The organism is Mangrovicoccus sp. HB161399 (genome assembly GCF_013184745.1).
Taxonomy (GTDB): domain Bacteria; phylum Pseudomonadota; class Alphaproteobacteria; order Rhodobacterales; family Rhodobacteraceae; genus Mangrovicoccus.
The window spans coordinates 1-57,671 of the sequence record NZ_JAATVU010000009.1; the positions used below are offsets into that span (position 1 = coordinate 1).

General features: G+C 69.1%; 43 protein-coding genes and 2 pseudogenes (1 of these 45 running past the window's edge). 25 read left to right on the plus strand and 20 right to left on the minus strand.

Features of this window, described 5'->3' with window-relative positions; translation table 11 throughout:
- Positions 1 to 290 precede the first annotated feature (290 nt).
- From HCC78_RS06805 to HCC78_RS06825, 5 genes and pseudogenes are all read left to right on the plus strand, one after another.
- Entirely contained in the window at positions 291 to 650 is a 360-nt protein-coding gene (locus HCC78_RS06805; protein WP_172328000.1) for a transposase, read from the plus strand.
- Positions 651 to 669: 19 nt separating this feature from the next.
- Positions 670 to 1,018, plus strand: a pseudogene (gene tnpB / locus HCC78_RS06810) (IS66 family insertion sequence element accessory protein TnpB).
- 111 nt (positions 1,019 to 1,129) lie between these two features.
- A pseudogene (locus HCC78_RS06815) lies at positions 1,130 to 2,816 on the plus strand (IS66 family transposase).
- A gap of 333 nt (positions 2,817 to 3,149) precedes the next feature.
- The gene (locus HCC78_RS06820) at positions 3,150 to 3,314 is read left to right on the plus strand and encodes a hypothetical protein (RefSeq protein ID WP_172328001.1); all 165 of its coding nucleotides are present in this window, start codon (positions 3,150 to 3,152) and stop codon (positions 3,312 to 3,314) included.
- An 87-nt stretch (positions 3,315 to 3,401) separates the two neighbouring features.
- Positions 3,402 to 3,668, plus strand: coding sequence for a hypothetical protein (locus HCC78_RS06825; protein WP_172328002.1), 267 nt, complete (start codon positions 3,402 to 3,404; stop codon positions 3,666 to 3,668).
- A gap of 3 nt (positions 3,669 to 3,671) precedes the next feature.
- Here HCC78_RS06825 and mnmA read toward each other — a convergent pair whose 3' ends face one another.
- Entirely contained in the window at positions 3,672 to 4,805 is a 1,134-nt protein-coding gene (gene mnmA / locus HCC78_RS06830) for a tRNA 2-thiouridine(34) synthase MnmA (RefSeq protein ID WP_172328003.1), read from the minus strand.
- A gap of 137 nt (positions 4,806 to 4,942) precedes the next feature.
- Here mnmA and HCC78_RS06835 point away from each other — a divergent pair, with 137 nt between their 5' ends.
- The 5 genes from HCC78_RS06835 (at position 4,943) to HCC78_RS34440 (ending at position 10,881) form a co-directional block, all read left to right on the plus strand.
- Positions 4,943 to 5,221: a DUF1153 domain-containing protein gene (locus HCC78_RS06835; RefSeq protein WP_172328004.1), complete on the plus strand. Its 279-nt coding sequence runs from the start codon at positions 4,943 to 4,945 to the stop codon at positions 5,219 to 5,221.
- A gap of 93 nt (positions 5,222 to 5,314) precedes the next feature.
- A complete protein-coding gene (ctrA, locus tag HCC78_RS06840) occupies positions 5,315 to 6,028 on the plus strand; it encodes a response regulator transcription factor CtrA (RefSeq protein WP_172328005.1) in 714 nt (237 codons plus the stop codon).
- A gap of 97 nt (positions 6,029 to 6,125) precedes the next feature.
- Positions 6,126 to 8,513 (plus strand): NAD-dependent DNA ligase LigA, encoded by a 2,388-nt coding sequence (gene ligA / locus HCC78_RS06845; RefSeq protein ID WP_172328131.1) that lies wholly within the window; start codon positions 6,126 to 6,128, stop codon positions 8,511 to 8,513.
- Entirely contained in the window at positions 8,513 to 10,600 is a 2,088-nt protein-coding gene (recG, locus tag HCC78_RS06850) for an ATP-dependent DNA helicase RecG (protein WP_172328006.1), read from the plus strand. Before ligA ends, recG begins: the two co-directional genes overlap by 1 nt.
- A gap of 158 nt (positions 10,601 to 10,758) precedes the next feature.
- Positions 10,759 to 10,881 (plus strand): hypothetical protein, encoded by a 123-nt coding sequence (locus HCC78_RS34440; RefSeq protein WP_256368217.1) that lies wholly within the window; start codon positions 10,759 to 10,761, stop codon positions 10,879 to 10,881.
- 132 nt (positions 10,882 to 11,013) lie between these two features.
- Here the strand turns inward: HCC78_RS34440 and HCC78_RS06855 are convergent, their stop codons facing one another.
- Positions 11,014 to 12,432 (minus strand): methyl-accepting chemotaxis protein, encoded by a 1,419-nt coding sequence (locus HCC78_RS06855; protein ID WP_253949082.1) that lies wholly within the window; start codon positions 12,430 to 12,432, stop codon positions 11,014 to 11,016.
- A 55-nt stretch (positions 12,433 to 12,487) separates the two neighbouring features.
- Positions 12,488 to 12,940 carry an iron-sulfur cluster assembly scaffold protein gene (locus HCC78_RS06860; RefSeq protein WP_172328007.1) on the minus strand — a complete coding sequence of 151 codons (453 nt, stop codon included), beginning with the start codon at positions 12,938 to 12,940 and terminating at the stop codon, positions 12,488 to 12,490.
- A 64-nt stretch (positions 12,941 to 13,004) separates the two neighbouring features.
- Here HCC78_RS06860 and hisI point away from each other — a divergent pair, with 64 nt between their 5' ends.
- A complete protein-coding gene (hisI, locus tag HCC78_RS06865) occupies positions 13,005 to 13,364 on the plus strand; it encodes a phosphoribosyl-AMP cyclohydrolase (RefSeq protein ID WP_172328008.1) in 360 nt (119 codons plus the stop codon).
- Here hisI and gluQRS read toward each other — a convergent pair.
- From gluQRS to trmFO, 4 genes are all read right to left on the minus strand, one after another.
- Positions 13,345 to 14,220 (minus strand): tRNA glutamyl-Q(34) synthetase GluQRS, encoded by an 876-nt coding sequence (gluQRS, locus tag HCC78_RS06870; protein ID WP_172328009.1) that lies wholly within the window; start codon positions 14,218 to 14,220, stop codon positions 13,345 to 13,347. The genes hisI and gluQRS overlap by 20 nt on opposite strands.
- Positions 14,210 to 14,419, minus strand: coding sequence for a hypothetical protein (locus HCC78_RS06875; RefSeq protein WP_172328010.1), 210 nt, complete (start codon positions 14,417 to 14,419; stop codon positions 14,210 to 14,212). The genes gluQRS and HCC78_RS06875 overlap by 11 nt, the downstream gene beginning before the upstream one ends.
- A gap of 31 nt (positions 14,420 to 14,450) precedes the next feature.
- Entirely contained in the window at positions 14,451 to 14,993 is a 543-nt protein-coding gene (locus HCC78_RS06880; protein WP_172328011.1) for a Crp/Fnr family transcriptional regulator, read from the minus strand.
- A gap of 139 nt (positions 14,994 to 15,132) precedes the next feature.
- Positions 15,133 to 16,470, minus strand: coding sequence for a methylenetetrahydrofolate--tRNA-(uracil(54)-C(5))-methyltransferase (FADH(2)-oxidizing) TrmFO (gene trmFO / locus HCC78_RS06885; protein WP_172328012.1), 1,338 nt, complete (start codon positions 16,468 to 16,470; stop codon positions 15,133 to 15,135).
- A gap of 103 nt (positions 16,471 to 16,573) precedes the next feature.
- Between trmFO and HCC78_RS06890 the strand changes: the two genes are divergently transcribed.
- From HCC78_RS06890 to HCC78_RS06905, 4 genes are read left to right on the plus strand one after another with little or no spacing between them, the layout of a single operon-like run.
- Complete coding sequence (locus HCC78_RS06890; protein WP_172328013.1) at positions 16,574 to 17,665, plus strand: NUDIX domain-containing protein; 1,092 nt, start codon at positions 16,574 to 16,576, stop codon at positions 17,663 to 17,665.
- 52 nt (positions 17,666 to 17,717) lie between these two features.
- A complete protein-coding gene (locus HCC78_RS06895; RefSeq protein ID WP_172328014.1) occupies positions 17,718 to 18,752 on the plus strand; it encodes a cysteine synthase A in 1,035 nt (344 codons plus the stop codon).
- Entirely contained in the window at positions 18,749 to 21,232 is a 2,484-nt protein-coding gene (locus HCC78_RS06900; protein ID WP_172328015.1) for a DUF3772 domain-containing protein, read from the plus strand. Before HCC78_RS06895 ends, HCC78_RS06900 begins: the two co-directional genes overlap by 4 nt.
- Before the next feature lie 37 nt (positions 21,233 to 21,269).
- Positions 21,270 to 22,154 carry a glycosyltransferase family 2 protein gene (locus HCC78_RS06905; RefSeq protein ID WP_172328016.1) on the plus strand — a complete coding sequence of 295 codons (885 nt, stop codon included), beginning with the start codon at positions 21,270 to 21,272 and terminating at the stop codon, positions 22,152 to 22,154.
- Here HCC78_RS06905 and HCC78_RS06910 read toward each other — a convergent pair.
- Together HCC78_RS06910 and HCC78_RS06915 are read right to left on the minus strand one after the other, a co-directional pair.
- Positions 22,149 to 23,522: a M20/M25/M40 family metallo-hydrolase gene (locus HCC78_RS06910; RefSeq protein WP_172328017.1), complete on the minus strand. Its 1,374-nt coding sequence runs from the start codon at positions 23,520 to 23,522 to the stop codon at positions 22,149 to 22,151. The two genes, HCC78_RS06905 and HCC78_RS06910, sit on opposite strands and share 6 nt — an antisense overlap.
- A 77-nt stretch (positions 23,523 to 23,599) precedes the next feature.
- Positions 23,600 to 25,192 carry a glucan biosynthesis protein gene (locus tag HCC78_RS06915; protein ID WP_172328018.1) on the minus strand — a complete coding sequence of 531 codons (1,593 nt, stop codon included), beginning with the start codon at positions 25,190 to 25,192 and terminating at the stop codon, positions 23,600 to 23,602.
- 577 nt (positions 25,193 to 25,769) lie between these two features.
- On the opposite strand from HCC78_RS06915, the gene hemA reads away from it, so the two are divergent.
- The 4 genes from hemA to HCC78_RS06935 all read left to right on the plus strand — a co-directional run bounded on the left by hemA (position 25,770) and on the right by HCC78_RS06935 (position 30,108).
- Positions 25,770 to 26,993 carry a 5-aminolevulinate synthase gene (gene hemA / locus HCC78_RS06920; protein WP_172328019.1) on the plus strand — a complete coding sequence of 408 codons (1,224 nt, stop codon included), beginning with the start codon at positions 25,770 to 25,772 and terminating at the stop codon, positions 26,991 to 26,993.
- 170 nt (positions 26,994 to 27,163) lie between these two features.
- Positions 27,164 to 28,459: a helix-turn-helix domain-containing protein gene (locus HCC78_RS06925; protein ID WP_172328020.1), complete on the plus strand. Its 1,296-nt coding sequence runs from the start codon at positions 27,164 to 27,166 to the stop codon at positions 28,457 to 28,459.
- A 68-nt stretch (positions 28,460 to 28,527) separates the two neighbouring features.
- On the plus strand, positions 28,528 to 29,658 hold the full coding sequence (gene ispG / locus HCC78_RS06930) for a flavodoxin-dependent (E)-4-hydroxy-3-methylbut-2-enyl-diphosphate synthase (RefSeq protein ID WP_172328021.1): 1,131 nt from the start codon (positions 28,528 to 28,530) through the stop codon (positions 29,656 to 29,658).
- Positions 29,659 to 29,712: 54 nt separating this feature from the next.
- Positions 29,713 to 30,108: a hypothetical protein gene (locus tag HCC78_RS06935; RefSeq protein ID WP_172328022.1), complete on the plus strand. Its 396-nt coding sequence runs from the start codon at positions 29,713 to 29,715 to the stop codon at positions 30,106 to 30,108.
- A 6-nt stretch (positions 30,109 to 30,114) separates the two neighbouring features.
- Here HCC78_RS06935 and HCC78_RS06940 read toward each other — a convergent pair whose 3' ends face one another.
- The 3 genes from HCC78_RS06940 to HCC78_RS06950 all read right to left on the minus strand — a co-directional run bounded on the left by HCC78_RS06940 (position 30,115) and on the right by HCC78_RS06950 (position 33,303).
- Complete coding sequence (locus HCC78_RS06940; protein WP_172328023.1) at positions 30,115 to 30,486, minus strand: hypothetical protein; 372 nt, start codon at positions 30,484 to 30,486, stop codon at positions 30,115 to 30,117.
- Positions 30,487 to 31,183: 697 nt separating this feature from the next.
- On the minus strand, positions 31,184 to 31,942 hold the full coding sequence (locus HCC78_RS06945) for a DsbA family protein (RefSeq protein WP_172328024.1): 759 nt from the start codon (positions 31,940 to 31,942) through the stop codon (positions 31,184 to 31,186).
- 8 nt (positions 31,943 to 31,950) lie between these two features.
- Positions 31,951 to 33,303 carry a M48 family metalloprotease gene (locus tag HCC78_RS06950; protein ID WP_172328025.1) on the minus strand — a complete coding sequence of 451 codons (1,353 nt, stop codon included), beginning with the start codon at positions 33,301 to 33,303 and terminating at the stop codon, positions 31,951 to 31,953.
- 51 nt (positions 33,304 to 33,354) lie between these two features.
- On the opposite strand from HCC78_RS06950, the gene HCC78_RS06955 reads away from it, so the two are divergent.
- The 5 genes from HCC78_RS06955 to prfB all read left to right on the plus strand — a co-directional run bounded on the left by HCC78_RS06955 (position 33,355) and on the right by prfB (position 41,807).
- Positions 33,355 to 34,506 carry a pyridoxal phosphate-dependent aminotransferase gene (locus tag HCC78_RS06955; protein WP_172328026.1) on the plus strand — a complete coding sequence of 384 codons (1,152 nt, stop codon included), beginning with the start codon at positions 33,355 to 33,357 and terminating at the stop codon, positions 34,504 to 34,506.
- Complete coding sequence (locus HCC78_RS06960) at positions 34,503 to 35,633, plus strand: N-acetylmuramoyl-L-alanine amidase (protein ID WP_172328027.1); 1,131 nt, start codon at positions 34,503 to 34,505, stop codon at positions 35,631 to 35,633. Before HCC78_RS06955 ends, HCC78_RS06960 begins: the two co-directional genes overlap by 4 nt.
- Positions 35,634 to 35,845: 212 nt before the next feature.
- Positions 35,846 to 38,356, plus strand: a complete 2,511-nt coding sequence (locus HCC78_RS06965; protein ID WP_172328028.1) for a PBP1A family penicillin-binding protein — start codon at positions 35,846 to 35,848, stop codon at positions 38,354 to 38,356.
- 134 nt (positions 38,357 to 38,490) lie between these two features.
- Positions 38,491 to 40,542, plus strand: coding sequence for a calcium-binding protein (locus HCC78_RS06970; RefSeq protein WP_172328029.1), 2,052 nt, complete (start codon positions 38,491 to 38,493; stop codon positions 40,540 to 40,542).
- A 143-nt stretch (positions 40,543 to 40,685) separates the two neighbouring features.
- The gene (gene prfB, locus HCC78_RS06975) at positions 40,686 to 41,807 is read left to right on the plus strand and encodes a peptide chain release factor 2 (protein ID WP_172328030.1); all 1,122 of its coding nucleotides are present in this window, start codon (positions 40,686 to 40,688) and stop codon (positions 41,805 to 41,807) included.
- A gap of 9 nt (positions 41,808 to 41,816) precedes the next feature.
- Here the strand turns inward: prfB and HCC78_RS06980 are convergent, their stop codons facing one another.
- The 7 genes from HCC78_RS06980 to serS all read right to left on the minus strand — a co-directional run bounded on the left by HCC78_RS06980 (position 41,817) and on the right by serS (position 48,465).
- The gene (locus HCC78_RS06980) at positions 41,817 to 42,656 is read right to left on the minus strand and encodes a class I SAM-dependent methyltransferase (protein WP_172328031.1); all 840 of its coding nucleotides are present in this window, start codon (positions 42,654 to 42,656) and stop codon (positions 41,817 to 41,819) included.
- Entirely contained in the window at positions 42,653 to 43,957 is a 1,305-nt protein-coding gene (locus HCC78_RS06985; protein ID WP_172328032.1) for a Rieske 2Fe-2S domain-containing protein, read from the minus strand. Before HCC78_RS06985 ends, HCC78_RS06980 begins: the two co-directional genes overlap by 4 nt.
- On the minus strand, positions 43,954 to 44,898 hold the full coding sequence (locus HCC78_RS06990; protein ID WP_172328033.1) for a hypothetical protein: 945 nt from the start codon (positions 44,896 to 44,898) through the stop codon (positions 43,954 to 43,956). The genes HCC78_RS06985 and HCC78_RS06990 overlap by 4 nt, the downstream gene beginning before the upstream one ends.
- Before the next feature lie 21 nt (positions 44,899 to 44,919).
- Entirely contained in the window at positions 44,920 to 46,746 is a 1,827-nt protein-coding gene (locus tag HCC78_RS06995; RefSeq protein WP_172328034.1) for a carbamoyltransferase, read from the minus strand.
- Positions 46,743 to 46,922 (minus strand): hypothetical protein, encoded by a 180-nt coding sequence (locus HCC78_RS07000; protein WP_172328035.1) that lies wholly within the window; start codon positions 46,920 to 46,922, stop codon positions 46,743 to 46,745. The genes HCC78_RS06995 and HCC78_RS07000 overlap by 4 nt, the downstream gene beginning before the upstream one ends.
- Positions 46,923 to 46,929: 7 nt before the next feature.
- Complete coding sequence (locus HCC78_RS07005; protein ID WP_172328036.1) at positions 46,930 to 47,091, minus strand: hypothetical protein; 162 nt, start codon at positions 47,089 to 47,091, stop codon at positions 46,930 to 46,932.
- A gap of 78 nt (positions 47,092 to 47,169) precedes the next feature.
- Positions 47,170 to 48,465 carry a serine--tRNA ligase gene (gene serS, locus HCC78_RS07010; RefSeq protein WP_172328037.1) on the minus strand — a complete coding sequence of 432 codons (1,296 nt, stop codon included), beginning with the start codon at positions 48,463 to 48,465 and terminating at the stop codon, positions 47,170 to 47,172.
- A gap of 289 nt (positions 48,466 to 48,754) precedes the next feature.
- Here serS and HCC78_RS07015 point away from each other — a divergent pair, with 289 nt between their 5' ends.
- Entirely contained in the window at positions 48,755 to 56,440 is a 7,686-nt protein-coding gene (locus HCC78_RS07015; protein WP_172328038.1) for an autotransporter outer membrane beta-barrel domain-containing protein, read from the plus strand.
- Between the two features lie 153 nt (positions 56,441 to 56,593).
- Here HCC78_RS07015 and HCC78_RS07020 read toward each other — a convergent pair whose 3' ends face one another.
- Positions 56,594 to 57,671: the 3' portion of a pentapeptide repeat-containing protein gene (locus tag HCC78_RS07020; RefSeq protein WP_172328039.1), read on the minus strand. The gene runs 587 nt beyond the window's last position; the window shows 1,078 of its 1,665 coding nt (coding positions 588-1,665); its start codon lies off the right edge, out of view — the gene reads right to left on this strand; its stop codon occupies positions 56,594 to 56,596.

Consider the following 57,671-nt stretch of genomic DNA (forward strand, 5'->3'; position numbering starts at 1 on the left):
GCCGGCGAGGAAGCGGCAGGCACCTCGCGATCCCGGATCCTGCACCGGGTCGGCCGCACGCCCCGGAGGCCATCCCGGCCGCGCGTCCGCCGCACCGCCGGGGACCGCGGTCCCATGGCGGGGCTTCCCCCGCCTCGCAGACCTCGCGGAAGGCGCCCGCCTTGCAACGCCGCAGGCGGGCACTTGTGGGTCGCTTCAAGACGGTTTGTTCCGCCTGCCTGCGTTTCGCGTGACGGCGGGAAAGACGTTCATAGCGACGTCGTTCGCGACGTGTCTTGAGTGGAGGGTGCATGCGGGGCGAGATCCTTGGCGCGGAACGGCGCCGACGTTGGAGCGACGACGAGAAGCTCGCGATCGTGTCGGAGGTGGGCGTGAACGGCGCGACGCTGACGAAGGTTGCGCAGCGGCATGACGTGACGCGATTGCAGATCTATGGCTGGCGGCATGTCCTCAAGAAGAAGAACCTGCGGCGGCGGGATCACGGCACTCTCTTCCTGCCCGTCGATTTTCCCGCGCCTGCGGAGATGCCGCCGGAACCGCCGGCGGCCTGTTCCGTGCCCGTGGAACTCCGGCTGTGGAACTCCGGCTGGCGAACGGACGGTGGCTGCGCTTCGACAGCACGCTCGACCCGGCTGCGCTGTCGCGGCTGATCCGGGCGATCGAGGCGGCATGATCGGGCCCGGCACCGGGGTCCGGGTTTGCCTCGGCTGCGGAACCACCGACATGCGCAAGGGCATCGCCGGGCTTGCCGCGCTGGCGTGTGGCTGTCCTGCGTCAGCAGCCCGCCAGCGGCGCTGTCTTCGCGTTCCCGGGGCGCAAGGGCGACAGGATCAAGCTCCTGTACTGGGACGGCCAGGGGTTCTGCCTCTATTGCAAGGTGCTCGAGCGCGGGAAATTCCCCTGGCCTTCGGCGGGGAGCGGCGCAGCGCGGCTGACCTCCGCGCAACTGGCCATGCTATGGGAAGGCATTGACTGGCGGCGGCCGGACTGGGGTGCGCCGCCCGCCCGGGTCGGGTAAGTTTTCTCCGATTTGGCCTTGTTTTAAAAGGATTACCGGCCGATTCATGGTAGGGCTTGGCATGTCCGCCGGTGCCGAAAACTTCCCGATGACCCTGCCTTTCTGAAGGCGATGATTGCCGCGCTCTCCGCCGGGAACGCCAGGATATCGGCCCCCTTGCACGCCCATGATCTGCTGATCCAGACACTGCGCGTGCGCATCGCCAAGCTCCAGAAGCAGAAGTTAGGCGCGTCCTCGGAAAAGGTCGAGCGGGAGATCGAGCAGCTGGAGCTGGCGCTCGAGGACCTGCAGGCCGCGCTGGTCGAGGCCGGGATTGTTCCGGCTTCCGACGAGGGGGAGGAGCCGGAAGCGGCCGTTGGGACCGCCGCTTCGCCTGAGCGGAAGCCGCGCTGCCGTCCGAAGGTGGCGCAAGGCACGCCGCGCGAGCGCCGCGAGCTCGATCCCGGCGAGCCCTGTCCTGATTGCGGCGGCGCGCTGCGGGTGGTGGGGGAGGATGTCAGCGAGATGCTCGATATGATCGCCGCGCAGCTGAAAGTCATCGAGATCGCCCGGGTGAAGAAATTCTGCTGCTGCTGCGAGCGGATGGTCCAGGTGCCAGCACCCAGCCGTCCGATCCCGCGCGAGCCATGGCGGGCGCGGCGCCGCTGGCCTGCATCCTTGTCTCGAAATTCGACCATCACGTGCCGCTCTATCGCCTGAACGAGATCTTTGCCCGGCTCGGCGCCGAGATCCCGGACACGACCCTGATCGACCGGTGCGGCGGCGCGATGAAGGCGCTGGCGCCGCTGATCGAGCGGATCGGCAGGGATGCTCTGTCGGCCGACCTGCTGCATGCCCCTTCTCGGCGAATGCATGCATTCGCCTGCCAGGCAACGGACGACACGCTCATCCATGTCCTTGACCGATCGCGCAAGACCGCGGGCCTCGGCAAGGGCGTGAAGCAGGGCCGGATCCGGGTCCATGTCCGCGACCAGCGGCCGTTGCACCGAAGGTGCGCCTCCGGCGCAACGGCAGGCACGGCGCCACCCGCCGCAGTCTACCGCTTCTCGGCGGACCGGAAGTCCGAACACCCGCGGGAGCACCTCTCGGAGAGCGGCGGCATTTTGCAGGCCGACGCCTATTCCGGCTTCCGGGAGCTCTACGAGCCGCGGGCCGAGGGCACGGGCAGTTCCGAAAGGCAGCGTGCTGGGCACATTTGCGCCGGGACTTTCATGACGTGTGGACGGCCATGGGATCAGAGATCGCCTGCGAGGCGTTGGACAGCATCGGCCTTCGCCAATGTCTCTCGGACCATTGGCGAGACACTGGCTCAGTCTACGACATCGAGCGGCAGACCTCCCGGCAGCCAGCCGAGCTGAGGCTCGCCGTGCGGCGGGAGCGGAGCGCGCCCAACGTCGAGGCGTTCCGCACCTGCGCGGAGCAGCAGCCAACCCGCATCCCAGGCAAGGGCGATCTGGCGAAGGCCTTCCGCTACGGGCTGAACCGGTGGGACTCGTTTTGCCAGTTTTTGGAGGACGGCCGCGTGGCCCTGGATAGCAACGCGGCCAAACGAGGCATGAGACCGATCGGAGTCGGGAGGCGCAACTGGCTCTTCGCGGGATCGGACACCGGCGGCGAAACGCTGGCGCGGGCGATGACCATCATCGAGACGGCAAGGATGACCGGCCTGGACCCGCAGGCCTATCGCGCCGACGGGCTCGACCGCATCCACGACCACGAGATCAACTGGCTCGACGAGCTTCTCCCGTGGAACTGGAAGCCTCAGGCCGTCGAAACGGCCCAGAGCGACGCTGCCTGAAATTGCAAGGCCGGTCCTAACCGAGCCGCTATGGAACGCATCATAGAGATGCAATGATTTCTTGCGGAGACAGCGTCACCTGACGCAGCGCCGCTGCGGATGCGAGGGAATTCTGAACGTGATGGCATGACCGGGCGGACCGGGATCGGTCAAATCCGTTGGACGCATCGAGCTTCGAGCTCGCGACCAGTGATTGGGAACCGATCTGCGGATTTACCATCAAGGCCGGCGGTGCGGGGCGCATCGCCACGACAGGCCGGATAGATGACTGCAGGCGCGGAAAATGCCGGAGCAGGAAGAAGATCACCTTGCAAGGGCGGGGCATCCATAGATGTGTCCAGCAATCTCGACAATCTCCCGATCCTGATGGCGCTGCTGCCGGGGCTCGGCACGGTGCGCGCGCTGCTGGCCGGGGGCTTGGCCCGATCGGCGGTGCTGCTGGGCGCGATGGACCTGGCACAGGGGGCGGAGCAGGCGGTCGGCGGCGATCTCGGCTGACTCGGCCGGGCGCGGGTGGCGATCGGGCTGCATACGCTGTGGAAGCGGCGCAAAAATGAGGGCGCGCCCCTGCCGCGGCCGCCGTCGATGGCCGCCGCGGTCCTGGCCTTCCTGTCGATGTCCGGCGATACGCTGGCCGTCCTCGTCCCGCTATTCGCTGACACCCGCGAGACGCTCGAGTCCCTGGTGCTTTGCGGTGCCGTCCTGTCGATGGCGGCAATGATGGCGCTCAGCCGCCTCGCGCGCCATGGCGGGGATCGGCTCGCCCCCTGGACCGAGCGGGCCGAGGGGGCGATGCCCTTCGTGATGACCGGCCTGGGCTGCGACGCGCCGTCGGACAGCGTTACCGGCTGAGGCTCAGTGCCCGCGCCAGATCCAGCCGCCGCCCAGCACGCGGCTGCTGTCGGGCTGGTAGAGCACGCAGGCCTGGCCGGGGCTCACGCCCTCCTCGGGCGTCAGCAGCTCGACCTCGGCCTCAGTCTCGGAGATCGGGCGCAGGATCGCCGGGCGCGGCGGACGGGTGGAGCGGACCTTGGCGGCCACTTCCCATTCGGCGCGGTCGGTGACCTTGCCGTCGCCCAGCCAGTTCAGCTCGCGGATCGGCACCCGGCGGGTGGCCAGAGCCTCCTTCGGGCCGACCACGACCTGCCGCTTGTCCGGATCGAGCTTCACCACGTAGAGCGGCGTGTCGAGCCCGCCGATGCCCAGGCCCCGGCGCTGGCCGATCGTGTAGTGGATCACGCCGCGATGGGTGCCCAGCACGTTGCCTTCCGTGTCGACGATGTCGCCCGGATCGGCCGCGTTCGGCCGCAGCTTCTCGATCACGGCGGCATAGTTGCCGTCGGGCACGAAGCAGATGTCCTGGCTGTCGGGCTTGTCGGCCACGCTCAGCCCGTATTTCGTCGCCAGCGCCCGCGTCTCCGCCTTGGAGCTCAGGTGTCCGAGCGGGAAGCGCAGGTAGTCGAGCTGGTCGGGCGTGGTCGAGAACAGGAAATAGCTCTGGTCGCGCTGCGGATCGGCCCCGGCATGCAGCTCGGCGCCGCGATCGCCCATCATCCGCTGGATGTAGTGGCCGGTCGCCATGCAGTCGGCTTCCAGATCCTTCGCGGTCTCCAGCAGGTCGCGGAACTTCACGCGCTCGTTGCAGCGGATGCAGGGAACGGGGGTCGCGCCGGCGAGATAGCTGTCGGCGAATTCGTCGATCACCGCGTCCTTGAAGATGTTCTCGTAGTCGAGGACGTAGTGCGGGAAGCCGAGATCCTCGGCCACGCGGCGCGCGTCGTGGATGTCCCGCCCCGCGCAGCAGGCGCCCTTCTTGGCCAGGGCGGCGCCGTGGTCGTAGAGCTGCAGCGTCACGCCGATGACGTCATAGCCCTGCTCGTGCAGGAGCGCGGCGACGACGGAGCTGTCGACTCCGCCGGACATGGCGACGAGGACTCGCGTGTCTGCGGGAGCTTTCGCGAATCCCAGGGAGTTGAGCGGGTGGGTCATTGGTTCTGCCGTATTTACCATTTAACCGGGAAGCCGGGCATTGTATTTAATTTCCCCGCATTTGCAAGGAGTTGTTTTACACGATCTTAGGTCCCTCCTACCGATATGGGCGGCGGTGAGTAATGAGGGGACGAACCATGTATATACGCAAAGTCGAGGGGCCGCGCATCGTCAATCTGCCGGACGGAGGCACGCTCAGCCGCGCCGACCTTCCATCGAAGGACACGCGGCGATGGGTTGCAAGCCGCAAGGCAATTGTGGTGAAAGCTGTGCAGCACGGGCTTATCGGCAAGGACGAAGCCCTGAAAATGTACGGACTTTCCGAGGAGGAACTTGATTCTTGGCAGAAGGCCGTGAAAGATCATGGGGAAGCCGCTTTGAAGACTACCTCTTTACAAAAGTATCGACAACTTTAAGTTGCTAACGGCGGAAACCTTGCCGTGGTAACGTGCGATTAACCTCTATTGTTCACGTTAACGTCGAGAAACGACTTCCAGCGGAGAGAAACAATGCGCGTTCTGCTCGTCGAGGATGACCCGACAACATCGAAAAGCATCGAACTGATGCTGACCCATGCAAACCTGAACGTGTATTGCACCGATCTCGGCGAGGAAGGCATCGACCTCGCCAAGCTCTACGATTACGACCTCATCCTTCTGGACCTGAACCTGCCGGACATGAACGGGCTGGAAGTGCTGCGCCAGCTGCGCTTGGCCAAGATCGACACGCCGATCCTGATCCTGACCGGTGCCGACGATACCGAAAACAAGATCAAGGGGTTCGGATTCGGCGCCGACGACTACCTGACCAAGCCCTTCCACCGCGAAGAGCTGGTCGCGCGCATCCACGCGATCATCCGCCGCTCGAAGGGCCATTCGCAGTCGGTCATCCGCACCGGCAAGATCTCGGTCAATCTCGATGCGAAGACGGTGGAGGCGGGCGGACAGCCGGTCCATTTGACGGGCAAGGAATACCAGATGCTGGAGCTGCTCTCGCTGCGCAAGGGCACCACGCTGACCAAGGAAATGTTTCTCAACCATCTCTACGGCGGCATGGACGAGCCCGAGCTGAAGATCATCGACGTCTTCATCTGCAAGCTCCGCAAGAAGCTCAGCCAGGCCACCGGCGGCGAGAACTACATCGAAACCGTCTGGGGGCGCGGCTACGTGCTGCGCGATCCAGAACCCAAGCTGGCCGAGCCGCCGATCGCGCTCGGCGCCTGATCGAACTGGACGGCGGCGCCCAAGGCACCTATCACCCCGGAAGTGAGGTGCGCAAAGCGAGGGTGCCGTGTCCGGTTCGAATGCTGATCCCGTCAACCTGCCGGCCGAAGAGGCCGCGGCTGAATACCAGGCGCTTTCGGCGCAGCTTGCCGAGGCGGACCGCGCCTACCACAACCGGGACGCCCCCGTCCTGTCCGACGCCGAATATGACCGGCTGAAGCTCCGCGCCCTCGCGCTCGAAGAAGCCTTCCCAGACCTTGCCGCAGAAGAGTCCGTGTCCGGCCGCGTCGGTGCGCCCGTCGATTCCGGCTTTGCCAAGGTCCGCCACGCGCAGCGCATGATGTCTCTGGCCAATGCCTTCTCCGAAGAAGACGTGGCCGAGTTCGACCAGGGCATCCGCCGCTATCTCGGTCTCGGTGCCGACGACCCGCTGGCCTATACTGCCGAACCCAAGATCGACGGGCTGTCGCTGTCGCTGCGCTACGAGGCAGGCAAGCTGGTGCAGGCTGCGACCCGCGGCGACGGTGCCGAAGGCGAGAACGTCACCGCCAATGCCCGCCAGATCGCCGACATTCCCGAGACGCTGGACGGAGCGCCGGAGGTGCTCGAGGTCCGCGGCGAGGTCTACATGGACAAGGGCGATTTCGCGGCGCTGAACGCGCGCCAGGCGGAGCGGGGCGGCAAGGTCTTCGCCAATCCGCGCAATGCCGCGGCGGGATCGCTGCGCCAGCTCGATCCGGCGATCACCGCCTCCCGTCCGCTGCGCTTCTTCGCCTATGCCTGGGGTGAGCTTTCCGCGCCGCTCGGCGAGACCCAGATGGAGGCGATCGACCGGCTGGCCGCGCTCGGCTTCCAGACCAACCCGCTGACCCGCCGCTGCGCGACGGTCGAGGAGGTCGTCGCCCATTACCGCGGGATCGAGCAGGCCCGCGCGACGCTGGGCTATGACATCGACGGCGTGGTCTACAAGGTCGACGCGCTGGAGCTGCAGCGCCGCCTCGGCCTGCGCTCGACCACGCCCCGCTGGGCCATCGCGCACAAGTTCCCGGCGGAACTGGCCTGGACCCGGCTGGAGGCGATCGACATCCAGGTCGGCCGCACCGGCGCGCTCTCGCCGGTCGCGCGGCTTCAGCCGGTGACGGTCGGTGGCGTCGTCGTCTCGAACGCGACGCTGCACAATGAGGACTACATTGCCGGGCGCGATGCCTCGGGCAACGAGATCCGCGGCGGCAAGGACATCCGGATCGGCGACTGGGTGCAGGTCTACCGCGCTGGCGACGTCATCCCGAAGATCGCCGATCTCGACCTCTCCAAGCGCCCCGAGGGCACCGAACCCTATGCCTTCCCGGAGACCTGCCCGGAATGCGGTTCCGAGGCGATCCGCGAGCCGGGCGACGCGGTGCGCCGCTGCACCGGCGGGCTGATCTGCCCGGCCCAGGCGGTCGAGAAGCTCAAGCATTTCGTCTCGCGCGCGGCCTTCGACATCGAGGGGCTGGGCGCGAAACAGGCCGAATTCCTCCACGCCATGTGCCGGATCGCGGAACCGGCCGACATCTTCACGCTGCGCGCCCGCGATCGGTCAGGCAAGCGGCTGGTCCGCGACCCGGAGGAGTCCATCGCCAGGACCGAGGGCGATCCGGAACGGCGGCGCGAATTGCTGGAGGCGCTGGCCGAAATGCTGCGCGGCGCGGGCGTTCCGGTCGACGACACCGATCCCGGCCATGTCGCCGCGGCGATCCGCTATCTGGGCGACAAGCCGCTGGCGCAGATCAAGGGCTGGGGCGAGAAATCGGCAGGCAACCTGCTGAACGCGATCGACGGGCGGCGGCAGATCGAGCTGAACCGGGTCATCTTCGGGCTCGGCATCCGCCATGTCGGCGAGGTGGCGGCGCGCGACCTTGCCCTGCATTTCGGAAGCTGGGACGCGATGCTGCGCGCCGTCGACCTCGCGCGGCCTGCCGAGCGGCGCCACCAGCTGGCGGAAGAGGCCGTCGAGGCGGAGCGCCGCGATGCCGCCGAGGCCGGACGGCGCGCCGAGATCACCGCGACGCGGACCAAGGTCTGGGACACGGCGCCCGAAATTCCGCCCGAAAGCCGCGCGGCCTGGGACGATCTGGTCGGCATCGACGGGATCGGCGCGACCGTCGCCGTGGCCCTGGTCTCCGCCTTCGCGCAGGAGACCGAGCGCGCCTCGATCGACCGGCTGGCGGCGGAACTGGACATCCAGCGCGTCGAGCGCCCGCAATCCGACGGCAGCCCGATCGCGGGCAAGACCGTGGTCTTCACCGGCTCGCTCGAAAAGATGACCCGTGCCGAGGCCAAGGCGCGGGCCGAGGCCCTGGGTGCCAAGGTTTCGGGCTCGGTCTCGAAGAAGACGGATCTCGTCGTGGCGGGGCCGGGCGCGGGTTCGAAGGGCGCGAAAGCCGCGGAGCTGGGCATCGAGACCATCGACGAAGACGGCTGGATCGCGCTGATTTCCGACTGATGCCGCGCCCCGAGCTCCTCTTCCCGCTCTTTTCCGAGCTGACCAAGCTGCCCGGCATCGGCCCCAAGGGCGCGCAGGCCATGGCGGGGCTCGGGGTGGAGCGGCCGCGCGACCTGCTCTTCACGCTGCCGCACGGGGTGATCGACCGGCGGCTGAAACGCTCGGTCATGGAGGTCCAGGCCCCGGCAGTGGCCACGGTGGAGGTGCGCATCCTCTCGCATGACGCCCCCGCGCGGAAGGGGCGGCCCTACCGCGTGCTGGTCGAAGACGGGTCCACGCGCTTCCCGCTGGTGTTCTTCCATGCCCGCACGCCCTGGCTGGAGCGCCACCTTCCGGTCGGCGAACGGCGCATTGTTTCCGGGCGGGTGGAGCTTTTCGACGGCCATCCGCAGATGGCGCATCCCGACCATATCCTGACCCGCGCCGAGGCCGGGACGCTGCCCGCGCACGAGCCGGTCTATCCTCTTGCGGCGGGGCTCACGGCAAAGGCGATGCGCAAGGCCGCCGAGGCGGCGCTCGATCTGGCGCCCGACCTGGAGGAGTGGATCGATCCGCATCTGCTGGCGTCCAAGGGCTGGCCGTCCTGGCGCGATGCGCTCCTGCTGGCGCACCATCCGGAGGCCGCTGCCGAGCTGGGCCGGGATGCGCCGGCCCGGGCACGGCTGGCCTATGACGAGCTGCTGGCCCACCAGCTGACCCTGGCCATCGCGCGCCAGCGCGAGCGGCGGCGGGGCGGACGGTCTTCCAAGGGCGACGGGCACCTGCGCGGCAAAGTCCTGGCCGCGCTGCCTTTCGCGCCGACCGGGGCGCAGACCCGCGCGGCGGCGGAGATTGCAGCCGACATGGCGGCGGAGACGCGGATGTCGCGGCTGCTGCAGGGCGATGTCGGCGCGGGCAAGACTCTGGTCGCCATGCTGGCGCTGCTGCAGGCGGTGGAGGCCGGCGGGCAGGGCGCGATGATGGCGCCGACCGAAATCCTCGCCCGCCAGCATCTTGCCGGGCTAGCGCCGCTGGCCGAGGCTGCCGGGGTGACCATGGAGCTGCTGACCGGGCGCGACACCGGCCAGGCCCGCGCGGCCAAGCTGGCCCGGATCGCGTCGGGCGAAGCCGGGATCGTCGTCGGCACCCATGCGCTCTTCCAGGCGGATGTCGCGTTCTCCGACCTGCGGCTCGCGGTGATCGACGAACAGCACCGGTTCGGCGTCGCGCAGCGGCAGGAGCTGGCGCAGAAGGGCATGGCGACGGACGTTCTGGTGATGACCGCGACGCCGATCCCGCGCTCGCTTGCCCTCGCGCAATACGGCGATCTCGATGTGTCGGTGCTGGACGAGAAGCCGCCGGGCCGCAAGCCGATCCGCACTGCCGTGATGCCGACCGACCGGCTGGACGAGGTCGTCGCCCATCTGGCGCGTGCCATCGGCGAGGGGCGGCAGGCCTATTGGGTTTGCCCGCTTGTCGAGGAAACGGAAACAATAGATCTGACTGCGGCCGAGGCGCGGGCCCGCCAGCTGCAGGCTGCGCTCGGCGCGGAGAAGGTCGGGCTGGTCCATGGCCAGATGCCCCATGCCGAGAAGGACGCGGTGATGGCGCGCTTCGCCGCCGGGGATCTGCCGGTACTGGTGGCGACCACGGTCATCGAGGTCGGCGTCGACGTGCCGAATGCGTCGATCATGGTGATCGAGCGCGCCGACAGTTTCGGCTTGGCGCAGCTTCACCAGCTGCGCGGGCGGGTCGGGCGCGGTGCGGCAGCCTCGACCTGCCTGCTGCTGTACCAAGCGCCGCTGACGCCCTCGGCGGAACGCCGGCTGACCCTGATGCGCGAGACCGAGGACGGGTTCCGCCTGGCCGAGGAAGACATGGCGATGCGCGGGATCGGCGACGTGATCGGCCGTGCGCAATCCGGGCTGCCGCGGTTCCGCGTGGCGGATCTGGAGCATCAGGCCGGGCTGATGACCCTTGCCCAGCGGGAGGCGCGGGCGGCGCTGGAAACGGAATTTGCGCCGCTCACCGACCGGGGCCGGGCGCTGACCGTGCTTCTCTGGCTGATGCAGCGCGACGAGGCCCTCCGCCTGCTCGATGTCGGCTGACAGAACGGGATTGGTGCCATATTGGCGCCAATGTCGGTCAATTTACCCCATTCCTGCGTGTTCTATCTGCATGTTCCTTAAAGGTTCTTAAAAAGTTCTTTACACGAGGACGGAATCAGAACAAAAGTGAAACACCAGCTCGAATGTGGAGGCCGAGAATGCCGACTGTCCTCGAAACGCTCAAGACCCGCATCACGTCCACCTTCTGCGCGGACCTTGCCGGAATGGCGGCGCTGTCCGTCATCGTTCTCGGCTGTCTGCATCTGCCGACCTTTCTCTGATCTGCCCTGCGAAATTCCCCATCCCGGTTCCTGCCTGTTCCGGTTTTCCGCCTGACCGCCCCCCAACGGTCGGCCGCTTGTGGGTTTCGCCATCCTGCCGCCGCTGCCTCTGCCGGGCGCGGCGGCTTTTTTTCAGAAATTGACGCCCATCCGGAAACCGCCCCAAGGGGTGCCGTCGACCGTGATCGGCGCCGAGATGTCCTTCATCATGCGGAATTCGCCGCCGCCCATGTCGCGCCGGTAGACCTGCAGCAGGAAAGGTTCGCGGTTGCGTCCGGCCTTCAGGCCCACGCGGTCGTCGAAGATCCGCCGGTTCCGGCAATTGGCGGCATTCCAGGCCGGGTCGCCGCGGCGCTGGGGCTGCGAGAATTTCCGGTTGTGCGTCGGCAGGTAGCCGTCCTTGGTGACCGCGGCGCAGAACACGATCTTGGGGTCGAATTTCAGCGCCTCTTCCAGCACCGGCGGCAGCAGGCTGTCGGTCAGCTCCAGGAAGGGCGCGGTGAATTGCGGCGGGTCCGTGCCCTCTATGGGCCGGTAGCTGAAGTCGAAGAGGTCGCGCCGCGGGATCCGCCCCGAGGCCAGCGCGTCCCCGAAGATCTGCGAGATCCGGGCCGCGCGTTCCTTGGCGAAGCCGATCAGGGCCGCGTCGCCCGACCCGCCGCCCATCGCGACGGTCTGCTGGACCATTGCCTCGCTCTTGTCGATCAGGCCGTGCACGCGCTCCCGCGCCTGGCCGATGCCCGCCACTGTTTCCGAAACGGCAGTTTCGATCCGGTGGAAATAGGTGCCGAATTCCTGCCCGGCCCGGGCCACCTCGCGGGACTGCTTTTCCATGCCGCCCGCCTCGTCGCGCGTGGCCCGCACGTTGCCGGCGATTGCGGCCAGCGCCTCGTCGGTCTTCTGCCCGCTGTCCAGCACGCCGCTGGCCTGCTTGGCGACCTCGGCCGCCTCGCTGCGCAGCAGGTCGATCCATTGCGTCAGGCCGGTCAGGCTTTCGAGGATGGCGGCGGCGGCGTCGGAGGTCTTGCGCGACAGTTCATTCACCGCCTCCGCCACCACGGCAAAGCCGCGCCCGGCATCTCCGGCGCGGGCCGCCTCTATCTTGGCGTTGATGGCGAGAATGTTGACCTGGCCCGCGATCGAGGTGATGGCGCCGTTGTTCTTGCGCACTTCCTTCAGCGTCTCGCTGACCTCGGTCATGCGCGCGTCGAGCGCCTGCACCCATGCCGCCACCGACTTCGTGCGGGAGCCCGCGGCCTGGACCACGCCGACCGACGTCTCCACCGCCGCGAGGCTGCGTTCCGCGGAACTGCGGATCGCGGCCAGCGCCTCCGTCACTTCGCGGTTCGCTTCGAGGATGCGCTCGGCGCCGTCGCGCGCCTGCGCGAGGATCGGCGTCTGGCCGCTGGCCTTGGCGTCGATCTGGTCGATGAAGCCCGACACCTCGACGATATCGTAGCCCAGCGAAGTCGCCGACCGTGCCAGCCGGTCCAGCAGATCCTTGCCGGGGCCGGGGCCCTCAGGGATTTCCTCGTCAGACATGTCGCGCATCCGGACCCTCCTGGGGCCTGCGTAGCGCCGACGTGTTGAGGATGGCTTAAGTCAGTCAGCCGGCCGACGTCGCGGCGCGGTCCGACATCGCCGCGAGGATTGCGTCGAGGCAGAGCAGGATGGAGGCGTGGCGGTTGCGGAACTCGGTCGCCGGGCGCAGCACTTCGAGGTCCTCGAACGGCGCCGACGGGGCGGGGCCACCCTCGGTCAGCATTGCCTTCAGCTCGTCGCGGGCGCGGGCGATCTCGGCCTGGCTGCGGCCGACGGCATGGGCGCCGACGACCGAGGCGGCGGCCTGTCCCAAGGCGCAGGCCTTCACGTCCTGGCCGAATTCGGCGATCCGCCCGCCATCGTCCAGCCGCAGGTCCACCGTCACGGTGGAGCCGCAGAGCGGCGCGCGGACGGAAGCGGAGGCAGAGGGATCGGCAAGCCTTCCGGCATGGGGAATGTCCGCTGCCAGCCGCAGGATGCGCTGCGAATAGAGCTTGATCAGATCGGACTCGGACATGGCTTTCCCTTTGCGGTGCTCCCCGTTAGATAGCGGTCCGACCCGGCGATGCAAAGGAAAACTCATGAGTTTCGATCCCGAGAGCCTGACCTATGACGACCGCGGCCTGATCCCGGTGATCGCCCAGCAGGAGGGCACGGGCGAGGTGCTGATGATGGCTTGGATGAACGTCGAAGCGGTGCGGAAGACACTTGAAGATCGTCGCGTAACCTATTGGTCTCGATCGCGTCAGGCCTTCTGGGTCAAGGGCGAAACCTCGGGCCATGTGCAGGAGCTGGTCGATCTGCGGGTCGATTGCGACCGCGACTGCCTGCTTGCCGTCGTGCGCCAGACCGGACCGGCCTGCCACACAAACCGCCGCAGCTGTTTCTATACCTCCGTGGCGGGCGGCGACGAAGTCGAGCTCATGCAGCCGATCGCGTGAGGCCGATCATCGCCAGCACGTCGGCTGGCGTCGCGCCTTCGGCGCGGTAGGCGGCAATGGCCCGGGCGTCGTCACGCTTCGCCAGGCGCTTGCCCGCCTCGTCGCGGATCAGCCGATGATGATGATATCTGGGCGAGGAAAGTCCCATGAGCCTCTGGAGGAGGAGGTGAATGCCTGTTGCTTCCGCCAGATCGGCGCCGCGGGTGACCAGGGAAATGCCCTGCGCATGGTCATCCACCACCACCGAGAGATGGTAGGACGTGCCCATTTCCTTGCGGCTCAGCACGACGTCGCCGACGTTGCTGCGCATCTCTGCGGCGGTCCATGTTGTCTGAATGTCGTCCCGCAAGGGGCCGGTTTCATTGAATTCCAGTGACGCGCCGCCGATCCGCTCCAGCGCCAGCGCCATGTCGAGCCGCAGCGCGACATCCGCCGGCATCGGGCCGGTCCTGTCATGCCGGTGTCGGCAGGTTCCGGGATAGACCAGGCCATCCGGTCCGAGCATCGGCGCGCCTTCCTGCGGGGCGGACAGCGCAGCCTGGATGTCGCGGCGGTTGCAGGTGCAAGGGTAGAGAAGTCCTTTTTGCCAAAGGCTTGCCAGATGATCTTGATACGCGCTCAGCCGTTCGGACTGGCGCATGACCGGCTCGGGCCAGGACAGGCCCAGCCAGTGAAGGTCGTCATGGATCTGCGCTTCCCAATGCCGCCGGGCCCGGCTGCGGTCGATATCCTCGATGCGCAGCAGGAACTCTCCGCCGGCGGCCCGCGCCAGATCGGAGGCGACCAGCGCGGCATAGGCATGGCCGAGATGCAGCGGCCCGGTGGGCGACGGCGCGAAGCGCGTTCTAGTCGTCACGCGTCAGCCGGTCCATGCGCTTCTCGGCGCCGGCCTGGTAGATCAGGATCCAGGCGAGCGCGATGAACATCGGATGGGTGAGGCCGCCCGAGAATATGATCGCCGGGACCCAGATCACGAAGACCAGGATCGAGAGGAAAATCCGGCCGATCAGGAGGATCGAGAGCGGCGGCAGGAAGAGGGCGAGAACGTAATTCATGGCCCATAATTGGGGGCGCCGCGGACGTTTCTCAAGCGGAAACCGCGGCGGCATTGGCGGCGATCCGCCGGGTGACGGTGCGCATCACGGCCAGCCCGAAGCCAGGGTCCTGGAAATAGAGCTTGAGGAAGCCGTCCTCGTTCACGCCGTGCACGATGCAGGGCGTGGCGCAGACCGCGCCGGAAGAGCGCCGAGCCGCCTCGGTGAAGAAGGCCATCTCGCCGACGATGTCGCCCGGACCAAGCCGCAGGCCGAGCTCGGGCAGCGCCACTTCGCCCGAGGCGATCAGGTAGACCTTGTCGGGCGGGTCGCCCTTGGCAAACAGTTCCTGTCCGGGGGCGAGGCGGAGGGCCGGGGCGGTGGATTTCAGTGCCGAGAAATCATCCCGTCCGGTGTCGCGGGCGCGCTGGAGGCGGCGGCGCAGCACCAGGATTTCGGCCAGCCGCCAGATGTTGAAGGGCAGCAGCACCGTTTCCATGAAGACCATCGGCCAGACCTGCTTGGCCAGCCCGTAGGAGAGGAACAGGAGGCTGGAAGAGATCGCCAGGATCCGCAGCGGGATCATCGTCTTCATGCCATAGGAGGCAATCGTTGCCAATGAGGCAGCCCAGCCGACAAACTCTATTGGGTCAATGCCTTGCAGATCGAAATTCATGTTGTCCTCCCGTCTGGCGGTGCCGGGTTTTCCGGCGCCGCCGCATTGCTGCGCGTGGTCAGCCCTGCGCGAGCCAGTCCGTCCAGGCGTCCTTCGCCCGGTCGGTATAGGCCTTGTAGCGGTCCTTGCGCCCGCGCCGTCCGCCCTTGGCGTCGATCGGCGGGAACAGCCCGAAATTGACGTTCATCGGCTGGAAGGTCTTCGCGTCCGCCCCGCCGGTGATATGCGTCACCAGCGCGCCGGTCGCGGTCACGCCGGGCGGCGGGGCGATCGGGCGGCCCAGCATCTCGGAGGCCGCGAGGCGTCCGGCCAGCAGGCCCATGCCCGCGCTTTCGACATAGCCCTCGACCCCGGTGATCTGCCCGGCGAAGCGGATGTTCGGCCGCGACTTCAGCCGCATCTGGTCGTCGAGCAGTGTCGGCGAGTTCAGGAAGGTGTTGCGGTGGATGCCGCCCAGCCGGGCGAAGCGCGCGTTTTCCAGTCCCGGGATCGTCTTGAAGACCTCGGTCTGAGCGCCGTATTTCATCTTGGTCTGGAAGCCGACGATGTTGAACAGCGTGCCCAGCTTGTTGTCCCGGCGCAGCTGCACGATGGCATGGGCCTTGATCTCGGGCTGGTGCGGGTTGGTCAGGCCGACGGGCTTCATCGGGCCGTGGCGCAGGGTTTCCCGGCCGCGTTCCGCCATGACCTCGATCGGCAGGCAGCCGTCGAAGTATTTCGCGGTCTCGCCCTCGTGGAACTCGGTCTTGTCGGCGGCCAGCAGCGCGTCGATGAAGGCGTCGTACTGCGCCTTGTCCATCGGGCAGTTGAGATAGGCGGTGCGCTCTTCCTCGGTCTCGCCCTTGTCGTAGCGGCTCTGGAACCAGGCCTTGGACAGGTCGATCGAGTCGAAATAGACGATCGGCGCGATGGCATCGAAGAAGGCAAGGGCATCGGCGCCGGTCTCGGTGCGGATCGCCTCGGCGAGGCTGCCCGAGGTCAGCGGGCCGGTGGCGATGATCCACTGGCCCCCGGCGGGCAGTTCGGAGATCTCGCCCTCGGCCACCTCGACCAGCGGATGGCTGCGCAGCCGCTCGGTCACGGCGGCGGAAAAGGCGTCGCGGTCGACGGCCAGCGCGCCGCCCGCGGGCAGGCGGTGGCGGTCGGCCATCTCCATGATCAGGCCCTTGGCCGCGCGCATTTCCCAATGCAGGAGGCCGACGGCGTTCTGCTCGCTGTCATCCGAGCGGAAGGAGTTTGAGCAGACCATTTCGGCGAGGTCGCCGGTCTGGTGCGCGAAAGTCCCCACCTGGGGGCGCATTTCATGGATGGTCACCGGCACGCCCATAGAGACCGCCTGCCAGGCCGCCTCGGATCCGGCCATGCCGCCGCCGATGATGTTCAACCGTTCTGTCATGCGCGCTCTCTACGCGCCGGGTCCGAATGCCGCAAGCCGCATGGCTGGACCGCGGCCGGGGCAAGGGCCACAAATCGGGACAGGCGGTGCGGGAAGGTTCGGCATGGTTCAGGTGTGTTTTCAGGGGTCTCTCGCGCAGGACGGCGTGCTGCTTGCGCTGGGGGCCGGGGCGGTGCGCGACGGCGCCATGGCAGGGACGCGTCTCGCGGGGGGCGAGGTGGTCGTGCCGGGCCTTGCGGACGGTCCGGATGCGCTGCCGGTGAAGCTGGCCGACCTCGGGGCTGCAGAGCTCGGGGCGCTGCGCTACGCGGCGGCGGTTCTGGGGCTGGCCGAGACGGAGCGGCAGGTGGAAACCGGGGCAGGACCGGCGGCGGCGGTGGCCTTCCTGCCCGAGGCCTGCAGCGCGGGTCCCTGGCGGGATGCCGAGCATCTGGGCTGGGGCGCGATCCTGAGCTTCGCGGTCCCCGAGATCCTGTCCTACCGCGGCACGCTGCCCGCGCCGGAAGCGGCCGGAAGGCTGCCGATGATCCTGTTCCGGGCGTCGTCGCGCGCGGCGGCTGCCGCGGCCCCGGCGAAGCCGCTGGAATCCGGGCTGGGGCTCGGCAACGTGACGGTGCATGAGCGGCGCAGGCCCTATTCCAACTATTTCGCCGTCGAGGAGCTGGTCTACTCGCATCGCCGCTTCGACGGCGCGGAGAGCCCGGCGGTGGAACGCGCGGTGTTCCTCGCCTCCGATGCGGTCACCGTCCTTCCCTACGATCCGGTGCGCGACCGGGTGCTGCTGGTGGAGCAGGTCCGCGCCGCGCCGATCGCCCGCGGCGATGCCACGGCGTGGATCCTCGAGCCGGTGGCGGGACGCATCGAGCCTGGCGACAGTCCCGAGACCACGGCGCGCAAGGAAGCGGCCGAGGAGGCGGGACTTGAGCTGAAGGCGCTGCACTACGTCAATGACTACTACCCGTCGACGGGATGCTTCTCGGAATACCTCTATTCGTATGTCGGCATCGCCGATCTGCCCGACGAGGCGGCGAAGCTGGGCGGGGTGGCCGCCGAGGGCGAGGACATCCGCGGCCATGTGATGTCCCGCGAGGAACTGATGCGGCGCCTGCGGGACAACGAGATTCCCGATGCGCCGCTGCTGGTCTCGGCCTATTGGCTGGAACTCAATCTGGCACGGCTTCGCGCCTCCGGTTGATCCTCCGCCCGGGCGCGCGTACATAGGCCGGACTTCGACGAAAGGGTGCATCATGGCGATCTACAAGGACCTCGCTTCGGCCATCGGCAACACGCCGCTGATCCGGCTCAACAAGGTGAGCGAAGAGACCGGCTGCGAGATCCTCGGCAAGGCGGAATTCCTGAACCCGGGCCAGTCGGTCAAGGACCGCGCCGCGCTCTGGATCATCCGCGACGCCATCGCGAAGGGCGAGCTGAAGCCCGGCGGCACGATCGTCGAGGGCACGGCCGGGAACACCGGCATCGGCCTGGCCCTGGTCGGCGCCTCGATGGGGTTCAAGACGGTGATCGTGATCCCCGAGACCCAGAGCCAGGAAAAGAAGGACATGATCAAGCTCGCCGGTGCCGAGCTGGTCCAGGTCCCCGCCGCGCCCTACCGCAATCCGAACAACTACGTCCGCTATTCCGAGCGTCTGGCGGCGAAGCTGGCCGAGACCGAGCCGAACGGCGCGATCTGGGCGAACCAGTTCGACAACGTCGCGAACCGCCAGGCGCATGTCGACTCGACCGGCCCCGAGATCTGGGAACAGACCGGCGGCAAGGTTGACGGCTTCATCTGCGCTGTCGGCTCCGGCGGCACGCTGGCGGGCGTCGCCATGGCAATCCAGCCGAAGGGCGTCAAGATCGGGCTTGCCGATCCGGACGGCGCGGCGCTGCATGCGTACTACACCACCGGCGAACTGAAGGCCGAGGGCGGATCGATCACCGAAGGGATCGGCCAGGGCCGGATCACGGCGAATCTCGAGGGATTCACCCCCGATTTCAGCTACAACATCTCCGACGCGGAGGCGCTGCCCTATGTCTTCGACCTCGCCGAGGACGAGGGGCTGGTGATGGGCGGTTCTACCGCGATCAACATCGCGGGCGCGGTGCGCATGGCGAAGGAGATGGGGCCGGGCCACACGATCGTGACCGTGCTCTGCGACTACGGCTCGCGCTACCAGTCGAAGCTGTTCAACCCGGCCTTCCTGAAGGAGAAGGGCCTGCCGGTTCCCGGCTGGCTCGAAGGGCGCGGCCGCATCCTGCCCGAAGTCTTCGAGGACGCATGAGGGCGCAGGGGCGGCACCGGGACGGCGCCGCGCAGGTCCCTGCCGGCCTGCTGCGGGCCGTCCTGCCGCTCCTGCTCGCCACGCTGCTGCTGCTTGCCGCGCCGCTGCGGGCGCAGGACAGCACCGACTACGCCGCCTGGGAACGGCTGGCGTCGCGGGTCGAGCAGACCCTCGCCGTCGATGCCGCCCCCGATGCCGCGCTGCTGGCGCTGCGCGAGCAGGTGGTCACCTGGCGCGACAAGTTCCTGGCCGACAACACTGCCAACAGCGGGCGGCTGGAGACGATCAACCGCCGCCTTTCCATGCTGCCGCCGCCGCCCGAGGATGGCGGCACCGAACCCGAGGCGGTGACTTCCGAGCGCGCCTCGCTGACCGAGCAGCGCCGCGTCCTGGAGGAACCCTCGGTCAAGGCGCAGCTGGCCTTCACCCATGCCGACGGGCTGGTGCGCGAGATCGACGAGATGCTGCGGCTGCGCCAGGCCTCGGCGATGATGCAGCGCAAGCCGACGCCGCTCAATCCGCTGAGCTGGACCGGCACGCTGCGCGAGATGGCGGGCACGGCCGCCGCGGTGCCCAAGGAGATGGCGGAACTCTACAGCTCCGCCGATGCCCGCAAGGAGCGGCTGTCGACGCTGCCTTCGGGGCTGGTGATCATGGCGGCCGGTCTGCTGCTGCTGTGGCGCTCGGGCCGCTGGACCAACGCGCTGCTGGAATTCAGCCAGTTCCTCGGCAACCGCCTGGCCAAGCTGGCGGCCGAGACGGTCGCGGTGGGGCTGCAGCTGGTGCTGCCGGTGCTGGGGCTGGTGCTGGCGCTGACCGGCATCAGCATGTCGGGGCTGCTGGGCACGACCGGCTCGGCGCTGCTCACCGGTGTGTCGCGCTTTGCCATGACGCTGATCCTCGGCACCTGGCTGGTGCTGCGGATCTATCCGCGCACCCGGGCCGAGCTGGCCACGGCGCACGGCATCCTGCCGCCGCGGCTGGCCGGTCCGGCGCGGCGGGTCTCGACCGGGCTGGTGCTGGTCCTGTCGCTCTATGCCGGCATGATGCAGGCGACCGAGGATCTGGGCTATTCCGAAACCTCGCAGGCCTATCTGGGCGCGATCTTCCTGGTGCTGGCCTCGGCCGCGCTGTTCCGGCTCGGGCGGCTCTACCGGGCCAAGAACATCCTGCCCTCGGGCCCGTCCGAAGAGGAGCGGATCGCCGAGGAGAGCTTCTATGTCCGCCGGGTGATCGCGCTGCTGGCGGCCCTGGCGCGGGTGATCGCGGTGGCCGGGCCGGGGCTGGCGGCCTTCGGCTATCTCCGGGCGGCCGACGCGCTGGTCTTCCCGGCCTGCTCGACCTTTTTCGTGCTGGCGGGCCTGACCCGCGCGCAGCGGCTGGTCGCCGAGGTCTTCGTCGTGCTGAACCACGGCGATGTCCGCGCCGCGAACGGGCTGGGCGCGACGCTGGCGGGCGGCTTCCTCTATGTCGCCGCGGTGCCGCTGCTGGCGCTGCTCTGGGGCGCGCGGGTGGCGGATCTGAGCGAGGTCTGGACCTCGCTGCGCACCGGCGTGACCATGGGCGGGGTGCAGGTCTCGCCGAACCTGGTGCTGGTCTTCATCGCGGTCTTCGTCATCGGCTACATGCTGACGCGATTCACCCAGGGGATCCTGTCGCAGACGATCCTGCCGAAGACCCGGCTCGACATCGGCGCGCAGCGGGCGATCACCTCGGGGGCGGGCTATGTCGGCTTCTTCCTCGCGGGGCTGGCCGCCTTCACCTCGACCGGGCTCGACCTGTCCAGCATCGCCATCGTCGCCGGGGCGCTGTCGGTCGGCATCGGCTTCGGCCTGCAGACCATCGTGTCGAATTTCGTCTCCGGCATCATCCTGCTGATCGAGCGGCCGATCTCGGAAGGCGACTGGATCGAGGTCGGCACGCAGATGGGCTACGTGAAGGCGATCTCGGTGCGCGCGACGCGGATCGAGACCTTCGACCGCACCGATGTCATCGTGCCGAATTCCGACCTGGTCTCGGGGGTCGTGACCAACTGGACCCGCGGCAACCTGATCGGCCGCGCCATCGTGCCGGTCGGCGTTGCCTACGGCACCGACACCCGCAAGGTGGAGCGCATCCTGCAGGAAATCGCCGAGGCGCATCCGATGGTGACGATCTCGCCGCCGCCGCAGATCCTGTTCATGGGATTCGGGCCGTCCTCGATGGATTTCGAGGTCCGGGTGATCCTGCGCGACATCAATTTCCTGCTGAACGTCAAATCCGACCTCAACCACGAGATCGCCCGCCGCTTCATCGAGGAAGGCGTCCAGATCCCGTTCCCGCAGCAGGATGTCTGGCTGCACGAGGCGGGCGGGCCGCGCAGCCATCCGATCATGTCGGGCAGGGCCGAGGGCGCTGCCGGCCAGGCGGGTCCGCGGCCGCTGCCGACCGGCGGCCAGGCGGCGCATGCCGATGGCGACGGCGGCGCGGACGGGCGCTGATCACCGTACGTTAACCATGGCCGCCTAGACCGGAGCAATGCAGCCGAGGCCGCCTCCCAAGGTCGCGGTCCTGACCATGGTCCGCGACGACGAAGAATTCCTGAGGATCTGGGCCGGGCATTACGGGCGGCTCTTCGGGATGCGGTCGCTCTATGTCGTGTCGCATGGCGATCCGGACATGGTGCGCGACGTGGCGGCGGGGACGAATGTCCTGCCGGTGCCCTACGAGCCCGATCCGCGCTTCGACGCGCAGCGCTGGCAGCTGCTGAACCACCTGGCGCAGGGGCTGAGGCTGTACCATGACCGGGTGATCGTCGGCGATGTCGACGAGATCGTTCTGGCCGACCCCAAGCACGGCACGCTGCCTGCGGTCCTCGCGCGGCACCGGCGGGCGCGGGCGCTGACGCCATTCGGGCTGGAGCTGGTCCACCGTCCGGCGGAGGAACCCCTGGCCTTCGCGCCGCCCGTCCTGCGCGCCCGCCGCCATGTCCGCATCGCGCCGCTCTATGCGAAGCCCTGCCTGATGCGCGGCGACATCCGGCTGTCGCGCGGCGGCCATTATGCCAGCTCGCCGCGGCTGGTCATGCCCGAGGGGCTCTACCTGCTGCATCTGAAGCATGCCGACCGCGGCCTCTACCGCGCAACGGCCGACCGCCGCAACGCCACGGCAGAGGCGACCGGCGCGGCGCGGCCGCGGGACGCGATGATCGGCAGGCACTGGTTTGCGGAGGCGCGCGACGACCGGGCGGAATTCGCCGCCATCGACGGGGCGGAGGTCCGGGAGGATTTCGGCTTCGCCGCGGAACGGCAGGCCATCGCGGACAGCTGGGCGCCCCGGCCCGGGACGCCCTTCTACGAGTTCAAGCTGGCGGAGAGCCCGCTGCTCTACCGCCTGCCGGAGCGGTTCGCCGGGCTGTTATGAGCCCATCTCGCCGAGGATGCGCGCCCAGCTGCGCGTGCCCTTGTGGAAGCATTCGAGGTCGTATTTCTCGTTCGGCGAATGGATCTGGTCGTCGTCGCGGCCGAAGCCGATCAGCGCGGAATCCATGCCCAGATAGGTCTTGAAATAGCCCGCGATCGGGATCGAGCCGCCGGCGCCCACGAAAGCCGCCTCGGTGCCCCATTCCTCGGTCAGCGCCTGGCGGCCCTTCTCGAAGACGGGATGCGAGATCTCCATCATGCTGGCAGGCGAATTGCCGTGGCCCTTGAACTCGATCTTGCAGTCGGCCGGGACCATTGCGGACACGTAGTCGCGGAAGCTCTCGCGCAGCTTGTGCGGGTCCTGCGTGCCGACCAGGCGGAAGCTGATCTTGGCATGGGCCTTCGACGGCAGCACGGTCTTGAAGCCCGCGCCGGTATAGCCGCCCCAGATGCCGTTCACCTCGCAGGTGGGCTGGCTCCAGAGCATCTCCAGCGGCGTGCGCCCCTTTTCGCCCGCGGGGATCGACAGCCCGACCTCGCCGAGGAACTTGTCGGCGTCGAAGCCCAGCCCGTCCCATTGCGCCTTCAGCTCCGGCGACAGCTCCGGCACCCCGTCATAGAAGCCCGGCACGGTGACGCGGCCGTTTTCGTCGTGCAGCGAGGCGACGATCTTCGCCAGAACCCGCGCGGGGTTCATCGCGAGCCCGCCGAACATGCCCGAATGCAGGTCCTTCGACGGGCCGGTGACGGTGATTTCCTCGCCGAGCAGCCCGCGCAGCTGGGTGGTGATCGCCGGGACCTTGTCGTCGTAGAGCCCGGTATCGCAGATCAGCGCCACGTCGGCGGTCAGCTCCTCGGCGTTCTCCTTCATGTAGGGCACCAGCGAGGGCGATCCGCTCTCTTCCTCGCCTTCGAGGAAGATGGTGACCTTGCAGGGCAGGCTGCCGGTTTCCGCGATCCAGGCGCGGCAGGCCTCGACGAAGGTCATCAGCTGGCCCTTGTCGTCGGCGGTGCCGCGGCCGCGGATCACCTTGCCCTTGGGCGTGTCCTGCAGCTCGGGATCGAACGGGTCGCGGTCCCACAGCTCCAGCGGATCGACCGGCTGCACGTCGTAATGGCCGTAGAACAGCACATGCGGACCCGGGCCTTCGTAATGCGCCACGACCATGGAATGGCCCGGAGTCGGACGCTTGGACGCCTCGAAGCCCATGGAGGCGAGATCCGCCACCAGCCAGTCCGCCGCCTTCGCGCAATCCTCCTTGTAGGCCGGATCGGTCGAGATCGACGGGATCCTCAGAAGGTCGAAGAGCCGGTCGAGGGCGGCGTCGAGATCCTGGTCGATGCGGGCGAGAACGGGGGCAACTGACATTTTCGACTCCTGTCTTGTCGTCGCCCGGAACGTAACGCCCCTGCCGCCGGACGCAAGCCGGGGGCAGGGGCGCGCTGTCACATGCCGTCGAGCTGGTTCCGCATCTGCGACGGGAAGAGCTGCAGCAGCAGCGTCTCGGTCTTGGCGTCGCCCTCATGCGTCACGTAGAGCCGCACATCGACCGGCGTGTCGTCCTCGGCGGGCAGCTGCGAGAAGTCGAGGTCGAACATCGCGCGCCAGTAGTCGGTCGAGACCACCGGGAAGACGTCCATGTTGCCGGTGCTGCCGCGCGAGGCCGAGACCTCCAGGGTGACGCCGTCGCCGCGGCCGAGCCCGTCGAGCCCCATGCCGTCGAAATCGCAGACGACCTTGGCCACGCCTTCGGGCCGCGGCTGGCCGGGGACGCCGCCCTTGCCCATGCGCACGGCGGTGAAACGGCCCGTCGATTGCGGGACGGGGCAGTCCTCCAGCCAGGTGAGCCTGTAGCCGAAATTGTATTCCTTGCCCGCAACCGCGTCGCCGCCCGGGGTCCACATGGCGACGATGTTGTCGTGGATCTCGTCATTGGTGGGGATCTCCACCAGCGTCACCGCGCCATCGCCCCAGTCCCCGGTCGGCGCGACCCAGACCGAGGCGCGCTTGTCGTAGAACACGCCGTCATCCTGGTAGCGCTCGAACTCGCGCTCGCGCTGCATCAGGCCGAAGCCCTGCACCGAGGGCGTCCAGAAGGCGTTGGCCATGGTGCGCGGCGGGTTGTTGAGCGGCCTCCACAGGCGCTCGCCCGAGCCCGCGAGGATTTCCAGCCCGTCGCTGTCATGGATTTCCGGGCGCCAGTCGGTGCCCAGCCGTTCGTTCATCTTGCCGTACCAGAACATCGAGGTCAGCGGCGCCAGCCCCATCCGCTTGACGTCGCCGCGCAGGAAGACCGCGGCCTCGACATCCTGGATGATGCCGTTGTCCTGGCGGCTGGCGATCTTGTAGGCCCCCGTGCTGCGCGGGCTTTCCATCAGTGCGTATGCGGTCAGCGCGCCGCCTTCGCCCGGCTCCAGCCAGAAGCGGGTGAAGCGGGGGAACTCCTCGGGTCCGTCGGGGATGGCGGTGTCCATGGCGAGGCCGCGCACCGACAGGCCGAACTGCCCCGAATAGCCGGAGGTCCGCCAGTAGGCGGCGCCGAGGAAGGCCATCCAGTCGGATTTCATGTCGGGGTTCATGACCCGGAAACCCGCGAACCCCTCGGTCTGCGTCAGCTCGCGTGCCGGGTTGCCCTCGGGGATGTCGAAGAGATCGAGAGAGAACGGCACCTCGCGCGCCATCCCGGCCTCGACGGCGTAGACATGCACCGGCAGCGGGAAATAGCGGCCGGGGAAGAAGAACTGCACCGGCGAGCGGTCCTGCAGCCCGGCCCAGAGCGTGTCCTCCTTGCGGTAGGAGATCTGGTTGTGGGCGTCGTAGTCGATCAGGTCGATGATCCCGGCATCGGCGACATTCATCGGCACGAAGGGATGCTGCGCGAGGCCGCGCGCCATGTCCCTGAGGATGTCGAAGGAGAAGGGCGTTGCCTCGCCGGTGGCCTGGGCGGGCGATTGCGCGGCGGCAAGGCGCGGCAGCAGGAAGAAGGCGCCGGCGCCGAGCGCCTTCAGGATGTCGCGTCTGGTCTGGTCTGGGTGCATCGTCTCGACTCGCTGGGATGCCCGGAGCGGGCGACGCCATTCAGAGCGGGCCTTCGGGGCCATGTCAAAGCTCGCGGAGGGCCGATTGGCAAAAAAGCGCCTGAATTCGGCCGGGGCGGGCGACGGGAATTGTTCAGGATTAACCTTTGGTTGCAGGGCGCGGGCGGCGGCTGCAGCGGTCATGGGGCTGCTGGACGGGCTTGACGGCAAGCCGTGCCCGCCCGCGCGGCGCCGCGGGAACGGCGCAGGGCAGAAGGGGTGTTGCCTTGCCGCCGGAAGTCATGCACATTTTGGAATGTCTTGTGCCGCCATGCTGCCCGCGGCTTCTCCGAAACGGCCCCGGACGGGCGGTGCCGGGCGTCCCGCCCGGGCTTGACCTGAATCAAGGCGGGGAGTGCCAAGCGGCTGGCAAAGGTGCAGCCGCGCTAGAACTTTGGTCTGCGATTTACGAAATTGTGCGCCGGGACGCATTGCATTTGTGCCACATATCCGGGCAAGTAACGCTTGGAACTGACCCAGGACCGAAACCAGGTCTCCGGAACGCCGGGGGCCCAGCCACGAAAAGGGCAAGACCGCAGTGGACTATTCCGCCAGCATCGACGCGGCGCTGGAGCGCCTTCACCAGGAAGGCCGGTACCGCACCTTCATCGACATCGCCCGCGAGAAGGGAAACTATCCCCATGCCGTGTGGCACCGTCCCGACGGGACGACGAAACCGGTGACGGTCTGGTGCGGCAACGACTATCTCGGCATGGGCCAGCACCCGGAGGTCCTGGCGGCGATGCACGAGGCGCTGGACGCGACCGGCGCGGGCTCGGGCGGCACGCGCAACATTTCGGGCACCACGGTCTGGCACAAGAAGCTGGAAGCGGAACTGGCGGACCTGCACCGGAAGGAGGCCGCGCTGGTCTTCACCTCGGCCTACATCGCCAATGACGCGACGCTGTCGACGCTGCCGAAGCTGTTCCCGGGGCTGCACATCATCTCGGACGAGCTGAACCACGCCTCGATGATCGAGGGCATCCGCCACGGCAACTGCCCCAAGCACATCTTCCGCCACAACGATCTGGGCCACCTGCGCGAGATCCTCGAGTCGGTCCCGCAGGACGTTCCGAAGCTGATCGCCTTCGAGTCGGTCTATTCGATGGATGGCGATTTCGGTCCGATCGACGCGATCTGCGATCTCGCGGATGAATTCGGCGCGCTGACCTATATCGACGAGGTCCATGCGGTCGGCATGTACGGTCCCCGCGGCGGCGGCGTCACCGAAGCCCAGGGCAATGTCCACCGCATCGACATCGTCAATGGCACGCTGGGCAAGGCCTTCGGCGTCCATGGCGGCTATATCGCGGCCTCGGCCAAGATGTGCGACGCGATCCGCTCCTATGCGCCGGGCTTCATCTTCACCACCTCGCTGCCCCCGGTCGTGGCTGCGGGCGCGGCGGCGTCGATCGCGCATCTGAAGACGGATGCGGCGCGGCGCGAGCGGCACCAGGCGGCGGCCCGCGTCCTGAAGGCGCGGCTCAAGGGCATGGGCCTGCCGATCATCGACCATGGCAGCCACATCGTGCCGCTGATCGTCGGCGATCCGGTGAAGTGCAAGATGATCTCGGACCGGCTGCTCGAAGACCACGGCATCTATGTCCAGCCGATCAACTTCCCGACCGTGCCGCGCGGCACCGAACGGCTGCGGTTCACGCCTTCGCCGGTGCACGGCCCTGCCGACATGGACCGTCTGATCCGCGCGCTCGACGACCTCTGGTCGCAATGCGCGCTGGCGCGTCAGCAACTTTCCGCCTGATCCGCGCAGCGGAAGGGGGCCTGTCTGGGAGACGGGCCCTTAAAATGCCCCATATCTAGTCCGGCCGGGTGCCAGCTTTCTTGTAATGTGCTAAGGTCCCCTTATAACGCACCCGCTACATCGAATCGTGGGGCATCTGGGGACACGAGCGGCAACATGGGCTGGAACCTATGACGAGGCGCGACGCTGCGTCGGCTGACGGAACATATCAGGAGACGCCGAAAGGCTTCGACGACTACGAGCTGGTGCTTGGCGACATCCTCCGGGGTGAACGGGCCACCATGGGCAAGTCGCTCCTGGACGTGCAGCGGGACATCAAGGTCAAGGCGAGCTACATCGCCGCGATCGAGGAGGGCGACCTGTCCGCCTTCGAGACGCCCGGCTTCATCGCCGGGTACGTGCGTTCCTACGGCCGCTATCTGGGGCTCGATCCGGAACTGGTCTACCAGGCCTTCTGCGAGCAGACCGGCTTTTCCCATGTCGAGGGGCTCGATGCCCGGGTATACGCGACGCGCAAGGCCGCGAACCCGAAGGGCAGGGCGCGCCCCCGTCCGGTCGCCCATCAGGGCGGCGATGCCGTCCTCGCCCGCAACCCGCTCTACCGCGCGCCGCGCACCGCCCGCTTCGCCGAGATCCGCCCAGGTGCCGTGGCCTCGACCCTGGCCCTCGTGGCGCTGCTCGGGGGCCTCGGCTACGGGGCCTGGTCGGTGCTGCAATCGATCCAGCGCGTGACCCTCGCCCCGGTGGAAACCCCGGTCGTCGCGCTGAACATCGGCCCGGACATGGAGCCGGTCGTCGGCATCGAAGAGCCTGCCGTGACCCGCTCCACCGGCGAGGCGCTGATGAATCTCTACCGCCCGCAGGCGCTCGAGGCGCCGGTCATGGTTGCCCGCGACGGGCCGATCTCGACCCTCGATCCGCGCGCGCAGGGCATCTATGCCGGCATGGCGCCGGTCGGCGAAACCCAGCTCGCTGGGATCGCCACCGCGGTGCCGGACGTGCCGGCGTCCTACCTGCCCGAGATGCAGGGTCCGCATCCGGCCGCGGCGCCGGGGAGCGGATCGACGGCCGCCTCCGCGCCGGTGCAGATCGCCGATGTCGCGGTTGTCGCGCCGCCCTTGCCCGAAGTCGTGCTGTTCGCCGATGACGCGGTCTGGGTCCGGGTCAGCGCGGCCGACGGCACCAAGCTGCTGGAGAAGACGCTTGCCGCGGGCGAAAGCTATGTCCTGCCAAAGACCGAGACGCCGCCCGTGCTGCGCGCGGGCAATTCCGGCTCGCTGTTCTTCGCGGTGAACGGACGGACGCTGGGTCCGGCCGGTCCGGCTGGTTCGGTGACCAAGAATGTCGAGCTGTCGGTCGCGGCGCTGAGCGACCGCTATCACGCGGTCGACATGAATGCCGCCGACCCCGAGCTGCGCCGCCTTGCCGAACTTGTGTTGAAGCCGGAGACCCCGCTGGCGGAGTGAGCCGCATTGCGGCTTGCGCCCGGCAGGCGTAAGGTCCGGCCAAGTCGAGTACCCACGCGGAGCACCCCATGTCGCTCAACCATGTCCGTCCCTGGAAGAACATCTACCGCCGCGAGTCCCGCCAGATCATGGTCGGCAACGTGCCGGTGGGCGGCGGCGCGCCGATTGCCGTCCAGACCATGACCAATACCGACACGGCCGACGTGGCCGCGACGGTGGCGCAGGTCCAGGCAGCGGCGGAGGCCGGGGCGGATATCGTCCGCGTCTCCACCCCCGACGAGGCGGCGACCAGGGCGCTGAAGGACATCGTCCGCGAAAGCCCGGTGCCGATCGTCGCCGACATCCATTTCCACTACAAGCGCGCCATCGAGGCAGCCGAGGCGGGTGCCGCCTGCCTGCGGATCAACCCGGGCAACATCGGCGACGAGAAGCGCGTGAAGGAAGTCATCCGGGCCGCCAAGGACCATGGCTGCTCGATCCGCATCGGCGTCAACGCAGGCTCGCTGGAGCGCCATCTGCTGGAGCAGTACGGCGAGCCGTGCCCCGACGCGATGGTGGCCTCGGCGCTGGAGCATATCCGCATCCTCGAGGACAACGACTTCCGCGAATACAAGGTCTCGGTGAAGGCCTCCGACGTGTTCCTGACCGCCGCTGCCTACCAGGCGCTGGCCGAGGCGACGGATTGCCCGCTGCATCTGGGCGTGACCGAGGCGGGCGGGCTGGTGTCGGGCACGATCAAGTCGGCCATCGGGCTCGGCAACCTCTTGTGGATGGGGATCGGCGACACGATCCGCGTGTCGCTTTCGGCCGATCCGGTCGAAGAGGTCAAGGTCGGCTACGAGATCCTGAAGTCGCTGGGCCTGCGCCACCGCGGCGTCAACATCATCTCCTGCCCGAGCTGCGCGCGGCAGGGTTTCGACGTGATCAAGACCGTCGAGGTGCTGGAGAAGCGGCTGGAACACATCAAGACCCCGATGAGCCTGTCGATCATCGGCTGCGTCGTGAACGGCCCGGGCGAGGCGCTGATGACCGATGTCGGCTTCACCGGCGGCGGGGCGGGCGCGGGCATGGTCTATCTGGCCGGCAAGCAGAGCCACAAGATGTCGAACGACCAGATGATCGACCACATCGTCGAGCAGGTCGAGAAGAAGGCCGCCGAGCTCGACGCGGCGGCGGAGGCGGTCGAGGCGGCCGAATAGGCTGCTCCGCCGGGCGCGCCCGCGGGCGCATCTGCCTTTCAACGGAGGTGAGGCATGTCGGCACGCAGGTACCGGCTGGGACGGATGGCCGCGTGGCTGCTGTCGCTGCTCGGCTGGGTCGTGATGGCGGGCGGTCTGGCGACGCTCGCGCTGGGGCTCTTCCAGGTCTTCGCGCTGGGAACGCGCGACCTGCTGACGCTCGCGCCCTATCTGGGCGGCGGCTTCGCGGTGCTCCTCAACGGGCTCTTCATGGTGGCGGGCGCCCAGCTGATGCTGGCAGTCTTCGACATCGCGCTGTCGGGCCGCGCGCTGGTTCTCAGCGTGCCGGGCCAGCCGGCCGCACCTGCGGAGCCGCCAGCCGCGCCTCCGGCGCCTGCCCGCGACCCGCGCGGCCGCGCCGAGCCGGTGCTGCGCCGCGGCGGCCCCGGCCCGGCTCCGGAGGAGCTGTAGGGCGGTTCAGATCCTGTTCCTGTGCCTTTCCCGGATGTCCGGAAACGCCGTGATCGCCTGGGCCAGCAGCGGAAGGACGGCGTCATGGTATTTCGTCCGCATATCGCGGAGGAACACGATCGGATTGCGGCTGGGGTGCTGGTACGCGCCGTCATAGAATTCCAGGCAGACTTCCTTTCCCCTGTGAGGGCCGTTCTCCAGCCGGTAGTCGGCCTTGTCGCGCACGACGGCGCGGCCGATATTGGTCCGCAGGTCATGGACCTGCGTGATCCGCCCGAACGTCGTGCCCTTCCTGAAATAGACCGAGGGCGAGGCCGACGGCAGGCCGGTATAGCCCACGATGTTGTCGGCAATGTAGAAATCGTCGCGGTAGCCCATGACTTCCCTTCCTGTTCCGATGCAGGCCGGGGCCGGGGGGAGAGCAAAATGCCGCGGTCCCGGTTCACGGAACCATGGCGCCGGAAAGTTGTCCAACGCTTTCGTTCTCGGGCGCGGGCGTCCCTCCCGGGAGGCATGGTTCCGCCTGCGTGGAGCTGTCGGTGCGCGGCAGACGAGGCGCCGGAGGCGCGGCGCGTGCTCCGCGCGGCTCGGACGAGGTTGGGGTCCGGGACGCGAAGGCGAGCCATCCGTTCCGCCTGTCCGGAAGCTGTTCCGGAACCGTCATGCTGCCCTGATCCCGTGCCGGCCCGGGGGCTTCTCCGTGCGGACCTCGCCCGCAACTTCCAACTCAAGCGGCAAACTGGCCAGCTGCGGGGATGTCCGCCGGGAATTCGCATGGGCACGCCCGCGTCCACGGCCAGGCAGCGGCCCGCATATCGACCCCGTTGTCCTGTCTGCGGGGAAATGTCCGCCTGCCGGGGTGCCCTCTGCCCGGGGGAAGGGCAGCTCCCGGGGCCAGGCCCGGCGTGGCGCAGAGCAGGTCGAGATCCGCGGGCGCAGTTCCGGTGATGGTCCGGGGCCAGGCCGATCGGATCGGCTGGCCTCCGGCGGGTTCGCCACATGGCCGGCAATGCCGGTTCAGCACCCTGCCTGCCGATGGCGCGTCGCACCGGCGGGCAAGGCGCGGCGGGAAGGCTCAGCCCTCGCCGCGTTCCTGTTCTGCGACCTGGCGCATCGAGTCGAGCGGCAGGTAGCCGCGCAGGATCTCGTCGCCCATGATGAAGGTCGGCGTGCCGGAGATCGACAGCTTGCCGGCCAGCTCGTGGTTGGCCTGCAGCTCCGCCGTCACCGCCGGGTCGTCCATCTTCGCGGTCACGGCCGCGACATCGACCCCGGCATCCTTGCCGATCCGCGCCAGCGTGTCGTCGGTGACGTTGCCGCGCAGCGTCATCAGCGCGTCATGCACCTTCTCGTAGGCGGTATCGTCGGCGACCAGCTTCACCGCCACGGCGAAGCGCGCGGCCTTCACCGAGTCCTCGCCGAGGATGGGGAATTCCTTGACGATGAACTTGATGTTGCCGTCGCTCTCGACGAGCTGGTTGACCTCGTCATAGGCCTTCTTGCAGTAGCCGCAGCGGTAATCCATGAACTCGACCAGCACGAGGTCGCCGTCGGGATTGCCGCCGACCCAGCTCACGCCGTCGTCGAACAAGGCGTCCGCATTGGCGGCGACCAGGTCGTTGTCGGCCACGGCCTGGGCCTGCGCCTGGCGGCCTTCCAGCACGCTGATGGCCTCCATCAGCACCTCGGGGTTCTCCAGAAGGTAGTCGCGGATCTCGGCGCGGAACTGGGCGCGCTCGCCCTCGGACATGTCGCCGATGTCGAAAGCCATGGCGGGGGCGGCAATGGCGGCGGCAAGGCCGAGCCCCGCCAGCGTTCTGCGGATTGCGGTCATGTCGTGTCTCACCTCTTCTTCCGGGTCTCGCGTTCAGCGGCCTCGATGATGTCCTGTGCCCGGGCCCAGCCCGGCGAGCCGACGGGGAGGGCCCCGGCCGCCCGGCGCGCATGCAGCAGCGCGTCCTCTCCGTCTCCTATTAGCGCGTATCTTTCGGCCGTGTGAAGAGATGCCATCGCCGGCTCCCCGGCCCGGGCATAGGCCATCGCCAGGTCGCGCAGCAGCCGCGCGTCGCGGGAATCCCGGGCGCGGGCCGCCTTGAGCACCTCCAGCGCCTCGGCATTGGAGGCCTTGCTGTTCTCGGCCAGCAGCACCCGGCCGAGCCCCGCCATGATCTGGGTTTCCCGCGGCGCAAGCTCGGCGGCGCGGCGGTAGGACGCCTCGGCCACGTCCATGCGGTTCGATTCCAGCGCGATCCAGCCCTTCAGCTCGTGCAGGTAGGCGTCGTCGGGGCGTTCCGCGATCACCGGGTCGAGCTCGGCCCAGGCCGCCTGGGCCCGGCCCAGCTTGTACTGCGCCAGCGCGCGGCCGATATGGCCCGCGTCCGAGGTGTCGGAGGCGGGGTAGCGGGAGAAGGTGTAGTCCGGTTCGCGCAGGTAGCCGCCTAGCTTGGCCTGCAGCCGCGCGAACCAGTATTCCGCGCGGGCCCGGTCGGAGGTCTGCGGACCCAGCACCTCGGCATAGTCCTCGATCGCCCGGATCCGGTCGCGCGACAGCGGGTGGGTGCGCAGGTAGGGATCCTGGCGCACCGGCGACGTGTCTTCCTGCCCGGCGAAGAGCTGCATCACCTCGGCCATCGCCTCGGGGTCGATCCCGGCGCGGGCGAGGAACCGCATGCCGGAGCGGTCGGCGGCGCTTTCCTCTTCGCGGGTATGGCCGAGGAAGACGCCGCGCGCGGCCCCGGCCGAGCCGTAGGCGATGCCCAGGCCGGCGCCGGGATTGCCGCTGAGCGCGCCGGCCGCGACGCCGAGCGCCAGGCCGATCCCCGAGCTGAGCTTGGCCGTGTCGGCATTCAGGCTGCGCCGCACCATATGGCCGTTCGTGACATGCGCCAGCTCGTGCGCGATTACCGCCTGCAGCTGCTGGGGGCTGGACAGCCGCAGGATCAGCCCGGCATGGACGAAGACCGCGCGCCCGTCGGTGACGAAGGCGTTGAGCGACATGTCGTTGACGATCAGCACCTTGATCCGCCCGCCCCAGAGATCGGCGGAGGTCATCACCGGCAGCGCGATGGAGTCGAGCGCGTATTCCAGCCCGGCATCCCGGATCAGCGACTGGGCCTGCGCGCCCGCAGCGAAGCAGGACGCCAGCGCTGCGGCAGCGATCCGCCGCATCAAGGGGGCCGTCCCGAGTTTCGCCATTGACCCTGCCGCGTCCTCTTGCAACTTGTGCCCGAGCCTAAGGAGGATTGCATGCCCACCGCAAGCCGCGCCGAAATAGATGCCTTCATCGTGATGGACGTGTTGGAAGCCGCCCGCAAGGCCGAAGAGGCCGGGCGGCACATCATCCACATGGAGATCGGCCAGCCATCCTCCGCGGCGCCCGCAGCCGCGCGCCGCGCCGTGGCGGAGACGCTGGAGAGCGACGCGATGGGCTACACGGTGGCGCTCGGCCTGCCAGCGCTGCGGCAGGGGATCGCCGACCTCTGCAAGCGCTGGTACGGCGTCGATCTCGACCCGGCGCGGGTGGTGGTGACCTCGGGCTCTTCCGGCGCCTTCGTGCTGGCCTTCACCGCGCTCTTCGATGCCGGGGCCAAGGTCGGCGTGACCGAGCCCGGCTATCCCAGCTACCGCCAGATCCTCAAGGCGCTCGACTGCGTGCCGGTGGGCATTCCGACCCGCGACGCCGCGCGCCACGTGCTCGAGCCGGTCGACGTGCCCGAGGGTCTCGACGGCATCATGGTCGCCTCTCCGGCCAACCCGACGGGCACGATGCTGGGCCATGGCCAGCTTGCCGCGCTGATCCGCCAGGCGAAGTCGCGCGGCTGCGCTTTCATCTCCGACGAGATCTATCACGGGCTGCACTACGGAGATCGCGCGGTCTCGGCGCTGGAGATCGACCAGGATGCCTGGGTGATCAACTCGTTCTCGAAGTATTTCTCTATGACCGGCTGGCGGGTCGGCTGGATGGTGGTTCCCGAAAGGGACGTCCGCACGGTGGAGCGGCTGGCGCAGAACCTGTTCATCTGCCCGCCCCATGTCAGCCAGGTGGCCGCGCTGGCGGCGCTGTCGGACATTGCCGGGCTGGAGCGCCACCGCGAGGGCTATGCCGCGACCCGCGCGCTGCTGCTGGAGCGCCTGCCGCAGATGGGCTTCAGCCGCTTCGCGTCGCCCGACGGCGCCTTCTACGTCTATGTCGATGTCGGCCACCTGACGCAGGACAGCCGCGCCTTCGCCGCCGAGATCCTCGAACAGGCCGGCGTGGCGGTCACGCCCGGGCTCGATTTCGATCCGGTGCGCGGGCATCGCACCTTGCGGCTGAGCTATGCCCGCGACAGGGCCCATATCGCCGAGGGGCTGGACCGGCTGGCGGCTTTCCTGTCCGCGCGCGAGGCCGCGGCATGAAGCGGCTGCTCTGCGCGCTTGCGCTCTGGCCGTCGCTGGCGGCGGCGCTTCCCGGCGAGGGGCCGGTGCTGGACCTCGCCCGTTCCGACATCAGCGCGGACTGGTTCGGCGGCGGCATGACCGTCGATCTCGCGCTGTCCGAGGCGGTGCCCTACGCGGTCGGCGTCACCGATGGGCCGCCGCGGCTGGTGGTGCGCTTCCAGTCCGTGGTGGAGCTTGCCGCCCCGGAAGAGGAGGACCCGCAGCCGGTGCTGGTCCCAGCGGGCCTGACCACGGAGCTGCAGCTGCCGCTGGAGCGGCTCCGCGTGCTCGACACCGCGGAAATCGAATGGCCCGAGAATGGCGGCGCCCGGCTCAGGCTGAAGCTGGAGGCGGCCGACCAGGCGACCTTCGAGCAGGCGGCGGCGCGCTGGAAGGCGGCGCCCGAACAGGTCATGCCGGAACGTCCCGCAGCGGGCTACAAGCTGCACGTGATGATCGATCCGGGCCATGGCGGCCAGGATCCGGGCGCGGAATACGACGGCATCCGCGAGGCCGATGTCGTGCTCCTGCTGGCCAGGCAGCTGAAGGCGGATCTGGAGGCGGCGGGATTCGACGCCAGCCTGACGCGCGAGGACGACAGCTTCGTGCCGCTGTCCGAGCGCGTCGCCAAGGCGACGCGGGACGGGGCGGACCTGTTCATCTCGCTCCATGCCGATGCGGTGCTGGTCGGCCATGCCTCCGGCGCCTCCGTGCACAGCCTGTCGGAGGAGTCGGCCGGTTCCGGCGACCGTTTCCTGCTGAACCGGCTGGGCAGGAACGCGCTGGCCAGCGCCGAGGGCAATGTCGAGGATGCGACCATGCGGGTGCTGATGGAGATGGCCCGCGAGCAGTCGCTGGAGGCCAGCAACGCGCTGGCCGCGGATCTGGTCGAGGAAATGGGCGCGGCCGGCATGGCGCTCTACAAGACGCCGCAGAAGCACTCGAATTTCGTCGTGCTGCGGGCCGCGGACGTGCCCTCGGTGCTGGTGGAGCTCGGCTACCTGTCGGAACCCGCTGACCGAGCGCTGCTGGTCGATCCGGAATGGCGGGCCTCGATGGCCGGGGCGCTGGCCAAGGGCGTGGCGGACTGGGCCGGAGCGCAGTAGCCGCGATTCGGGCGGCGTTAGGCCGGCGTTAGCCTCGATCGCGGAGGCTCGGAGCGCTCCCGGGCGGCCGGGAGCCGGGGCGCGGCCGAGGACGGGCAGGGCGGCGGCGCCTTGCCGAAGGCAGGGAACCTCCGCGCTCCTGCCGGATTGTGATTTTGACCCCGGCGGGCCTTGCGACTATAAGACCGCAACCCAAGGACAAGGATATCCCGGTGCTGCGCGCCTTCTTCAGCTTCTTCGGAGCGATTTTCAGTTTTCTCACCATCGGGGCCGTGCTGGGCGTCCTGATCATCGGCGCCGTGTTCTGGATGTATGGCCGCGACCTGCCCAACCACGAGCAGCTGGCGCAATACGCGCCGCCGACCATCAGCCGGGTCTATTCCTCAGAAGGCGCGCTGATCGACGAATTCGCCGAGGAGCGCCGCCTCTTCGCGCCTTCCTCGGAAATCCCGGACCTGGTGAAGGAAGCCTTCATCTCGGCCGAGGACAAGAACTTCTACTACCACAAGGGCTATGACCCGCTGGGCATGGTGAAGGCGGCCATCGACGCGGCTCATGGTGCGCGGCTGCGCGGCGCCTCGACCATCACCCAGCAGGTGATGAAGAACTTCCTGCTCAGCTCCGACCGCTCGGCAGAGCGCAAGATCAAGGAACTGATCCTCGCGGCGCGCCTCGAGCAGACGATGTCGAAGGACAAGATCCTCGAACTCTACCTCAACGAGATCTACCTGGGCCAGAACAGCTACGGCGTGGCCGCGGCGGCGCAGACCTATTTCAACAAGAAGCTCTCGGATCTGAGCCCCGCCGAGGTCGCCTATCTCGCGGCGCTGCCGCAGCGGCCCTCGACGCTGCATCCGGTGCGCGACCATGACGACGCGGTGGCGCGGCGCAACTACGTGCTGCGCGAAATGCACGAGAACAGCTACATCAGCGACGGGGAATACCAGGTCGCCGTGGCCGAGCCGCTGCTGACTGTGCAGGGCGGCGACATCCCGGGATTCCGCCAGTCGCTGCCGCCGCGCGGCTATTTCACCGACGAGGTGCGCCGCCAGCTCAGCCGTGATTTCGGCGAGACCCAGTTCTTCACCGGCGGCCTCTCGGTGCGCTCTACGCTCGACCCGGAAATGCAGACTGCCGCCGAGGAGGCGCTGCGCCACGGTCTCGAGAAATACGACCGCGGCTTCGGCATCTGGCGCGGCACCGAGGCGACCATCGACGCCGACAAGCTCGGCGACGAGGCCACCTGGCGCCAGGCGCTGTTCGAGGTCCCGAACGAGCAGGCGCCGCGCGACATCGAAGGCTGGAAGCCCGCGGTCGTGCTCTCCGTCTCCGGCAGCCAGGCCCGCATCGGCATCGAGGGCGAGACCGACGATCCCGAGACCCAGGTTCTGACCGCAGACGACGTGTCCTGGATCAGCAAGGCCAAGGTTCCGGGCGATGTCCTGTCCGCGGGCGATGTCGTGCTTGTCGGCAAGGAAAAGGACGGCTGGTCGCTGCGCCAGGTGCCGCTGCTGCAGGGCGCCTTCATGGCGATGGACGTGAATACCGGCCGCGTCCTGGCGATGCAGGGCGGCTTCTCCTACCAGGACTCGGTGTTCAACCGCGCTACCCAGGCGACGCGGCAGCCGGGCTCGTCCTTCAAGCCCTTCGTCTATGCCGCCGCGCTGGATTCCGGCTACACGCCCGCGACCATCGTGGTCGACGCGCCGATCGAGTTCCCGAACGGCGACGGCACGATGTGGCGTCCGCAGAACGCCTCCAACAAGTATTACGGCCCGACGCCGCTGCGCACCGGGATCGAGCGGTCGCGGAACGTGATGACCGTCCGCCTCGCCAACGAGATCGGCATGCCGGTCGTCGCCCAGTATGCGGAGCGCTTCGGCGTCTACGACCACATGGCGACCCACCTGGCCAATGCGCTCGGCTCGGAGGAGACGACGCTGTTCCGCATGGTCTCGGCCTATGCGATGTTCGCCAATGGCGGCGAGCGGGTGGAGCCGAGCCTCGTCGACCGCGTGCAGGACCGCTTCGGCCGCACCACCTACCGGCATGACAACCGCGACTGTGTCGATTGCGAGGTCGCCTACGTGCCCCCGGGCACCGCCCCGCGCATCGTCAGCAACCGCGAGCAGATGATGGATCCGATCACCGCCTACCAGCTGACCTCGATGATGCGCGGCGTGGTGGAGCGCGGCACGGCCTCGCGCTATGTCGACCTGCCGGTGCCGATCGCGGGCAAGACCGGCACGACCAACGACGCCAAGGACGTGTGGTTCATCGGCTTCTCCTCGAACATCGTGGCGGGCTGCTTCATGGGCTACGACAACCCGCGCTCGATCCCGCACGGCTCGGGCGGCGGCATGTGCGGTCCGGTCTTCAACGAGTTCATGAAGGACGCCATCAAGAAATACGGCGGCGGACCGTTCCGAGTGCCCCCGGGCGGCCATTTCATCAATATCGACCGGGTCACCGGCGCGAAGCTCTCGGCCGATGCCTCCGGGCCGGGCGTGGTGGCGGAATATTTCCGCGACGGCGTCGAGCCGATCTTCGGCATGGCGGCGGCGATCGACGGCGGCTTCGCGATGGGCTCGGGCATGCCGATGTATTCGCGCGACGAGGCCCTGTCGAAGAGCACCGACGAGGTCCTGACCTCCACCGGCGAGCGCAAGAGCATTCCGAAGCCCGCGAGTTTCGGCACGATTTCGGCCGGCGGGCTCTACTGACCCGTCCGACCGGTTCGGGATGCTGAACCAAGCAAGGAAATCCAGACCAGGCCCGCGGCTCGCCGAAGTCGCGGGCCTGGTTAATATTGGTTAATGTCGGCGGCATCCGAAAATCAATTTTTCAGGAATTTGCCATGACCAATCTGACCGGTACCCTCTCAACGGTGGGGTCCATCTACGACGGCTACGACGCTTCGGAACTGAGCGGTCCGATCAATGTCGAACAGCTGGCCGTCAACGGCACGACCTATCTCTATGTCAGCGCATACTACGATGACGGCGTCCAGGTGCTCAGCATCGACGGCAGCGGCACGCTGACCGGCGTGACCAGCGTGGCGCACAGCACCTCCAGCCCGCTCAACGGAGCCGACTCGCTGAAGGTGGTGTCGGTCGGCAACCGGAAGTTCCTGGTGGTCGGCGCAGCAGATTCCGACGCGCTCAGCGTGTTCCGCATCGACACGTCGTCGGGCAGCACCGAAGGCCACCTGACCTTCGTCAGCAGCATTTCCGGCTCCGACATCGCGGGCTATGCGGGGGCGCTCGACTACGTGCACGGCCTGACCGTCCTGCGCGAGGGGCAGGGCAGCGCGCTGTTCGCCAGCGTCGCCTATTACGGCGATGCCATCGCGACGTTCGAGCTGGACTACGACGGCAACCTCTCCATCAAGGATGCGGTCTTCGACACCGAGGGCACGAACCTCCATCTCGACGGCGCGACCGCTCTCGACAAGATGTCCATTGCGGGAACCACGTATCTCTACGTGTCGGGCTATTCCGACAACGGCATCACGGTCATGTCGGCGAATGTCGGCAACGGCAACCTGAACGTGGTGGCAAACTTCACCAACGGCGTGAGCTACACCAGCCTGGCGGCGGTCATCTGGAACGGCGAAAGGCTGCTGGTCGCGGCGGGCGACGGCTATATCGACGTCTTCAAGATCAAGAACAACGGCACCATCGAGCTGGAGGCCCGGACCGAGGACGGCGACGCTGACTCCTACTACCCGGCGGCTTTCGGGCTGATCACCCTCGACGGGATCGGATATCTGGTCGCCAAGGAGCAGAACTACGACCGCATCGGGCTCTATTCGATCGAAGACGACTATTCGCTGGCGCTGGTCCAGCGGGTCGGCGGAGATCCGGGCTACGACGCCGTGCGGGGCTGGACGCTGGTCGAGATTGCCGGCCGCAAATACCTGCTTTCCGCGGCATATTCCGACGGCGGCGTGACCGTGACCGAGATCGGCGGCGACAATGACTATCTTGTCGGCAGCGACGGGGCGGACCGGATCGCGGGGCTGCGCGGCGACGACGTCCTGGCCGGGCTCGAGGGCGGTGACAGCCTTGCCGGCGGGGCCGGGGAGGATGTCCTGGTGGGGGCGCAGGGCGCCGACACGCTGCTGGGCGGCGCCGATGACGACGTCCTGGTCGGCGGGCTGGGGAACGACTTGATGGAAGGCGGCGCGGGCGCCGACATCCTGAAGGGGGGGCTGGGCGCCGACATGCTCAGCTATGCCGGGTCCGGCGGCAGCGTCGGGATCAACCTGGCGTCCGGAGCCGCCTCGGGCGGCCATGCGGCGGGCGACTATTTCCGCGGCTTCGAGGACATCCGCGGATCGGATTACGGCGACACCCTGACCGGCGACAGCGGCGCCAACAGGATCGAAGGCGAGGCCGGGTCGGACAGGATCCGCGGCGGCGCGGGCGGCGACAAGATGTTCGGCGGCAACGGGTTCGACAAGATCTGGGGCGGCAGCGGCTGGGACCGGATCGACGGCAACAACGGCTCCGACAGCCTCTACGGCGAAGGCGGGGGGGACAAGCTCAACGGCGGCGGCGGCAACGACCTGCTCGACGGGGGGACGGGCGACGACACGCTGAGCGGCAACGGCGGCAACGACACCCTGCTCGGCGGCACGGGCGATGACCAGCTGACCGGCAATGGCGGGGCGGATGTCTTCGTCTTCGAGGAAGGCTTCGGCGATGACGTGATCACCGATTTCGACCTGTCCCGCGACAAGCTCGACCTGTCGGCGCTCGACGGCATCAATTCGCTGGCCGAGTTCAAGGCAAGCGCGTTCAACATCGCCGGCGATGTCTTCGTGATGGGCGAGGACGGGCTGTCCTCGATCCAGATCATCGGCCTGTCGGAGAACGATTTCACCGCGTCGAACTTCATCTTCTGATCCCTGCCCGCCGCGCCGGTTCCGTTCCGGCGCGGCGGGTCCGGCGGGTCCCGGGCAATCTGCGCTTCCTGGGCCTGCATCGGTTGCGTCCCGGCTGGGCCGGGTCTATATCCGGGCATTGCTGGAAACTGGCCGGACCTGTCATGCGCGCTGAAATACAGAACCTTGTTGCCGAAATCGAAAAGTCGCTGAAGCTCCTTGCGCAGCGGATGGACATCGACACCGCGCCGCACCGGCTGGAAGAGTTCAACGCGATGACCGAGAATCCGGATCTGTGGAACGATCCGGACAAGGCGCAGAAGCTGATGCGCGACCGACAGATGCTGGTCGACCAGATGGGCAACTACCAGGGGCTCAAGCAGGACCTGGCCGACAATGTCGAGCTTATCGAGCTGGGCGAGATGGAGGATGACGACGAGGTCGTCACCGAGGCCGAGGATGCGATCCGCAAGATCAAGGACAAGGCCGCGCAGAAGGAGCTGGAGGCGCTGCTGAACGGCGAGGCCGACGGCAACGACACCTTCCTCGAGATCAACGCGGGCGCAGGCGGCACCGAGGCCTGCGACTGGGCGCAGATGCTGCAGCGCATGTATGTCCGCTGGGCGGAAAGCCACGGCTACGAGGTCGACCTGCAGTCGGAGGAAGCCGGCTCCGAGGCCGGGATCAAGTCGGTAGCCTACAAGATCTCGGGCACCAACGCCTATGGCTGGCTGAAATCGGAATCGGGCGTGCACCGGCTGGTGCGGATCTCGCCCTTCGGCAAGGGCACGCGCGAGACCTCCTTCGCATCGGTCTGGGTCTATCCGGTGGTCGACGACAACATCGAGATCGAGGTCAACCCGGCCGACATCCGCATCGATACCTACCGCTCATCCGGCGCGGGCGGCCAGCACGTCAACACCACCGACTCGGCGGTGCGGATCACCCACCACCCGACCGGGATCGTCGTGACCTCGTCGGAGAAGTCGCAGCACCAGAACCGCGACATCGCCATGAAGGCGCTGAAGTCCCGGCTCTACCAGATGGAGCTGGACCGCCGGAACGCGGCGATCAACGAGGCGCACGAAGCCAAGGGCTCGGCCGGCTGGGGCAACCAGATCCGCAGCTACGTCCTGCAGCCCTACCAGATGGTCAAGGACCTGCGCACCAACGTCGAGACCTCGGACACCCAGGGCGTGCTCGACGGCGATCTCGACAAGTTCATGGCGGCGACCCTGGCGCTCGACGTGGCGGGCAAGAGCCGTTCGGAGGCCCGCGGCGAGTGAGCCCCGGCCTCAGGGCCGTTCCATCAGCATGGTGAAGAATCCGGGGAAATAGCGGCCCTCGGCGATGCGCTCTTCCGAGAGGGCGGCATAGGCCGCCTCCTCGGCGAACAGCTCCTCCGGCTCCGCGACCGGCCCGTAGCGGTTGATGCTGGTGGAAATCAGCCGCAGCCCGGCTGCCTCCATCCAGCCCCAGACCTCCTGCAGCTTGTGCTGGCTTTCCTGCGGATGCAGCACCTGGTCGCGGAACACCGACGCCAGGTGTTCCGGATCGGGGCTCTGCGGCATGGCGCGGCCGAAGGCGGCCAGCGCGGCCGCTTCGCCCTCGCGCTCCAGCAGCCCGCGCCAGTGGCGCAGGAAGGGCAGGCGCCCGGGCGCGTGATAGAGCCCGAGAAAGAACAGCCCGCCCGACGGCACGAAGCCCGCGACGTGGTCGAAGGCGGCGCGGCAGTCATGGGTGTGGTGCAGCACGCCGATCGACAGGGTCAGCGCGGGCGGCGTGGCGGGCCGGTAGGCGAACAGGTCGGACTGCACGAAGCGCGCGCCCGAGTCGGTGGCCTCGGCCACCCTGCGGGCCCGCTCCAGCGCCGTCGCGCTGAAATCGACGCCCTCCGCCCGCGCGCCGTAATGCAGCGCCAGCGCGTTCGACGCCCAGCCGGTGCCGCAGCCGATCTCCACCGCCGACAGGCCCGGCCCGGCCTCGGCCAGCGTCGCGTCGAGATCGGGATAGGCGGACAGCGGATTGGCGCGGGCGCGGGCAATGGCGGTCGCGGGATCGTCGAAATGGTTGTAGGGCAGCAGGTCGTAGAAGTCGCGCACCGTGCGGTCCGAAGGGGCGAGCGTCGTGGTCACCGGAATTTTCCTTCCAACATCCGGGCGCCGAGCCCGAGTCCGATCCCGAGCAGCACCAGTGCCGCCCAGGCAATCCCGCCGCCCGCCGCCAGCCCGCCGACCAGAGCCGCGGCCACCAGCCCGGCGGCGGCCTTCTGTGCAGCCTGCAGCCGCCGCACGAGGCGCCGGCAGGTCAGGCAGTTCGGCAGGTGCAGCGCGGCGCGGCTGGTATCGGTGCCTTCCGGCGCAGGGGCGGAGGCGGCATGGTCGTAGCCGCGGTGATGCGGCAGGTGGCGGCCGAACCTGTCGACCCAGCGGCGGTAGGCGATCACCGTCGGATCGGAGGTGTTGAGCGGCATCCACAGCTCGCGCAGCGGGCGGCCCAGCCGCTCGGTCTCGGCATGCTGGCCGATCACCAGCGCCATGTCCTGCTCGAGGATGGCGCATTGGGTCAGGTGCTCCATCCAGCGCGGCTTGCGGCGTTCGCGGGCCGGGTTGAAGTTGGAGAACTTGCGGTAGAGCAGGCGGCAGCGCCCGGGTCCCAGCGGCAGCGAGATCAGGTCGAGCCCGGCGATCTTCGCGGCGTCGCGGTATCGGGTGCGGTATTTCAGCATGCCGGGCGCGACGAAGGACACCTCCGCGCGCTCGACCGGCGAGGCGCCCGCGCGCTCCAGCCCGACCGAGCGGAAGGCGGAGGTGAAGCCTGCCGCGCCGCGGTCCTCGGTGTCGAACAGGATCGGCTTGGCCATCGAGCGGTGGCCGCCGCCCCTGAGCCCGTGATGCGCGACATGGACATGGGCGATGTCGATGGCGTTCTCGATCAGGTAGCCCTGGTCATAGGGCAGGTCGATCTGGAAGGTGACGGCATGGATGCCCGGCGCCTCCAGTTCCGGCGATCGCGGGATCGCCGCCTCGTCGGCCAGTGCCGGATCGCCCGGCCAGATCCAGATGACGCCCTGCACGACCGCCAGCGGGAAGCCGCGGACATCGGCGCGGGGGGGATAGTTGCGGTTGGGCAGAAGCTGCGGGATCGCGCTGCAGCGGCCCGCGGGATCGAAGCACCAGCCATGGTAGAGGCATTCGAGATGGCCGTCGACGACACGCCCGTCCGACAGCCGCGCGGCGCGGTGCGGGCAGCGGTCGAGCACGCAGGCGGGCGCCCCGTCCGCTCCGCGGAACAGCGCGAAGCCCTCGCCATGGACGGTGACGCGGGTCACGGTGCCGGGTTCCAGATCGGCCAGGAAGGACACGGCCTGCCAGCCGTTGCGCCAATCCGCGACGGCCTGCTGCCCGGCGGGGCCGATTTCTTCCTGGACCGTCATTGCGGGCCGCGCTCCTTGGCCTCGCGCAGCGCGCGGCGCATCGCCTTCCAGTCCGGATCGGCCGCCTTCAGCCGCTTGCAGTGCAGGGTGATCTTCTCCACCGCTTCCTCCTCGCCGTGGCGGTCGAACTGCGCGGCGATCAGCGGCAGCATCGCCACCGCCAGCGCGCCATGGCCGATCGGCCCGCCATGGGTGCCGTCCGCCGCCCGGTCGAGCCGCATCACGAAATAGCGGTGGCGCAGGATCCAGCGGTTGTCGAGCGCGCCGAGAAAGGGCGCCAGCCGCGGCCGGTTGCCCAGGTTGGGGCGCAGATGCTCGGTGGCGATCACGTAGGGAATGCGCGCATGTTCCAGCAGCCCCTGGGCCAGCAGGATGTTCTTGATCATCGCGATCCGGCCGAGATTGTCGTTGTAGAGCTCCAGGTAGCCCTCAAGCGGCGGCGGCAGGTTGTCCAGCCGCTCCGGCGGGATCGAAGCCAGGTTGAACCGCTCGAAGCCGTTGGCGTCGCAGTATTCCATCCGCTGCGGCGGCGGGAAGTAGAGCAGCACCAGGTCGAATTCGAGCGCGGGCACGTGCTTCAGCAGCATCCGCGTGACGTAGTCGCCCGACGCCCCGCCGACCGACAGGTTGAGCACGTTCACCTCTTCGCGCGGCACGCCGAGCGCCAGGCTGAGATGGTCGGCGACGCGGCTGCCGTAGGTCAGTTCCTCGGCCAGGCCGGTGCCGAAGGAATTGCTCTCGCCGATCACGCAGATCCGGATCCGCGCCTCGGGATCGTATTCCTCGCCGCGGAAGCCCGCGCTGTTGAACCGGTAGCTGACAGTGTCGCTGACATCCTTGCCGTAGCGCGTCGTCACCGCGCCGGGGATGTGGTCGTCCTGGCGGATGTCGCAGGGCTGGACCGTCCATTCCAGCGTCTCCGAAGGGGTCATCAAGGCCATGGGCGGCTCCGTTTCGCAGCGTCAGTCCGGGGCAAGGTCATCGCGGTAGTCCCTGAGCAGGCCGGCGGGCTGCGCCGCCTTGGTCATCAGGCAGTCCTCCACCACCAGGAGGTCGATTTCGGAACCCATGAAGCAGCGGTAGGCGTCTTCGGGGCTCTCCACGATCGGCTCGCCGCGCAGGTTGAAGCTGGTATTGACCAGGATCGGGCAGCCAGTGGCGTCGTGGAAGGCCGACAGCAGCGCGTGGAAGCGGGGCGAGACCTCCGGATCGACGGTCTGCACCCGGGCGCTGTAATCCAGGTGGGTGACCGCCGGGATGTCCGAGCGCGGCAGGGCCAGCCGCTCGGGCACCGGCGCGTCTGGGCCGGGATCGTTGACGATGTGGCGCCGCTCCTCCTTCAGCGGCACGACTTCCAGCATGTAGGGGCTGGGGCCGTTCAGCGCGAACCACCCGTCGGCATGTCCGGCCATGACCGCCGGGGCGAAGGGGCGGAAGCTCTCGCGGTACTTCACCTTGAGGTTCAGGGTCTTCTGCATCCCGGGATGGCGCGGATCGGCGAGGATCGACCGGCTGCCGAGCGCGCGCGGCCCGAATTCCATCCGCCCCTGCATCCAGCCCGCGACCTGGCCCTCGCTCAGCGCGGCGGCGACGCGGCGGTCGATCTCCTCCGGCGGATGCACCTCCAGCGCGGCCCCCAGCCTGCGCAGCCGCGCCTCGGCTTCGCGCGGGTCATGGGCCGGGCCGAGCAGGGCACCCTGCATCGCGTCGGGGCTGAGGATCTCGCGCGGCTGGCCCAGCGTTCCGTGCCAATAGGCCAGCGCCGCGCCGAGCGCCGCGCCCGCATCGCCGGCGGCGGGCTGCACCCAGAGCCGGTCGATCAGCCCCTCGGCGAGGATCTTGCCGTTGGCCACCGAGTTCAGCGCCACGCCGCCGGCCATGCAGAGATCGCGCATGCCGGTTTCGGCCACGGCATTGCGCACCATGCGGCGCAGGATTTCCTCGATCACCGCCTGCAGAGAGGCCGCCATGTCCATGTGGAACGGCAGCAGCGGGTCCTCGGCGCCGCGCCGCTTCCGGCCAAACAGCGCCTCCATCCGCGCGGTGATCATGCTCTGCCCGGCGGCGAAGCCGAAATAGTCCATGTCGAGCCGGAACGACCCGTCGCCGCGCAGGTCCAGCAGGTTGTCGAGCATCGTCCGGGCATGGACCGGCTGGCCATAGGGGGCGAGACCCATCACCTTGTATTCGCCCGACAGCACCTTGAAGCCGAGATACTGGGTGAGTGCGCTGTAGAGCAGACCCGGCGAATGTGGGAAGCGCTGTTCCTTGAGCAGCTCCACGGCGTTGCCGCTGCCCGCCGCCATCGAGGCGCAGCTCCATTCGCCGACCCCGTCCAGCGTCAGGATCGCGGCGTCCTCGAAGGGCGAAGGGTAGAAGGCCGAGGCGGCATGGCTCTGGTGATGCGCGGCGAAGGCCAGCGGCGCGGCGAAGTCCGGCGAGATGCGGCGCAGCTCGCGGCGGATCTGCGCGCCGGTGAACAGCTTGCCGCCGATCCAGCCCGGCATGGCCGCGCGGAACGACCAGAACCCGTCGGGGGCGAGCGCCGCATGGGTCGCCACCAGGCGGCGGAACTTCTCGCCGGGCTGCTCGTGGAACACCACCTGGCCGATATCGCCGGGCTGCCATCCGGCGGTCTCCAGGCAGGCGCGGATCGCGCGGGACGGGAAGGCCGGGTCGAATTTCCTGCGGCTGAAACGCTCTTCCTGCGCCGCCGCCACGATCCGCCCGTCCTCCACCAGTGCTGCCGCGCTGTCATGGTAGTAGGCGGAAAGGCCGAGGATCTTCATTGCGCCCTCCGCCCGGCCAGCCGCGGCTGGCGCGCAGGCGCGCGCCAGTAGCTCTCCGCCTCCGGCGCGCGGGCAAGCTCCAGCGGGTCCGGACGGCGCAGGCGCCAAAGCAGCGCGCAGGGCCAGAAAGCCAGATAGTACAGCCCCGCCATTGCGAGCGTCACCGCGATCCGCATCGCGGTCTCAGAACATCGGATAGATGTCGGGGTCTTCGCCCTTCAGGCGGCGCAGCTTGGCGCGCAGCCGGTCGAGCTTGGTCGGCGGCGCGGCATCCGCTTCGCGGGGGTGCGGCGCGCTGTCCTCCTGCGGCGGCTCGCTTGCCGCCTCGGGCCCGGTTCCCTCCAAATCGCGTCCTCCCCTTAACCAATGGCAAATTGGTACAGGGGAGGCCGTATCGTGTCCAAGACTTTCCGCTGGGTCGGCTCAGCCGGCGAGCGTGCCCTCGGGGGTGAGGCGGGTCTTGCCTCCCAGATAGGCATGCAGCGCCTCGGGCAGATCGACGCCGCCGTCCTCGGTCTGGCCGTTTTCCAGAACCGCGATCAGCGCGCGGCCGACCGCCAGGCCAGAGCCGTTCAGCGTGTGCAGGAACTCCGGCTTGCCGCCCTCCGAGGGACGGAAGCGGGCGTTCATCCGCCGCGCCTGGAAGTCGCCGCAATTCGAGACGGAGCTGATCTCGCGGTAGGTGTCCTGGCCGGGCAGCCAGACCTCGAGGTCATGGGTCTTCACCGCGCCGAAGCCGATGTCGCCCGAGCACAGCACAACCGTGCGGAAGGGCAGGCCCAGCCGCTGCAGGATGTCCTCGGCGCAGGCGGTCATGCGGTCATGCTCGGCCTTGCTCTCGTCCGGCTTGACGATGGAGACCATCTCCACCTTCTCGAACTGGTGCTGGCGCAGCATGCCCGAGGTGTCGCGCCCCGCGCTGCCGGCCTCCGAGCGGAAGCACTGGGTATGGGCGACCATGCGGCGGGGCAGGGAGGCCTCGTCGACCATCATGCCGTTGACGGTGTTGGTCAGCGTCACCTCGGCGGTCGGCACCAGCCACCAGCCTTCGCGGGTCTGGTAGCTGTCCTCGCCGAATTTCGGCAGCTGCCCGGTGCCGTAGAGCATTTCCTCCAGCACCAGCACCGGCGTCCAGGTCTCTTCCAGGCCGTTGGCGTCGACATGGGTGTCGAGCATGAACTGCGCCAGCGCCCGGTGGATGCGCGCGACCGCGCCCTTGAGCACGACGAAGCGCGATCCCGACAGCTTGGCCGCCGTCTCGAAATCCATCCCGGCCTTCACGCCCGCGATCTCGAAATGCTCCTTCGGCTCGAAGCCGAAGGCCTTCGGCGTGCCGATCCGGCGGATTTCCACGTTGTCCGCCTCGTCGGCGCCGTCCGGGACCTCTTCGGACATGATGTTCGGCAGCGTCATCAGGAGCGTCCTCAGCTCCTCGTCCTCGGCCTTGGCCTCGGTCTCGAGCCGGGCGATCTCGTCCTTCTTGGCGGCGACCAGCGCGCGCAGCCGCTCGAACTCGGCCTCGTCGCCCGAGGCCTTGGCCTTGCCGACCTCCTTGGAGGCGGCGTTGCGCTCGGCCAGGGCGGCCTCGGCGGCGGCGATCTTGGCGCGGCGGTCGGCATCGAGGGCCAGCACCTGCTCCGAGACGCCCGAAAGCCCCCGGCGGGCCATGGCGGCGTCGAAAGCGGCGGGGTTGTCGCGGATCATGCGGATGTCGTGCATTTTGGCCTCCGGGGGTGGTTTGCCGGTCTCCTAGACGATCCCGGTTGCGGGGCCAAGGGCCTGATGGCCGCGTGCCGGACCCGCAGTTGCGGCGCCCCGCGGCGGGGCGCGCGGCGGACGGGACCAGCCGTGCCGCTGCCCACGAAATCAGCGATTGTTGCCGATGGGTAAATAAAATGTCGCATGAATGACAATTTTCTTGAAAGAGTTAACGCATCACATAGTGATTTCCGAAATTGCCGAAGTCTGGCGCCACGGAATTTCCGGCGCACAAGCCAAGGACCACAAGATGTTAGTTCGCAGTCAGCTCCGGGCCTCCGCCCGCGGCACGGGATCGTTTTGCTTCAAGGGCATATGTCTCACGACGGGCTCGGCGCTGGCCATTGCCGCCGCGCTGCTGCCGGGCCGGGCCCCGGCCGATTGCCTTGCCTCGGATGGCGGGTTCGACACCGCCTGCACCGGGACGCTCGGCCCCGTCGACGTGACGCGCACCGGCACGACGGCGGACCAGACCTACAGCCTGACCTTCCGCGACGCGGACAATGCCGGCACCGAGGGCGTGCCGGGCGACGGCCCGGTCTGGAACATGGACCTCTCGGCGTCTTCCAGCGGCACCCAGCCGGCCGGGGCGGTCCTGGAGGCCGACCTGGAAGGCGGCTTCGAGGTCATGGGCGTGGACGGGGCGGCCATTGCCGTGAGCACCGCCGGAAGCCAGGGTTTCTGGCCGTCGGAAAACAAGGGCACGGGCAACCGGACGGGCAAGGACGGCACGGCGGGCGGAAATGGCGGCGAGACGGAGGTTTCGGTCGCCGGCGTCAGCGCGAGCGCCAGCATTTCGGGGCGCGACACCGCGGTCATGATCGAGTCGAAGGCCGGGGATGGCGGCCGGGGCGGCACCGGCAAGTCCAGCAGTTTCGGCAACGGCCATGGCGGCACCGGCGGGACCGGCGGCACGGGCGGCACGGTCGATGCGGCTCTGACGGACACTGAAGTGGCGGGCTGGGCCTCGCTCTGGATCGAGACCGGCGGCGGCACCGGCGGCCAGGGCGGTTCGGGCAAGGCCTGCAACGCTTCGGCCACCGGCGGCGCTGCCGGGGATGGCGGCAAAGGGGGGCAGGCGGATCTGGTCCTTGACGGCGTCTCGGCAACCGGTGGCATCATGGTCCGGTCGCTGGGCGGCGATGGCGGCACTGGCGGCGTGGGCGAGATCACCGCCGGGCTCTGCAGCGGCGGCGGCTATGGCGGGCAGGGCGGCGCGGGCGGCGACGGCCAGGCGGTCTCGGTGACGGCGGCAGACGGCGCCGGGGCCGTGTCGATCCGGACGACCGAGGGCGCCTATGCCGGGCTGACCGCCGAAAGCATCGCCGGCGACGGAGGGACCGGCGGCGACGCCAGCGTCTCGACCGATGTCGGCAATTCAAGGGGCGGCGACGGCGGACATGGCGGCGCCGGCGGGTCGGTGCAGGTGGACCTGATGCCGTCCGGCAGCACCGCCACGGCCAGCATCGAGACGCAGGGGGACGGTGCGCCCGGCCTGCTGGCGCGCAGCTATGGCGGTGCCGGCGGCAATGGCGGCGGCTCGGGCAGCCTGATCGGCAAGGGCGGCGCGGGCGCCGGTTCGGGCCCCGGCGGCACGGTCGGCGTCAGCTATGCCGGGTCGATCCTGACGGACGGCGACGGCGCGGATGGCATCATGGCACAGTCGGTCGGCGGCTTCTCGGGCGACGGCACGGCCTCGGGCGGACTGGTCTCCTACGGCGCAAGCAGCGAAAGCGCGGGCGGCGGCGGCGACGTCACGGTCAGCTTCGCCGGGGACGGCCCCGGCATCGGGACCCAGGGCGACGATTCCGACGGCATCTTCGCGCAGAGCCAGGGCGGCGGCGGCGGCAAGGCCTCGTCCTCGGCCGGGCTGGTGGCGCTGTCAGGCGCGGCCGATGGGTCCTCGGGCGGCGACGGCGGCGCGGTCAGCGTCACGGCCTCGGGCAGCATCGCCACATCGGGCGACCGCAGCCGGGGCGTCGTGGCGCAATCGGTCGGCGGCACCGGCGGCGACGGCGGCAGCGCGCGCGGCCTGGTCTCGATCGGCGGCACCGGCTCCGGCGGCGGCTCGGGCGGCGCGGTCAGCCTGGCGTCGGATGCCGATGTGTCAACCGCGGGCGCGGATGCGGCCGGGCTGCTGGCCCAGTCGGTCGGCGGCGGCGGCGGCGCGGCAGGCTCGGCCGCGGGGATCACGGCGATCGGCGGCGCGGGCGGCAGCGGCGCCACGGGCGGCGATGTCGCCGTCGATGCGGGCGGCAGCGTTGCCACGGCCGGGACCGGTGCGGACGGCATCTTCGCCCAGTCGGTCGGCGGCTCGGGCGGGCTCGGCTCCAGCAGCCTCGCGCTTTCGGCGGGCTTCGCGATGAGCATCGCGGGCGACGGGGGCAGCGGCAATGACGGCGGCGCGGTGAGCCTTTCGACCCAAGCCGGGTCCAGCGTCTCGACCGGCGGCACCAATGCCCGCGGCATCGCGGCCGCCAGCATCGGCGGCGGCGGCGGCCATGGCGGCAACGACCTGACCGCGGCGGCAGATGCGGGTCCGGCGGTCTCCGTCGCGCTCGGCGGCTCGGGCGGCGCGGCCGGCGACGGCGGCGATGTCTCGCTCGGCCTGCTCGGCCTGATCTCCACCGCGGGGGACAATGCCGCCGCGGTCTCGGCGCTGAGCGTGGGCGGCTCGGGCGGCTCTGCCGGGACCGCGATTGCCGCCGGAACCTCCGGTGTCGGCGCGCTGTCCCTCTCGGTGGGCGGCAGCGGCTCGGGCGGCGGCGACGGCGGCAGCGTCACCGTGTGCCGCGACGGCGGCAGCTGTTCCGGCAGCGGCGCGGCTGCAGCGATCTCTACCGGCGGCGACGGCTCCGCCGGGATCGAGGCAATTTCGGCGGGCGGCGGCGGCGGCAGTTCGGGCATGGCCGTTTCCGCGGCCTACGGCATGGGGACCGACCTTGCAATCGGCGGCTCGGGCGGGGCCGGCGGAGCGGGCGGCGATGTCGCGGTCACCTCGTCGGGCGGGATCGCGACCGGCGGCTCTTCCTCGGCGGCGATCCTGGCCGCCAGCGTGGGCGGATCGGGCGGTGCGGCGCATTTTGTCGGCGCTTTCGACACGCTGGGCGAGGAAGCGGTCAACCTGGCGGTCGGCGGCGCGGGCGGAGCGGCCGGGGGCTCCGGCAGCGTGGCCGTGGTCTCGACGGACAGCCTGTCCACCGCGGGAGTCCTTTCCCCGGGCATCCAGGCGGTCAGCCAGGCGGGCAGCGGCGGCAGCGGATCGGCCGATGTCTCGGGCTCGGGCGGCACGCTGGGGTCGGTCAACCTTGCCATCGGCGGCGAAGGCGGCGGCGGCGGCACGTCGGGCAATGTCTCGGTCGACTGGCGCGGCGATGCGCTGGAAACGGCGGCGGACCAGGCGGCCGGCATCGTCGCGCTCAGCGGCGCGGGATCGGGCGGCATCGGCGGCTTCACCCTGGGCGGCGATGCGCTCGGCGTCGGCTCGGCCAACCTGTCGCTCGGCGCGTCAGGCGGCAGCGGCGGGGCGGCCGGCAGCGCAAGCATCACGGCGGGCGGCGCGATTTCCACCGCGGGCGCAGCCTCGGACGGCATTGCCGCGGCCAGCATCGGCGGCAATGGCGGCCGCGGCAGCGCCTCGGCGAGCAGCGGGGGCCTGTCCCAGGGAGCAGCCTCGGTTACGCTGGGCGGCGGCGGCGGCACGGCAGGACAATCGGATGCAGCCAGCGTCGAGACCCTCGCGGGGGCGTCCATCGCGACCCTGGGCGCGGACTCCGCAGGGATCCGCGTGCTGAGCCTGGCCGGCAGCGGCGGCCAGGGCGGCATGGCGATCGAGGGCAATGCCGACATCGCCATCGATGACGAGTTTCCGGAGGGCAGCGTCGCGCTGACCCTGGGCGGGTCCGGCGGCACCGGCGGCAGCTCCGCTCTGGCGCTGGCGACCAACCGCGCGGCAATCTCCACGGCGGATTTCAACAGTGCGGGCATCCAGGTGCAGTCGATTGCCGGAGACGGCGGCGCCGGGGGCATGGCCATCGCGGGCACGCTCAACGCGACCGCCGAGGAAACGCTCGACGCTGCGGCGGTGCTGGGCGGCGGGGGCGGCGGCGGCGGACAGGCAGGCATGGCGCAGGCCGCCAACAGCGGGACCATCGCGACCGCGGGGGACAATTCGGACGGCATCCTCGTCCAGTCCATCGGCGGCTCGGGCGGCAGCGGCGGGCTGAGCTACAACCTGCTTGCGGATGTCCGGCCGGGCACCACGCTCAACTCTTCCTTCGGGACCTCCGTCGGCGGTTCGGGCGGCAATGGCGGCGTCGGCGGGGCCGCGTCGGCGACGAACAGCGCGGCGATCTCGACCGCGGGGACCAGCTCCAGCGGCATCTACGTCCAGTCCGTGGGCGGCAATGGCGGCAATGGCGGGTTCGGCGGATCCGGCCTCTTCGGCCTCGGCGCGGATTACGGTGCGTCCGGCTCCGGCGACAGCACGGTCAAGCTGACATTCGACTTCACCGTCGGCGGCTCGGGCGGCGCCGGTGCCTTGGCCGGTTCGGCGCAGGCCGAGAACGATGCCGGCGGCGCCATCGTCACGGCAGGAGACGGAGCCTACGGCATCTTCGTCCAGTCGGTGGGCGGCAATGGCGGCGATGGCGGGCTCGCCTCGAACTACGCCGCGCAGGTCGGCGGGTCCTGCGACAACCCCGTGACCGAGCAGATCTACAACTGCACCGACGAGGACGGCAACAAGACCGAGATCTCTTCGGACATCGAAGTCACGATCGGCGGCACCGGCGCGGCGGGCGCGGATGCCGATTCCGCCACGGTGTCGAATGACGGAACGATCGCCACTGCGGGCGATGTGGCCCATGCCATCGTCGCGCAATCGGTCGGCGGCGGCGGCGGCATCGGCGGCTCCACCGCGACGGACCGTTCCTCCTTCGTGACCCGCACGGCCGGAGGCAGCGTCTCCGCCGCGGCGGAAGCGGAGGATGACGGCACCGCCGAGATCGCGGGCTGGCTGAATGCCGATATCCGGATCGGCGGCACGGGCGGCGCGTCGGGCGACGGCGCGGCCGCGGCGGTGGACAACAGCGCGGCCATCGAGACGGCGGGCGAGGGCGCCTTCGGCATCCTCGCGCAATCGGTGGGCGGCGGCGGCGGCACCGGCGGCGTGGCAAACGACACCTCCACCCAGCGTTCCGTGCAGATCGGCGGATCGGGCGGCGGCGGCGGCGATGGCGGCGCGGTCACCGTCGCCAATTCCGGCGCGATCTCCACAGCTGGCCATGGCAGCGTGGCGCTCTTCGCCCAGTCGGTGGGCGGCGGCGGCGGGGCCAGCGGCAATGGCTGGTCCTTCCAGGGGCTCTCGGATCTGGTCCTGGTCATCGGCGGCGCGGAGGGCGCCAGCGGCGACGGCGGCGCGGTCGCCGTCACCTCGGACGGCGCGGAGCTGTCCGCGTCCGGGGCGCAATCGGCGGGCATCTTCGCCCAGTCGGTCGGCGGCGGCGGGGGCACCTATCTGGGGGCCGGCAATGCCGGCGGCGGCAGCGGCCTGATGGTCAGCGGCACGGGCGGCGCCTCGGGCGACGGCGGCGCCGTCAGCGTCACGGCAAGCTCGGACATCGCCGTGGGGACCGCCGGCGACGGCAACGTGGCCTCGATCGGCATCTTCGCCCAGTCGGTCGGCGGCGGCGGCGGCTTCGGCGGCTCGATGATTCTGGGCGACCATGACCGGATCGGCACGCGGGTGCTGCAGGCCGGGCAGGCGACCTCGGGCGACGGCGGCGCGGTCACGGTGGAGGCCACCGGCCGGATCGCCACCCGGGGCGACAACTCGGTCGGCATCTTCGCGCAATCCGTGGGCGGCGGCGGCGGCGTCCAGGGCAGCGACGACGCCACGTCGGATGACGGCAGCTACGTGGGTTCCTTCGGCGGCAGCGGCGTTGCCGGGGCGGTCAGCGTGACCTATGGCGGCGCGCAGCTCTCCACCACGGGGGCCGGGGCGCACGGCATCTTCGCGCAATATGCCGGGGGAACCGGCTCGGCAGCCGCGGTGGCGGAGACCACCGTCGATGTCGCGGTGACCGGCAATGTCTCGGCCACCGGCGCGGGCGCGCATGCCATCCACGTGGAGAATGCCGGCAGCGGCGCGGGGCTGGGCGCGGTCACGATCGGCGCGGGAGCCGAAGTGCATGGCGGCGCGGCGGCGGTCTACGACAACGCGCTGAGCGGCGCGGGGATCCTGTTCCACACCGGCCGGGACGGCACGATCTCGAACGCCGGAACGGTAAGCGCGGAAAGCGGCATCGCCATCCACATATTCGGCGGCGGCCAGGTCACCGTGTCGAACACCGGCACGATCTCGGGCGAGATCCTCGGCGGGGCAGTGGCCGCCGCGGACACGGCTGCGGCGGACGAAGCCGCGTCGGAGATCCTCGTCGACAACCTGCAGGGCGGCCTGCTCGAGGCGGGCGCGCTCCTTGAGGTCGGGCGCCTGCGCAACTGGGGCGAGCTCTATGTCGGCGGCATCGGCGAGATCGGCCGCTCGGAGATCGCCGGCGACCTGCAGCACCGCGGCGGCAGCCTGCATTTCGACATCGACCTTGCGTCCGGCACCGCCGATCTGCTCAGCATCGGCGGCCGGGCGGAGCTGGACGGCCGGCTGGAGCTGGACGTGATCGAGGTGCCGGACACCCCGGCCGGGGTTCAGACCGTCCGCGTGCTGGAGGCGGCGGAGGGCATCGCGGCGTCGGACCTGTCGCTGCGGCCCTCGGTGGTGGCGCGCTACCAGCTCGACCCGGCCTCGGCCACCGCGCTCGACCTGACCTACGAGATCGACTACGCCAACGCGGCGCTGGTGCGTTCGCTGAATGCCAGCCAGGCCGAGCTGACCTCCTATTTCAACCGGCTCTACGCGGCGGGCGCGCTCGACGCGGATCTGGCCGCAAGCCTGATCGATGTCGAAAGCTACGGCGGCTATGCCGAGGTGATGAACGCGCTCGGGCCGGAGCTGGCGCTGAGCAACGAGATCGCCCGGCTGGGCAGCACGCTGCGCTTCGCCGGGAGCCTGTTCAGCTGCCCGCACGCGGGCGAGGGCCGGGTCTGGAACGAGGACGGGCGCTGCGGCTACGTGACGGCCAGCGCGAACCGGCTGGTCCGCGATGCTGCGGACGGCGCCTCGGGCTTCGACCAGGACGGCGTGCGGATCGCGGCTGGCGGCCAGGTGCTGCTCGGCGGCGATGTCGCCATCGGCGGCGCGCTTGCCTATGACCGCACCTGGCTCGACACCGATGCGGGCGGATCGAGCGACGGCGGCAGCTTCTCCGGCGGGGTGTCGGCCAAGCGGTTCCTCGGCCCTTGGGAGCTGGGCGCCGCGGCCTATCTGGGCCATGGCAGCTTCGACAACGACCGCCGCGCGGGCGATGCCGTGGCCAGCGGCCGGCAGGAGCAATGGGTCTACGGCGCCGAGCTGCGCGCGGGCTACCTGATCGACCGCGGCGGCTGGTTCCTGCGGCCGCGGCTGGATCTCGGCCTGGTCCGCTTCGGCGACAGCTCCTACGCCGAGACGGGCGGCGGCGGGCTGGCGCTGGAGATCGATGCCGGGGGCGAGACGCTGCCCTACCTGCGCCCGGCGCTGGAGATCGGCGGCCGGTTCGCGACCCCGGGAGGGACCGAGATCCGGCCGAGCGCGACGCTGTCGGTGACGCGGTTCGGCGGCGACGGCAGCTTCGGCGCGACCGCGCGCCTGGCGGAGGCGCCGTCCTCGGTGGCGCCGTTCGGCTGGGAGTCGGAGTTCGACGCGACGCAGGTCGACCTGGCGGCGGGCCTGACCATCGCGGCGCCGGGCGGGGCCTTCCTCGATATCGGCGGCTTCGGCCACCTGTCGGAGAACGAGCGGGATTTCGGCGGGTCGCTGCGCTGGGTCATCCCGTTCTGACCGCTGCAGGCGGCGTCCGGGCGGAGGCGGCGCAGCGGCCTCTCCGTCCCGGGCGCTTGCGGCCGGAAGGTCTGCGGCGGCGGTGGTGGGCCGTCGCCGCGGCAAGTCTTGGCGTTGATCGGGTAACGGGAGCCAACAGCCCAGTGGACGCGTTCAGAGACCCAGCCTTTTGCAGTGAGCGCGCCAATGCTCCATGAAATTGGTGAAGCCCAGCGTCTCTTCCTTTTCCCATTTGTCGGGGCGAGATTTGCCCCAAAGAGGATGTGGCTTGGCAGAGCGATCGCCGAAACTGCCCCGGAACCGGCCAAGCTCGGCACCAAGGCGCAGCATGGATAGGTCTACGTCCAGAAATGCTGCTCCCTTCAGAGTTTTCGGCAGGAAGGTGGTAGCTGAGTCAAACACGGTCTTCTGAAAGAATGCTCCCTGCAAAACTGCATGTGATAAGTCCACGGCTTGCATCTGCGTTCGGGCAAATTTGGCACCGGACAAATTGGCGTTGATGAAGTCCGCGATATGTAATTTGGCCCTTGATAGTATTGCATATTGCAGTTGTGCGCCGGACAAGTTTGCTTCTTGCATCGAGGCGGACGTGAAGTCGGATGCCTGAAGGCTTGCACCGAGCAGACACGCCAGTTGCAGATTCGCGCTTTTCAGGTCCGCTCCCGCCAAACAGGCGGCGGAAAAGTCTGCTCCTTGCAGGGAGGCTTGAGCAAGGTCCGCTCCATCCAAGTTTGCGCTCAGGAAGCTTGCGCCTTGCAGGAGGCTGCGCTCCAGCTTTGCGCGGGATAGGTTCAAGCGGCTCAGATCGGCACCGCGCAAATTGACGCCGCGCAGGTCAAGGCGGTAGGTTTCCTGTCCTCGGTGCTTGCGGGACTGCTCGAAGCGTATGCGTCGCGCGCTGCGCCGTCCGATGACGTCCATTGCGGTCTGGATGTCGGGTCGAGGGGCTTTCAACTTCGCGATGGTGTCGTGAAGCGCCCGCTTCCAGCTCTTCATTGCGTTGTCCCAAAAATCCTGGTTCGCTTCATTCAGTTCTTCAGGATAGTCCGGCCAGGGATCCAGTTCGAACGGTGGCGCTTGGTCCGCTGGCGCATTTTCGCGGATATAGGCGCAAAGGATCTCCATGATCCGGATATGGTCGCGCTCGCTGTCCTGGCTGATCCGTTCCAGCGCGTAGATGCCGCCGATGCGGACCTCGACATTCGGCTCGCTGACCTCCTCGATCACGTAG

What these genes read in the sequence shown, in the direction of transcription:
- HCC78_RS06805 (WP_172328000.1), top strand. Translation starts at nt 291, where the DNA reads ATGCGGGGCGAGATCCTTGGCGCGGAACGGCGCCGACGTTGGAGCGAC.
- HCC78_RS06825 (WP_172328002.1), top strand. Translation starts at nt 3,402, where the DNA reads ATGGCCGCCGCGGTCCTGGCCTTCCTGTCGATGTCCGGCGATACGCTG.
- mnmA (WP_172328003.1), bottom strand. Translation starts at nt 4,805, where the DNA reads ATGACCCACCCGCTCAACTCCCTGGGATTCGCGAAAGCTCCCGCAGAC.
- HCC78_RS06835 (WP_172328004.1), top strand. Translation starts at nt 4,943, where the DNA reads ATGTATATACGCAAAGTCGAGGGGCCGCGCATCGTCAATCTGCCGGAC.
- ctrA (WP_172328005.1), top strand. Translation starts at nt 5,315, where the DNA reads ATGCGCGTTCTGCTCGTCGAGGATGACCCGACAACATCGAAAAGCATC.
- recG (WP_172328006.1), top strand. Translation starts at nt 8,513, where the DNA reads ATGCCGCGCCCCGAGCTCCTCTTCCCGCTCTTTTCCGAGCTGACCAAG.
- HCC78_RS34440 (WP_256368217.1), top strand. Translation starts at nt 10,759, where the DNA reads ATGCCGACTGTCCTCGAAACGCTCAAGACCCGCATCACGTCCACCTTC.
- HCC78_RS06855 (WP_253949082.1), bottom strand. Translation starts at nt 12,432, where the DNA reads ATGCGCGACATGTCTGACGAGGAAATCCCTGAGGGCCCCGGCCCCGGC.
- HCC78_RS06860 (WP_172328007.1), bottom strand. Translation starts at nt 12,940, where the DNA reads ATGTCCGAGTCCGATCTGATCAAGCTCTATTCGCAGCGCATCCTGCGG.
- hisI (WP_172328008.1), top strand. Translation starts at nt 13,005, where the DNA reads ATGAGTTTCGATCCCGAGAGCCTGACCTATGACGACCGCGGCCTGATC.
- HCC78_RS06875 (WP_172328010.1), bottom strand. Translation starts at nt 14,419, where the DNA reads ATGAATTACGTTCTCGCCCTCTTCCTGCCGCCGCTCTCGATCCTCCTG.
- HCC78_RS06880 (WP_172328011.1), bottom strand. Translation starts at nt 14,993, where the DNA reads ATGAAGACGATGATCCCGCTGCGGATCCTGGCGATCTCTTCCAGCCTC.
- trmFO (WP_172328012.1), bottom strand. Translation starts at nt 16,470, where the DNA reads ATGACAGAACGGTTGAACATCATCGGCGGCGGCATGGCCGGATCCGAG.
- HCC78_RS06890 (WP_172328013.1), top strand. Translation starts at nt 16,574, where the DNA reads ATGGTTCAGGTGTGTTTTCAGGGGTCTCTCGCGCAGGACGGCGTGCTG.
- HCC78_RS06895 (WP_172328014.1), top strand. Translation starts at nt 17,718, where the DNA reads ATGGCGATCTACAAGGACCTCGCTTCGGCCATCGGCAACACGCCGCTG.
- HCC78_RS06900 (WP_172328015.1), top strand. Translation starts at nt 18,749, where the DNA reads ATGAGGGCGCAGGGGCGGCACCGGGACGGCGCCGCGCAGGTCCCTGCC.
- HCC78_RS06905 (WP_172328016.1), top strand. Translation starts at nt 21,270, where the DNA reads ATGCAGCCGAGGCCGCCTCCCAAGGTCGCGGTCCTGACCATGGTCCGC.
- HCC78_RS06910 (WP_172328017.1), bottom strand. Translation starts at nt 23,522, where the DNA reads ATGTCAGTTGCCCCCGTTCTCGCCCGCATCGACCAGGATCTCGACGCC.
- HCC78_RS06915 (WP_172328018.1), bottom strand. Translation starts at nt 25,192, where the DNA reads ATGCACCCAGACCAGACCAGACGCGACATCCTGAAGGCGCTCGGCGCC.
- HCC78_RS06925 (WP_172328020.1), top strand. Translation starts at nt 27,164, where the DNA reads ATGACGAGGCGCGACGCTGCGTCGGCTGACGGAACATATCAGGAGACG.
- ispG (WP_172328021.1), top strand. Translation starts at nt 28,528, where the DNA reads ATGTCGCTCAACCATGTCCGTCCCTGGAAGAACATCTACCGCCGCGAG.
- HCC78_RS06935 (WP_172328022.1), top strand. Translation starts at nt 29,713, where the DNA reads ATGTCGGCACGCAGGTACCGGCTGGGACGGATGGCCGCGTGGCTGCTG.
- HCC78_RS06940 (WP_172328023.1), bottom strand. Translation starts at nt 30,486, where the DNA reads ATGGGCTACCGCGACGATTTCTACATTGCCGACAACATCGTGGGCTAT.
- HCC78_RS06945 (WP_172328024.1), bottom strand. Translation starts at nt 31,942, where the DNA reads ATGACCGCAATCCGCAGAACGCTGGCGGGGCTCGGCCTTGCCGCCGCC.
- HCC78_RS06950 (WP_172328025.1), bottom strand. Translation starts at nt 33,303, where the DNA reads ATGGCGAAACTCGGGACGGCCCCCTTGATGCGGCGGATCGCTGCCGCA.
- HCC78_RS06955 (WP_172328026.1), top strand. Translation starts at nt 33,355, where the DNA reads ATGCCCACCGCAAGCCGCGCCGAAATAGATGCCTTCATCGTGATGGAC.
- HCC78_RS06960 (WP_172328027.1), top strand. Translation starts at nt 34,503, where the DNA reads ATGAAGCGGCTGCTCTGCGCGCTTGCGCTCTGGCCGTCGCTGGCGGCG.
- HCC78_RS06970 (WP_172328029.1), top strand. Translation starts at nt 38,491, where the DNA reads ATGACCAATCTGACCGGTACCCTCTCAACGGTGGGGTCCATCTACGAC.
- prfB (WP_172328030.1), top strand. Translation starts at nt 40,686, where the DNA reads ATGCGCGCTGAAATACAGAACCTTGTTGCCGAAATCGAAAAGTCGCTG.
- HCC78_RS06985 (WP_172328032.1), bottom strand. Translation starts at nt 43,957, where the DNA reads ATGACGGTCCAGGAAGAAATCGGCCCCGCCGGGCAGCAGGCCGTCGCG.
- HCC78_RS06990 (WP_172328033.1), bottom strand. Translation starts at nt 44,898, where the DNA reads ATGGCCTTGATGACCCCTTCGGAGACGCTGGAATGGACGGTCCAGCCC.
- HCC78_RS06995 (WP_172328034.1), bottom strand. Translation starts at nt 46,746, where the DNA reads ATGAAGATCCTCGGCCTTTCCGCCTACTACCATGACAGCGCGGCAGCA.
- HCC78_RS07000 (WP_172328035.1), bottom strand. Translation starts at nt 46,922, where the DNA reads ATGCGGATCGCGGTGACGCTCGCAATGGCGGGGCTGTACTATCTGGCT.
- serS (WP_172328037.1), bottom strand. Translation starts at nt 48,465, where the DNA reads ATGCACGACATCCGCATGATCCGCGACAACCCCGCCGCTTTCGACGCC.
- HCC78_RS07015 (WP_172328038.1), top strand. Translation starts at nt 48,755, where the DNA reads ATGTTAGTTCGCAGTCAGCTCCGGGCCTCCGCCCGCGGCACGGGATCG.